Annotated in this window: 52 protein-coding genes and 1 pseudogene (2 of these 53 running past the window's edge); 27 read left to right on the top strand and 26 right to left on the bottom strand. The window is 73.1% G+C overall.

Annotation, left to right across the window (positions count from 1 at the left end):
* Positions 1–253 carry the end of a sulfite oxidase gene (locus ACZ4XJ_RS13640; protein WP_468496266.1) on the top strand. Its footprint begins 869 nt before the window's first position, so 253 of the gene's 1,122 nt are visible here — the last part of the coding sequence; its start codon lies beyond the left edge, outside the window; its stop codon occupies positions 251–253.
* Positions 254–301: 48 nt separating this feature from the next.
* Here the strand turns inward: ACZ4XJ_RS13640 and ACZ4XJ_RS13635 are convergent, their stop codons facing one another.
* Positions 302–1,030, bottom strand: a complete 729-nt coding sequence (locus ACZ4XJ_RS13635; protein ID WP_468496265.1) for an SOS response-associated peptidase — start codon at positions 1,028–1,030, stop codon at positions 302–304.
* A 340-nt stretch (positions 1,031–1,370) separates the two neighbouring features.
* On the opposite strand from ACZ4XJ_RS13635, the gene ACZ4XJ_RS13630 reads away from it, so the two are divergent.
* The 4 genes from ACZ4XJ_RS13630 (at position 1,371) to ACZ4XJ_RS13615 (ending at position 5,291) form a co-directional block, all read left to right on the top strand.
* The gene (locus tag ACZ4XJ_RS13630) at positions 1,371–1,835 is read left to right on the top strand and encodes a DUF2199 domain-containing protein (RefSeq protein ID WP_362877840.1); all 465 of its coding nucleotides are present in this window, start codon (positions 1,371–1,373) and stop codon (positions 1,833–1,835) included.
* 244 nt (positions 1,836–2,079) lie between these two features.
* Positions 2,080–2,337 carry a hypothetical protein gene (locus tag ACZ4XJ_RS13625; protein ID WP_362877748.1) on the top strand — a complete coding sequence of 86 codons (258 nt, stop codon included), beginning with the start codon at positions 2,080–2,082 and terminating at the stop codon, positions 2,335–2,337.
* 208 nt (positions 2,338–2,545) lie between these two features.
* Entirely contained in the window at positions 2,546–3,046 is a 501-nt protein-coding gene (locus tag ACZ4XJ_RS13620; RefSeq protein ID WP_468496264.1) for a hypothetical protein, read from the top strand.
* Between the two features lie 172 nt (positions 3,047–3,218).
* Complete coding sequence (locus ACZ4XJ_RS13615) at positions 3,219–5,291, top strand: SpoIIE family protein phosphatase (RefSeq protein WP_468496263.1); 2,073 nt, start codon at positions 3,219–3,221, stop codon at positions 5,289–5,291.
* Between the two features lie 27 nt (positions 5,292–5,318).
* Here ACZ4XJ_RS13615 and ACZ4XJ_RS13610 read toward each other — a convergent pair whose 3' ends face one another.
* The 12 genes and pseudogenes from ACZ4XJ_RS13610 to ACZ4XJ_RS13555 all read right to left on the bottom strand — a co-directional run bounded on the left by ACZ4XJ_RS13610 (position 5,319) and on the right by ACZ4XJ_RS13555 (position 19,229).
* Entirely contained in the window at positions 5,319–6,536 is a 1,218-nt protein-coding gene (locus ACZ4XJ_RS13610) for a PP2C family protein-serine/threonine phosphatase (protein ID WP_468496262.1), read from the bottom strand.
* Between the two features lie 94 nt (positions 6,537–6,630).
* Positions 6,631–8,667: a prolyl oligopeptidase family serine peptidase gene (locus ACZ4XJ_RS13605; protein WP_468496261.1), complete on the bottom strand. Its 2,037-nt coding sequence runs from the start codon at positions 8,665–8,667 to the stop codon at positions 6,631–6,633.
* Between the two features lie 94 nt (positions 8,668–8,761).
* Positions 8,762–9,031 carry a hypothetical protein gene (locus tag ACZ4XJ_RS13600; RefSeq protein WP_362877753.1) on the bottom strand — a complete coding sequence of 90 codons (270 nt, stop codon included), beginning with the start codon at positions 9,029–9,031 and terminating at the stop codon, positions 8,762–8,764.
* An 88-nt stretch (positions 9,032–9,119) separates the two neighbouring features.
* Positions 9,120–10,031, bottom strand: coding sequence for an aldo/keto reductase (locus ACZ4XJ_RS13595; RefSeq protein WP_362877754.1), 912 nt, complete (start codon positions 10,029–10,031; stop codon positions 9,120–9,122).
* A gap of 102 nt (positions 10,032–10,133) precedes the next feature.
* Positions 10,134–11,051: an ABC transporter permease gene (locus tag ACZ4XJ_RS13590; protein WP_468496260.1), complete on the bottom strand. Its 918-nt coding sequence runs from the start codon at positions 11,049–11,051 to the stop codon at positions 10,134–10,136.
* Entirely contained in the window at positions 11,048–11,935 is an 888-nt protein-coding gene (locus ACZ4XJ_RS13585; RefSeq protein ID WP_468496259.1) for an ABC transporter ATP-binding protein, read from the bottom strand. Before ACZ4XJ_RS13585 ends, ACZ4XJ_RS13590 begins: the two co-directional genes overlap by 4 nt.
* Entirely contained in the window at positions 11,932–12,336 is a 405-nt protein-coding gene (locus ACZ4XJ_RS13580) for a GntR family transcriptional regulator (protein ID WP_362877757.1), read from the bottom strand. The genes ACZ4XJ_RS13585 and ACZ4XJ_RS13580 overlap by 4 nt, the downstream gene beginning before the upstream one ends.
* Before the next feature lie 134 nt (positions 12,337–12,470).
* The gene (locus ACZ4XJ_RS13575; protein ID WP_468496258.1) at positions 12,471–15,731 is read right to left on the bottom strand and encodes a TIM-barrel domain-containing protein; all 3,261 of its coding nucleotides are present in this window, start codon (positions 15,729–15,731) and stop codon (positions 12,471–12,473) included.
* Between the two features lie 197 nt (positions 15,732–15,928).
* Positions 15,929–16,705, bottom strand: a complete 777-nt coding sequence (locus ACZ4XJ_RS13570) for a class I SAM-dependent methyltransferase (protein ID WP_362877759.1) — start codon at positions 16,703–16,705, stop codon at positions 15,929–15,931.
* A 180-nt stretch (positions 16,706–16,885) separates the two neighbouring features.
* Positions 16,886–17,839, bottom strand: coding sequence for a transporter (locus tag ACZ4XJ_RS13565; RefSeq protein WP_468496257.1), 954 nt, complete (start codon positions 17,837–17,839; stop codon positions 16,886–16,888).
* Positions 17,836–18,708 (bottom strand): annotated as a pseudogene (locus tag ACZ4XJ_RS13560) (ABC transporter ATP-binding protein); the annotation flags it as partial. The gene ACZ4XJ_RS13565 and the pseudogene ACZ4XJ_RS13560, both read right to left, overlap by 4 nt.
* A 98-nt stretch (positions 18,709–18,806) precedes the next feature.
* Entirely contained in the window at positions 18,807–19,229 is a 423-nt protein-coding gene (locus ACZ4XJ_RS13555) for a GntR family transcriptional regulator (RefSeq protein ID WP_362877762.1), read from the bottom strand.
* Between the two features lie 246 nt (positions 19,230–19,475).
* Here ACZ4XJ_RS13555 and ACZ4XJ_RS13550 point away from each other — a divergent pair, with 246 nt between their 5' ends.
* Positions 19,476–22,403: a serine hydrolase gene (locus ACZ4XJ_RS13550; protein ID WP_468496256.1), complete on the top strand. Its 2,928-nt coding sequence runs from the start codon at positions 19,476–19,478 to the stop codon at positions 22,401–22,403.
* Between the two features lie 102 nt (positions 22,404–22,505).
* Here the strand turns inward: ACZ4XJ_RS13550 and ACZ4XJ_RS13545 are convergent, their stop codons facing one another.
* A complete protein-coding gene (locus ACZ4XJ_RS13545; protein ID WP_362877764.1) occupies positions 22,506–23,078 on the bottom strand; it encodes a helix-turn-helix domain-containing protein in 573 nt (190 codons plus the stop codon).
* Between the two features lie 125 nt (positions 23,079–23,203).
* On the opposite strand from ACZ4XJ_RS13545, the gene ACZ4XJ_RS13540 reads away from it, so the two are divergent.
* From ACZ4XJ_RS13540 to ACZ4XJ_RS13525, 4 genes are read left to right on the top strand one after another with little or no spacing between them, the layout of a single operon-like run.
* On the top strand, positions 23,204–23,983 hold the full coding sequence (locus tag ACZ4XJ_RS13540) for an ABC transporter permease (RefSeq protein WP_383988091.1): 780 nt from the start codon (positions 23,204–23,206) through the stop codon (positions 23,981–23,983).
* Positions 23,980–24,696: an ABC transporter ATP-binding protein gene (locus tag ACZ4XJ_RS13535; protein ID WP_362877766.1), complete on the top strand. Its 717-nt coding sequence runs from the start codon at positions 23,980–23,982 to the stop codon at positions 24,694–24,696. The genes ACZ4XJ_RS13540 and ACZ4XJ_RS13535 overlap by 4 nt, the downstream gene beginning before the upstream one ends.
* Positions 24,697–24,748: 52 nt before the next feature.
* On the top strand, positions 24,749–25,768 hold the full coding sequence (locus ACZ4XJ_RS13530; RefSeq protein ID WP_468496255.1) for an ABC transporter substrate-binding protein: 1,020 nt from the start codon (positions 24,749–24,751) through the stop codon (positions 25,766–25,768).
* A gap of 60 nt (positions 25,769–25,828) precedes the next feature.
* Positions 25,829–26,938 carry an aryl-sulfate sulfotransferase gene (locus ACZ4XJ_RS13525; RefSeq protein ID WP_362877768.1) on the top strand — a complete coding sequence of 370 codons (1,110 nt, stop codon included), beginning with the start codon at positions 25,829–25,831 and terminating at the stop codon, positions 26,936–26,938.
* Positions 26,939–27,007: 69 nt separating this feature from the next.
* On the opposite strand, the gene ACZ4XJ_RS13520 is transcribed toward ACZ4XJ_RS13525, so the two are convergent.
* Positions 27,008–27,208 (bottom strand): hypothetical protein, encoded by a 201-nt coding sequence (locus ACZ4XJ_RS13520; RefSeq protein WP_362877769.1) that lies wholly within the window; start codon positions 27,206–27,208, stop codon positions 27,008–27,010.
* Between the two features lie 261 nt (positions 27,209–27,469).
* Between ACZ4XJ_RS13520 and ACZ4XJ_RS13515 the strand changes: the two genes are divergently transcribed.
* Positions 27,470–29,065, top strand: coding sequence for a phospholipase D-like domain-containing protein (locus ACZ4XJ_RS13515; RefSeq protein WP_468496254.1), 1,596 nt, complete (start codon positions 27,470–27,472; stop codon positions 29,063–29,065).
* 46 nt (positions 29,066–29,111) lie between these two features.
* On the opposite strand, the gene ACZ4XJ_RS13510 is transcribed toward ACZ4XJ_RS13515, so the two are convergent.
* The 6 genes from ACZ4XJ_RS13510 to ACZ4XJ_RS13485 form a co-directional block, all read right to left on the bottom strand.
* Positions 29,112–29,498, bottom strand: a complete 387-nt coding sequence (locus ACZ4XJ_RS13510) for a hypothetical protein (RefSeq protein WP_362877771.1) — start codon at positions 29,496–29,498, stop codon at positions 29,112–29,114.
* Between the two features lie 304 nt (positions 29,499–29,802).
* Positions 29,803–30,720 carry a MurR/RpiR family transcriptional regulator gene (locus ACZ4XJ_RS13505; protein ID WP_362877772.1) on the bottom strand — a complete coding sequence of 306 codons (918 nt, stop codon included), beginning with the start codon at positions 30,718–30,720 and terminating at the stop codon, positions 29,803–29,805.
* A gap of 111 nt (positions 30,721–30,831) precedes the next feature.
* Positions 30,832–31,644 (bottom strand): hypothetical protein, encoded by an 813-nt coding sequence (locus tag ACZ4XJ_RS13500; protein WP_468496253.1) that lies wholly within the window; start codon positions 31,642–31,644, stop codon positions 30,832–30,834.
* Complete coding sequence (locus ACZ4XJ_RS13495; RefSeq protein WP_468496252.1) at positions 31,644–32,918, bottom strand: VWA domain-containing protein; 1,275 nt, start codon at positions 32,916–32,918, stop codon at positions 31,644–31,646. Before ACZ4XJ_RS13495 ends, ACZ4XJ_RS13500 begins: the two co-directional genes overlap by 1 nt.
* Positions 32,919–33,009: 91 nt before the next feature.
* The gene (locus tag ACZ4XJ_RS13490; RefSeq protein ID WP_468496251.1) at positions 33,010–34,203 is read right to left on the bottom strand and encodes a cytochrome P450 family protein; all 1,194 of its coding nucleotides are present in this window, start codon (positions 34,201–34,203) and stop codon (positions 33,010–33,012) included.
* An 80-nt stretch (positions 34,204–34,283) separates the two neighbouring features.
* Entirely contained in the window at positions 34,284–36,560 is a 2,277-nt protein-coding gene (locus tag ACZ4XJ_RS13485; RefSeq protein WP_468496250.1) for a HelD family protein, read from the bottom strand.
* Between the two features lie 198 nt (positions 36,561–36,758).
* Here ACZ4XJ_RS13485 and ACZ4XJ_RS13480 point away from each other — a divergent pair, with 198 nt between their 5' ends.
* The 3 genes from ACZ4XJ_RS13480 to ACZ4XJ_RS13470 all read left to right on the top strand — a co-directional run bounded on the left by ACZ4XJ_RS13480 (position 36,759) and on the right by ACZ4XJ_RS13470 (position 40,299).
* Positions 36,759–37,877: a M20 family metallopeptidase gene (locus tag ACZ4XJ_RS13480; RefSeq protein ID WP_468496249.1), complete on the top strand. Its 1,119-nt coding sequence runs from the start codon at positions 36,759–36,761 to the stop codon at positions 37,875–37,877.
* Positions 37,878–38,061: 184 nt separating this feature from the next.
* Positions 38,062–39,921, top strand: coding sequence for a galactose oxidase-like domain-containing protein (locus ACZ4XJ_RS13475; protein ID WP_468496248.1), 1,860 nt, complete (start codon positions 38,062–38,064; stop codon positions 39,919–39,921).
* Positions 39,922–40,089: 168 nt separating this feature from the next.
* Positions 40,090–40,299 carry an acyl-CoA carboxylase subunit epsilon gene (locus tag ACZ4XJ_RS13470; protein ID WP_362877842.1) on the top strand — a complete coding sequence of 70 codons (210 nt, stop codon included), beginning with the start codon at positions 40,090–40,092 and terminating at the stop codon, positions 40,297–40,299.
* A 14-nt stretch (positions 40,300–40,313) separates the two neighbouring features.
* Here ACZ4XJ_RS13470 and ACZ4XJ_RS13465 read toward each other — a convergent pair whose 3' ends face one another.
* Positions 40,314–41,945 carry an FAD-dependent oxidoreductase gene (locus ACZ4XJ_RS13465; protein ID WP_362877778.1) on the bottom strand — a complete coding sequence of 544 codons (1,632 nt, stop codon included), beginning with the start codon at positions 41,943–41,945 and terminating at the stop codon, positions 40,314–40,316.
* 275 nt (positions 41,946–42,220) lie between these two features.
* Between ACZ4XJ_RS13465 and ACZ4XJ_RS13460 the strand changes: the two genes are divergently transcribed.
* The 10 genes from ACZ4XJ_RS13460 (at position 42,221) to ACZ4XJ_RS13415 (ending at position 51,544) form a co-directional block, all read left to right on the top strand.
* Positions 42,221–43,321, top strand: coding sequence for a SchA/CurD-like domain-containing protein (locus ACZ4XJ_RS13460; RefSeq protein ID WP_362877779.1), 1,101 nt, complete (start codon positions 42,221–42,223; stop codon positions 43,319–43,321).
* A gap of 99 nt (positions 43,322–43,420) precedes the next feature.
* Positions 43,421–43,867, top strand: coding sequence for a cupin domain-containing protein (locus ACZ4XJ_RS13455; protein ID WP_362877780.1), 447 nt, complete (start codon positions 43,421–43,423; stop codon positions 43,865–43,867).
* The gene (locus ACZ4XJ_RS13450; RefSeq protein ID WP_468496247.1) at positions 43,864–45,135 is read left to right on the top strand and encodes a beta-ketoacyl-[acyl-carrier-protein] synthase family protein; all 1,272 of its coding nucleotides are present in this window, start codon (positions 43,864–43,866) and stop codon (positions 45,133–45,135) included. The genes ACZ4XJ_RS13455 and ACZ4XJ_RS13450 overlap by 4 nt, the downstream gene beginning before the upstream one ends.
* Complete coding sequence (locus tag ACZ4XJ_RS13445) at positions 45,132–46,391, top strand: beta-ketoacyl synthase N-terminal-like domain-containing protein (protein WP_362877782.1); 1,260 nt, start codon at positions 45,132–45,134, stop codon at positions 46,389–46,391. The genes ACZ4XJ_RS13450 and ACZ4XJ_RS13445 overlap by 4 nt, the downstream gene beginning before the upstream one ends.
* A gap of 75 nt (positions 46,392–46,466) precedes the next feature.
* A complete protein-coding gene (locus ACZ4XJ_RS13440; protein ID WP_362877783.1) occupies positions 46,467–46,721 on the top strand; it encodes an acyl carrier protein in 255 nt (84 codons plus the stop codon).
* 1 nt (position 46,722) lies between these two features.
* Positions 46,723–47,205: an SRPBCC family protein gene (locus ACZ4XJ_RS13435; RefSeq protein ID WP_362877784.1), complete on the top strand. Its 483-nt coding sequence runs from the start codon at positions 46,723–46,725 to the stop codon at positions 47,203–47,205.
* A 40-nt stretch (positions 47,206–47,245) separates the two neighbouring features.
* On the top strand, positions 47,246–47,578 hold the full coding sequence (locus ACZ4XJ_RS13430) for a TcmI family type II polyketide cyclase (RefSeq protein ID WP_362877785.1): 333 nt from the start codon (positions 47,246–47,248) through the stop codon (positions 47,576–47,578).
* A gap of 371 nt (positions 47,579–47,949) precedes the next feature.
* A complete protein-coding gene (locus ACZ4XJ_RS13425) occupies positions 47,950–50,064 on the top strand; it encodes an RICIN domain-containing protein (protein WP_468496246.1) in 2,115 nt (704 codons plus the stop codon).
* Between the two features lie 196 nt (positions 50,065–50,260).
* Complete coding sequence (locus ACZ4XJ_RS13420) at positions 50,261–50,932, top strand: LPXTG cell wall anchor domain-containing protein (RefSeq protein ID WP_468496245.1); 672 nt, start codon at positions 50,261–50,263, stop codon at positions 50,930–50,932.
* A 102-nt stretch (positions 50,933–51,034) separates the two neighbouring features.
* A complete protein-coding gene (locus ACZ4XJ_RS13415) occupies positions 51,035–51,544 on the top strand; it encodes a mycothiol transferase (RefSeq protein ID WP_468496244.1) in 510 nt (169 codons plus the stop codon).
* Positions 51,545–52,015: 471 nt separating this feature from the next.
* Here ACZ4XJ_RS13415 and ACZ4XJ_RS13410 read toward each other — a convergent pair whose 3' ends face one another.
* Together ACZ4XJ_RS13410 and ACZ4XJ_RS13405 are read right to left on the bottom strand one after the other, a co-directional pair.
* Positions 52,016–52,459 carry a DUF4097 family beta strand repeat-containing protein gene (locus tag ACZ4XJ_RS13410; protein ID WP_468496243.1) on the bottom strand — a complete coding sequence of 148 codons (444 nt, stop codon included), beginning with the start codon at positions 52,457–52,459 and terminating at the stop codon, positions 52,016–52,018.
* Complete coding sequence (locus ACZ4XJ_RS13405; protein ID WP_468496242.1) at positions 52,456–52,803, bottom strand: hypothetical protein; 348 nt, start codon at positions 52,801–52,803, stop codon at positions 52,456–52,458. Before ACZ4XJ_RS13405 ends, ACZ4XJ_RS13410 begins: the two co-directional genes overlap by 4 nt.
* Before the next feature lie 277 nt (positions 52,804–53,080).
* Between ACZ4XJ_RS13405 and ACZ4XJ_RS13400 the strand changes: the two genes are divergently transcribed.
* Complete coding sequence (locus ACZ4XJ_RS13400; RefSeq protein ID WP_468496241.1) at positions 53,081–53,251, top strand: hypothetical protein; 171 nt, start codon at positions 53,081–53,083, stop codon at positions 53,249–53,251.
* A 33-nt stretch (positions 53,252–53,284) separates the two neighbouring features.
* Here ACZ4XJ_RS13400 and ACZ4XJ_RS13395 read toward each other — a convergent pair whose 3' ends face one another.
* On the bottom strand, positions 53,285–53,695 hold the full coding sequence (locus tag ACZ4XJ_RS13395; protein ID WP_362877792.1) for an organic hydroperoxide resistance protein: 411 nt from the start codon (positions 53,693–53,695) through the stop codon (positions 53,285–53,287).
* Positions 53,696–53,812: 117 nt separating this feature from the next.
* Here ACZ4XJ_RS13395 and ACZ4XJ_RS13390 point away from each other — a divergent pair, with 117 nt between their 5' ends.
* Positions 53,813–54,286 (top strand): MarR family winged helix-turn-helix transcriptional regulator, encoded by a 474-nt coding sequence (locus ACZ4XJ_RS13390; RefSeq protein WP_362877793.1) that lies wholly within the window; start codon positions 53,813–53,815, stop codon positions 54,284–54,286.
* Positions 54,287–54,388: 102 nt separating this feature from the next.
* Here ACZ4XJ_RS13390 and ACZ4XJ_RS13385 read toward each other — a convergent pair whose 3' ends face one another.
* A complete protein-coding gene (locus ACZ4XJ_RS13385) occupies positions 54,389–54,835 on the bottom strand; it encodes a MarR family winged helix-turn-helix transcriptional regulator (protein ID WP_468496240.1) in 447 nt (148 codons plus the stop codon).
* Between the two features lie 131 nt (positions 54,836–54,966).
* On the opposite strand from ACZ4XJ_RS13385, the gene ACZ4XJ_RS13380 reads away from it, so the two are divergent.
* Positions 54,967–55,353: the 5' end (the start) of an MFS transporter gene (locus ACZ4XJ_RS13380; protein WP_468496239.1), read on the top strand. The gene runs 1,116 nt beyond the window's last position; only the first 387 of its 1,503 coding nucleotides appear in the window; it begins with the start codon at positions 54,967–54,969; its stop codon lies off the right edge, out of view.

The following is a 55,353-nucleotide window of genomic DNA, read 5'->3' as shown; positions in this document are numbered from 1 at the left end:
GCCCGTCGTACGGGTCGAGGTGAGTACGGACGGGGGCACGTCCTGGGTACGGGCCCGGCTGGCGGCCCGGGAGCCAGGCGGGTGGGCCTGGCAGGCGTGGCGCTGCGACTGGACGACCACTCCCGGCACCCACACCCTCGCGGCCCGCGCCACCGACGCCGAGGGCCGCGCCCAACCCTTGGAACAGCCCTGGAACCTCGGGGGTTTCGGCAACAACCTGGTCCAGCGGGTACCGGTGCTGTGCTGCCGCTGAGCCGCGACGAGGGCCTCCGGGGCGGGCTTGCGGGCAAGGCGGGCCGCTCTACGCGTCGGCCAGCAGCTCGGGGCCGTTGTTGCGGACGTTGTTCACGGCGGTGGACACGGCACGGACGTCCAGCCGGCCGCCGGAGGGGGCCGCGAGGAGGGCGCGCAGGGCGTGCGGGTCCTGGTGGCCGGGATCGAGCCAGGTGTCGTAGTCGGCCGGCGCGAGGGCGAGCGGCATCCGGGGGTGGACGCGGCCGGCGGCGTCGGTGGCCTCGGTGGTGATGACGGTGCAGGTCGCCCACCAGGCGGCCGGGTCGTCCGCGTCGGCCACGGAGGGATCGCGCCAGAACTCGTACAGGCCTGCCATCGCCATGATCCCGCCGTCCTCGGGACGGATGAAGTACGGCTGCTTGTACGCCTTCGCGTGCTCGGTGGCCGCCACGGGCTGCCATTCGTAGAAGCCGTCGGCGGGCAACAGGCAGCGGCGCTTGGCGAACGCACGCCGGTAGGCGGGCTTCTCCTCGACCGTCTCGACCCTGGCGTTGATCATCTTGGCCCCGCTGTTCGGGGCCTTCGACCAGGACGGCACCAACCCCCACCGCAGCGGGCGCAGCTGCCGCTCCCACACGCCGCTCTCTCGGTCCGCTCGCTCCAGCACCGCCCACACCGGGTCGGTCGGAGCGACGTTCCAGCTGGGCGGAACCTCGGAGTCGCCCTCCCACCGGGTGACCCCGAACAGCCCGCTCAGGTCCTCGGGCCCCCGGGTGGCTACGTATCGACCGCACATCCCCCCACCCTGCCACGCCCTCCACCCCCACGCCCCGACCCCGCCGCCCACCGGCGCAGGTTCTTCGGACCCGGCAGGTGCCTCCCCGGGTGGTGGGGGTGGTCACTGGTGCTGTGACCGGAAAGGTCCACCGGGTCGCGGCGCCCGGCACGGCACCTCGCCGCGTTGTCGGACCACGGAAGTACGTCCAGTACGAACCACGACCCTCCGCCTCGCGATGCACCGCACCGAACACCGCGACCCGGCAAACCCTTCCGGCCACAGCACTAGGCTCGGTGGCATGAGTGATGATCTCGGATTCTCCTGCGTCCGTTGCGGCGCGCACCATGCGGAGGTGCCGATGAACTACACGGCGCAGGCTCCGGCCGGATGGGACGCGGCGTTGGCCGACGCGGAGGGCTGCCTGCTCTCCTCGGAGCAGTGCGTGATCAACGCACAGCACTATTTCGTCAAGGGCATGATCGAGATACCGGTCATCGGCAGCACCGAGGTGTTCTCCTGGGGCGTCTGGGTCTCCCTCAGCCCGGAGAACTTCTCCCGCACGGCGGACCTGTGGAACACGCAGGGCCGGGAGTCCGAGAGTCCGTACTTCGGCTGGCTCACCACCGACCTGCGGCTCTACCCGCGCACCACCCTCAACCTGAAGACCCGTGTCCACACCCGACCGGTCGGCGAACGCCCCTCCGTCGAACTGGAGCTCACCGACCATCCCCTCGCCGTCGAGCAACGGACGGGCATCACGTGGGACCGCGTGCGCGAGATCGCCGCGGCCTTCCTCCACCCGACCGGCGACGGCCCGTGGTGACGTCCCACGGAACGGCGATCGCACGGGCCGGGACCGCCCGAGGTCGCCGGCGGGCGGCCGTCGGCGCGGCGAACCCGGACGCCCTCGCGCTCCTGGACGAGCACGGCCGCACGAAGCGGATCCGCGCCACGGCCCGAGCCGGCCTGGGGCGACCGGACTCCGGCGACGCGGGATCCGCAGGTACCCGCCGGGGGCCGGGGGGTGTCCGGATGCGGGGGTGCGGGTGGGGCGGGAGGGTGGGGGGATGGAGCACGCACCGATCGTCGTACACCGCATCTCGCCGTCCGGGGGTCGGCGGGTGACCCTGCGCACCCCGGGGGGCGAGGCGGCCCTCGGTGTCGCGCACGAGGACCGCGACGTGATCGAGTTCCTGCGCCGCGCGGCGGTGCCCGACCCGGACGACCTCGTGCTGGGCGGGGACTCCACCCTGCTGGAGTGGCAGGGCGACGGGCCGCACGTCTACGAGGCCGAGGCCGATCCGGTCCCGTCCGACCTGCCCTGACCGTCGCCGCGTGGGTCTCCGGAGCGGTACTCCCCCGCCACCCGCGCCGGCGGCCGAATTCCGGCCAATTCATGTTGTGCTCATGACATCTCAAGACCCCTGTGGGAATCTCCCTGGCGCACGCACCGCAGTGCACCGCAGTGCGCGCTCCGCACTCCGCACCGCCCTCGCGCCACACCCCCACAAGGACGTGTCAAGGAGGAGCGACATGAAGCACCTCGTGAAATTCGCCGTGACGATGGTGGCCGTCGCGGCCACGGTCGGCGCCGCCACGACCGCCGCAGCGTCCGGTGGCGCCGCCGACCGCAAGGTCGACGGCGTCATCGTCGTAGCGGGCAACACCTGCACCTGGACCAACGCGAGCACCAGCGCCGAACCGCCCGCCGCCCTGACGGTCGACCGGGCCACCATCAACAAGCCGGGCGGCAACCTCGCCTGCGACGGCGGCATCAAGGCCACCCTCAACAACAACCCGGCGTTCACCTTCGACGACGCGGCCGCCACCGCCCGGGCCGACCTCATCGACATCACCGGGCAGGCGAGCTTCATCACCTGTCGCTACAAGGCGTCGAACATCGTCTGGGACCGCGACGGCGCCACCCGCACGTACGTGAACCAGCCCTTCACCGCCACCAAGGCCTCGGGCAGCTTCCTGTGCCCGGGTTCCGTCGCCACCCCGGCCGGCGGCGCCTCCATGCTGTTCCGCTGACCGCTGAACGGCCGATCGTTCCCGGTTCCGAGCAGGACCGCCCCCGCCCGGAACCGGGCCCGGCGACGGGCCCGTACCGCCCCCCGCGGCCCCCCGCCCGCCACACCGGGCTCGCAGGTCGGCGCACGGGGCCGCAGCATGGAAGCACGCGCCCTGGACGAGGAGGCCGGTCATGGCCGAGGAGGACTCCCCTCAGCATGCCGCCGGTCCCCTGGTGGGGGCGGCGACAGCAGGAGGGTTGCTCGACGTCCTCGGCGTGGCCTCCATCGTCCTGGACGACCGGGGCCGGATCAGGCTGTGGAGCCCGCAGGCCCAGACCCTCTTCGGGTACACCGCCGAGGAGGCCTTGGGCCAGTACGCGGCGCAGCTGCTGGTGGAGGAGGGCCACCGCGACGAAGTGCTCACCCTGTTCGCCCACGTCATGACCGGTGAGGGCGCTTGGGCCGGATCGTTCCCCACCCGGCACCGGGACGGCCGGACCGTCATCGTGGAGTTCCGCAACATGCGGCTGGAGGCCGAGAGCGGTCGGCGGTACGCACTCGGTCTGGCGTCCGAGCAGGCCACCCTGCGGCGCGTCGAGCGGGACCTGGCCCTGTCGCTGCGCCTGGTCGACCAGTCCCCCATCGGCCTGGCCGTCCTCGACACGAACCTGCGGTACGTCCTGATCAACCCCGCCCTGGAGCGGATCAACGGGGTCCCCGCGGACCAGCACCTGGGTCGGCGGATCGGGGAGGTGCTGCCCTTCCTCGGCTCGTCCGCCATCGAGGCGCGGATGCGCCGCGTCATGGAGACCGGCGTACCGATGCTCGACGAGTTCACCACCGGCCGGATCCCGGGCGACAGGGGCGATGAGCACGCCTGGCTGGTGTCGATCTACCGGCTCGACGACCAGGCCTCCCGGACCATCGGGGTCGCCGTGTCCGTCGTGGACGTCACCGAACAGCACCGCACGGCCGTGTCCGCCGCGCACGCCCGGCGCCGGCTGTCCCTGATCGCGGACGCCTCCGTCCGCATCGGCACCACCCTCGACCTCGACATCACCGCCCGGGAACTGGCCGACGTCGTCGTCCCGGAGGTCGCCGACATCGCCGCCGTCGACGTGCTCGACACCATCCTGACCGGTACCCGGCCCGGTGAGGCGTCGCGGGACGGCTCCGTGCGGTTCCGTGCGCTGGCGCTGAAGTCGGGCTACCGCAATGCGGCCGAGGACGCCGCGGACCCCGTCGGGGAGGTGACGCTGTACGGTCCGGGCCGGCTGGTGACGCGCTGCGTCCGTACGGGCCGGCCGGTCCTCGTACCGCGGGTGCTCCCCGCGGACCTGCCGCGCATCGCCCGGAACGAGGAGGCGGCCCGGATGCTGGGCGCGGCCGGGCTGCACTCCTACCTGGCGGTCCCGCTGATCGCCCGCGGGCAGGTCCTCGGCGCCCTCGACCTCAAACGGACCCGCAACTCCGCGCCCTTCGGGCAGGACGACGTCCTGCTCGCCTCCGAGCTGGCCGCGCACGCGGCCGTGTCCATCGACAACGCCCGCTGGTACCAGCGCGAGCGGCACACCGCCCTCGCCCTCCAGCGCCACCTCCTGCCGCAGGACCCCCGCACCGCCCCGGGGTTGGAGATCGCCTACCGCTACCAGCCGGCCGGGGCCGCCGACGAGACCGGCGGCGACTGGTTCGACGTCGTCCCGCTCCCCGGGGACCGGACCGCGCTGGTCGTCGGCGACGTGATGGGCAGCGGCATCAACGCCGCCGCCACCATGGGGCAGCTGCGGGCCACCGCGCGGGCGCTGGCCCGCCTCGGGCTGGAGCCCGCGACGGTCCTCACCCACCTCGACGCGGCGACCGCCGACCTCGGCGAGGCCATGGCCACCTGCGTGTACGGGGTCTACGATCCGCACACCCGGCTGTGCCACATCTCGACGGCCGGGCACCTGCCGCCCGTGCACCTGCGCCCCGGCCGTCATCCGCGGCTGTTGCGGCTGAGGACGGCGGTGCCGCTGGGCGTGGGCGGGGTGCCCTTCCACACCACGAGCGTGACCCTCGGTCCCGGTGACGAGCTGGTCCTCTACACGGACGGCCTGGTCGAGACCCGTGACCAGGACATCGACACCCGGCTGCTCACCCTGACCGACCTGCTGGCGGGACCGCACCGCCCGCTGGAGGACACCTGTGACCTGTTGCTGTCGGCCCTGCGCCGCCCCGACACGCACGACGACGTGGCCCTCCTCATCGCCCGCGCCTTGCCGTAGGCCTGCCCGTGGACCGGTCGGCACCGGTCAGCCGTGCGGGGCGCGGGCCCTGACGCGGGCGGCGAGGACGGCGACGTCGTCCTCCGCGTGCCGTGCGTCCAGGCCGATCACGACGGCGTCGGCGACCTCGGCCACTCCCCCGCCGGCCGGGATCCGCAGGGCCGTGAGGCGGTCCAGGGAGGTGTCGATGTCCTCCCCGCGCCGCTCGACGAGCCCGTCCGTGTACAGCAGCAGGGTGTCGTCCTCGCCGAGCGGATGGGCCACGGACTCGTAGCCCCCGAGGCCGGTGCCCAGTGGCGGTCCCACCGGGACGTCGACCAGCCGGCCGACCCCGTCGGCCCCGAACAGCGCGGGCGGCAGGTGACCGGCACTGGCGTACACGGCAGTGCCGCGCGCCGGGTCGACCCGTACGAGGAGGCAGGTCGCCGGTCGGCGGGCCGCGTCCTCGGCGACGAGGGAGTCGAGCTGGCGCAGCACCCGGTGCGGGGGCAGGTCGGTGGAGGCGACCTCGCGCAGGGTGGAGCGGTAGGCGTTCATGTCCACGGCGGCGTCTAGGCCGTGCCCCATGACGTCGCCGACGACGAGCAGGGTCCGGCCGAAGTGCAGCCGTACGGTCTCGAACCAGTCGCCGCCGACGAGGGCGCTCGTCCCGACGGGCAGGTAGCGGCCCGCGACGAGGAGGTTGGGGTGCGGCCTGCCCGGGTCTGCGACGAGGGCCCGCTGGAGGTTCAGCGCGACGCTCTCGGTGGCGGCGAGCCGCCGGGCGTGGCGTACGTGGACGGCGGCGACCCGGGCGGCGAAGTGCAGGACCGCCGCTTCGGCGTCGGTGAAGCCGGTTCCGGAACGGACGGCCAGCAGGGTCCCGTACGAGGCGCCCTGCCGGGCGAGCGCGACGGACAGGCCGTGCACCGGGGCGCGGCCCGGGCGCTGGGTCCAGCTGCGCATCGGGTGTCCGCCGTCGATGGCCCGGACCGCGGGCCGCACGGCGCGCAGGGGGGCGCGCAGCAGGTGGGCGGCCCCGGCGACGGCGACGCGTTCGGTGACGCCGTCGACGGTCAGGTCGACGGCGGCGGCGTCGCCCAGGGTGCGCAAGACGTACGCGGCCAGTTCGCGGCAGGTGGTGCGTTCGTCGTCGGTCGTGCCGATCGCGTCGAGGGTCTCGGTGACGGTAGGTGGGACGTGCGGCCCGCGGTCGGGGGACGGCCGGGAGTCGGGGTGGGGGTGCGCGCCGTCGTGTTCCGACACAGTGCCTCCGCCCGTGGGGCGGCCCCGTGCGGGCCGCCGACCCGCCCATTCCACCAGCCGCGGCGGCGGACGGGCCGGGCAGCGCGCCGGGGTGTCAGTGCCCGGGGGTGAGCCGCTCCCACAGGAAGGTGTGCACGAGGGCTTCGTTGAAGGCCGTCTGCGCGTGGTCGGTGGCGCCCGCGTGGCCGCCGCCGAGGTGTTCGTGGAAGAGCACGGGGTGGCCGTGTTCCCGCAGTCGGGCGGCCATCTTCCGGGCGTGCCCGGGGTGCACGCGGTCGTCGCGGGTGGAGGTGAGCAGCAGCAGCGGAGGGTACGGGGGGCCCTCGGCGCGGATCCGGTGGTACGGGGAGATCCGCTCCAGGTGGGGCCGGTCGGCGGGGTCGTCGGGGTCCCCGTACTCGGCGACCCAGCTGGCCCCGGCGAGGAGCTTGTGGAAGCGGAGCATGTCCAGGAGCGGTACGTGGGCGACGACGGCGCCGAACAGCTCGGGGTCACGGGTGAGGACGGCGCCCATCAGCAGGCCGCCGTTGCTGCCGCCCTCGATGCCCAGTTGGGCGGGGGTGGTGATGCCGCGGGCGGTGAGGTCGCGGGCGACGGCGGCGAAGTCCTCGAAGGCGCGGACGCGGTGGGCGCCGAGGGCGGCCTGGTGCCAGGCCGGGCCGTACTCGCCGCCGCCGCGGATGCCGGCGACGACGTACGTGCCGCCGCGCGTGAGCCAGGTCCGGCCGGTGACGGCGCTGTAGTGCGGGGCGAGGGAGATCTCGAAGCCGCCGTACCCGTAGAGGAGGGTGGGTCCGGGGCCGGGGCGGTCCTCGGGGCCGATGACGAAGTAGGGGACCCGGGTGCCGTCCGCGGACGTGGCGAAGTACTGGTGGACGGTGAGGCCGGTGGTGTCGAAGAGGGCCGGGCCCCGCTTGACGCTCTCGCCGCCGTCGTCGGCGCCCGCGGTGCCGCGGTGGAGGGTGGAGGGCTGGAGGTGGCCGGAGACGTTCAGGAAGTATTCGTCGCCGACGTCGGGGTCGGTGCACACGACGGACGCCGTGGACAGCGGGGGCACCCCGGCGAGGGGGCGGCGCCGCCAGCCGTCCGGGCCGGGGGTGAGCAGCTCCATGCGGGAGCAGACGTCGGCGCGGATGCTGAGGATGAGGTGGTTGCGGGTCCAGCTGAAGTCGGCGAGGGCGGTGCGTTCGTCGGGGGTGAACAGGACGGCGGGCTCGCGCGCGCCGGCCAGGTAGGCGTCGAAGTCGAACGCCAGGAGGCTGCCGGGTGCGTGGCCGAGCCACGGCGAGCGGGTGGTGACCAGGAGCCACCGGCGGTGGACGGAGGCGTGCGCGTCGTCGGGTACGTCGATCCGCAGCGGTGGGGCGTCGCCGTCCTGCGGCAGGAGGAACAGTTGCTGGTTCCAGAAGTCGATCTGCCGGTGGACGAAGTCCCTTTCGAATCCGGGGGTGTCGTCGTGCCAGCCGCTCGCGGAGAGGTCCGTGGGCTCGCCCGTCCAGACGGTCTCGGCCCGGTCGAGGGGGGTGCCGCGGCGCCAGCGGCGGGCCTGGAGCGGGTAGCCGGACGGGGACATCGAGCCGGGGCCGAAGTCGGTGCCGATCCAGACGTGGTCGTGGTCGATCCAGCCGATGCGGGTCTTGGCCTCCGCGACCTCGAAGCCGCCTTCGACGAACTCCTTCGTCTCCAGGTCGAATTCGCGCACCACACTGGCGTCGGCCCCGTCGCGCGAGAGGAGCAGCAGCGCGTGCCGGTGGTCGGGGGCCAGGACGCGGCTGCCCGCCCAGGACCACTTCTCGCCCTCCGCGTCGGCGAGCGCGTCGAGGTCGAGGACGGTTTCCCAGGCCGGGTGCTCGGTGCGGTACTCCTCCAGGGTGGTGCGCCGCCAGATCCCGCGGACGTGGTCGGCGTCCTGCCAGAAGTTGTAGAGGTGCCGGCCGCGGCGGACCGGGTACGGGATCCGGCCGTCGTCGTCGAGGACCTCGCGCACGTCCTGCTCCAGCGGTTTGAAGCCGGGAGAGGCGGTCAGCGCGGCCACGGTTTCGGCGTTGCGGTCCCGGACCCAGTCGAGGGCCGCTTCGCCGGTCACGTCCTCCAGCCAGAGGTAAGGGTCGTTGGGGGCTTCTTCGCTCATCCGCCGATTGTGCCGCAGGCCCGGCCGGGCGACGTGCGCCTCCCGGGCCGGACCGGCCGGAACCCGGCCCGTGCCGGCCCGTCGGCGTCAGGGGTCAGTCGTCGAGGAGTCCGAAGCCCTCGGGGAACTCCTCCAGGAACTCGCGGCGGTCCGGGTCGACCTCGGCCTCGGCCATCGTCCCCAGCATGTCCGCCAGTTCGCCGCGCTGGTCGGCCGACAGCTCGCCCACGAGGTGGGCGACCCCCTCCAGGACCTTGACGGCGTCGTCCGCGTCCATGGGCTCCTCCTCGCTGTCCTCGACGAAACGGATTACGTCGACCAGGGCCTCGGCCAAGGCGTGGGTCAGCGACGGGTACACGGGCATGAGGGTGATCTCCCAGCAGGTTCACGACAATAGAGCCCGCTCATCCCACCACGGACCACCGACACCCCGCGCCCCGGGGCCGGGTTGATCAGGCCTCGCGCCGGTGGAGGCCTTCCAACAGGGCCAGTTCGGACCCGGTCAGGCGCAGGGCGCCCGCCGCGACGTTGGCGACGAGGTGGTCGGGGTTGCCGGTGCCGGGGATGGCCAGCACGTGCGGGCCGCGGTGCAGGGTCCAGGCCAGGCGGACCTGGGCCGCGCTCGCGCCGTGCGCCCTCGCGACGGTGAGCACCTCCTCGCTCTCGGCGCCGCTCGCGCCGCCCTCGCGTCCGGTGGTGGCGATCGAGTAGAACGGGACGAACGCGATGCCCTGCTCGCCGCAGGAGCGTACGAACTCGTCCTGGTCGGGCCGCATCCCTATGCCGTACGGGTTCTGCACGCAGACCACCGGGGCGATGGCCCGGGCTTCGGCGAGCTGCTCGGGAGTGACGTTGGAGACGCCGAGGTGCCGGATGAGTCCGGCCTGTCGGAGGTCGGCGAGGGCACCGAAGCGTTCGGCGACGGAGTCGGTGCCGAGGATGCGCAGGTTGACCACGTCGAGGTGGTCCCGGCCGAGCTGGCGCAGGTTCTCCTCGACCTGGCCCCGCAGTTGCGCGGGGCCGGCGTGGGCGGTCCACGCGCCGGACTGGTCGCGGCCGGGTCCGACCTTGGTGGCGATGACCAGGTCGTCCGGGTAGGGGCCGCCCAGGGCGCTGTTGATCAGTTCGTTGGCGGAGCGCAGCGGGGAGAAGTAGAACGTGGCGGTGTCGATGTGGTTGACGCCGAGGTCGATCGCCTTGCGCAGGACGCCGATCGCCCGGTCGCGGTCCCCCGATACCGCGTCGGCGCGCAGCGCGGCGCCGTTCTGCGGGAGGCGCATCGCGCCGAAGCCGATGCGGTTGATCTCCAGGTCGCCGAGCTTCCAGGTCCCCGAAGCCGATGCGTGGGTCGATTCTGTGGTCATGGCGTGCATGATCACCCATGCGGCGGGACGGTCGCCAACGGATTGACGGGCCGTACGCGGCCGGCCGCCGCGGCGGCTCGACGCGTACGGCCCGCGCCGGCGTCAGCCCCGACGGGAGCGCAGGATGCGGAAGGCGGCGTGGAGGGCGAGGGCCGTCAGGGCCAGGACGGCGGCGGTTTCGATGAGTTGGGTCTGCCAGTAGTGCGCGTACGGGTGGTAGTCGACGTACCGGCCGGTGACCTGGAGGTCCGCGGCGCAGGACGCGAGGTCGCCGGACGAACTGTGGCAGCCCCAACCGGGCATGCGCTCGCCGGTGGCCTTGAGGAGGCCGGATTCCATCAGGAATGCGGATCGGGGCATTCCCATTTCCGGCCGTTCGGCGAGCGGGGTGGTGATGGTCACCGGGGGGAGGACGGACCAGCGCAGGAACCCGAACACCACGACCACCAGGCCCGTGACGGCGCCGGCGACGAGCAGGGCGGGCAGGGTGCGTCGGATCCACTGCCCGACGACGGCTCCGACGCCCACGCCGAGCAGGCAGTAGGCGACGACGACCGGTCCGGTCGCTTCGTAGGTGCCCCGGTCGGCCCAGGAGAGCTGATAATTGCCGGCCACCGGAGCCCAACCGAAGCGGTACACCCCGATCATGGCGGCCGCACAGGCGGCTGACAGCACCGCGGCGACCACGACCTTGGAGGCGAGCCAGGCCTTCGGCGTCGTCGACTGGGTCAGGGCGAGCCGGTACGTTCCGCTCTCCATCTCCCGGGCCAGCATCGGGCCGGCCACGAACGCGGCGATCAGCACCGGCAGGAGCAGCATGCCGCGCCCGGCGCCTTCCAAGGCGCTGGGCCGCAGGTCGTACCAGATGTTCGGATCCAGGGTGCCCCGCGGCGAGGACAGCACGCGCAGGGCGACGGCGACGACGAGGCTCGCGGCGACGGCGGCCGGCAGGGCCCACAGGGCGCGCCGGTGTTGGCGGACCGTGACCCAGTGGGGGCCCTTCAGGGTCAGCGCGCTCATCCCCGCACCGCCTCGGCGCCGGAGGGCTGGAGCACCAGGGGCGGGGCGTCGGGGGCGCGGAGATGCGCGAGCAGGAGTTCCTCCAGGGTCGGGTGCGCCGCGTGCCAGGTGCCGGTGTCGACCGGGCCGACCGGCCGTACGAGGCTGATCAGCTGTCGGCCGGTGGTGCGGGATTCGACGACGGTGTGCGCGGCGAGTTCGCCGGCGGCCGCGGCGGGGCCGGTGAGCAGGCTGTGGGCCGTGATGACGTCCTCGATGGGACCGGAGAGGCGGATCCGGCCGCCGTCGACGAGGAGCAGCTGGTCACAGGCCCCTTCGAGCTCGGTGAGGATGTGCGAGGACATCACCACGGAGGTGCCGTTCTCGGCGGCGTCGCCCATGAGCAGGCCCATGAGTTGCTGCCGGGCGAGGGGATCGAGGTCGGCCATCGGTTCGTCCAGCAGGAGCAGCGCGGGCCGCTTGGCCAGGGCGAGCGCGAGGGCGACGCGGGTGCGCTGACCTCCGGAGAGCGTTCGTATGCGGGCGTCCTCGCGGAGTCCGCCCGCTTCGACGATGCGTGCCGCCTTCGCGGCGTCCCAGCGGTCGGGGTTGAGTTCGTGGCCCATGCGCAGGGTCTCGCCGATGGTGAGCTGCGGGTACAGGGGCTTGTCCTGGGCCACGTACGCCAGCGTCTCGCGGGAGGCGGCGACGGTGAGGGAGCCCTCGGTCGGGCGTTCCAGGCCCGCCGCGAGCGTGAGGAGGGAGGACTTGCCCGCGCCGTTGGGGCCCACGAGCGCGCAGACCCGGCCCGCGGGGAGCCGGAAGGAGCAGTCGCGCAGGGCCCAGGCCCCCTTCCGTCCGTAGCGCAGACCGAGGCCTTCCGCCTCGATCGCCATGTCGTTCACGCGTCGTCCCCCTTGAAGTGTTCGTCGAGCTCGAAGTGTTCGTCGAGTGCCGCGGTGAAGAGGGCGGCCACGTCGTCCCGCGCGAGGCCGGCCTCGCCGGCGCGTCGCGCCCAGTCGGCCAGTTCCTCCCACAGGGGCGAACCGGCGGGCGCGGCGCCCAGGGTCCGGCGGACGAAGGTGCCCATGCCGCGTCGCGCTTCGACGAGGCCTTCGCGCTCCAACTCCCGGTAGGCCTTGAGGACCGTGTTCGGGTTGATGGCGGTCGCCTCCACGACCTCGCGCGCGGTGGGCAGTTGATCGCCGGGTTCCAACAGGCCGAGCCGCAGGGCCTGTTTGGTCTGCTGGACGATCTGGAGGTAGGTGGCCATGCCGCTGCGCCGGTCGATGCGGTACTCCAGCACGCCCTCGCACCACCCTTTCACTAATGAAGTAGTGAAAGGGTGGTACAGGGCAGGGGTGAATGTCAACCTCGCTTTTCAGTGCGGTGAGTTGGTGACCCGATGGAGCGCCGGGTCGCCCCCGGCCGGGTGACGGTTCAGGGGGTGAGCGTCCAGCGCTGGGAGGGGGTGCCGGTGCAGGTGGTGCGGGTGAGCCGGGTGCCGTTGGCGGTGCCGGACCCGGCCGGGGTGAGGCACTGGTCGGCGGTGCGCAGACTGCCGTCCGGGGCGGTCCGCCAGTGCTGGCCGGGACTGCCGTCGCAGCCCCGTACGGTGACCTTCGCCGGGTCGGCGCCATCGAGGCAGACCCCGGCGAGGCCGGTGAGGCGGCCGTCGGGATGTGACGTCCAGCGCTGGTTCGGGCCGCCGTGGCAGGAGTACAGGGTGGGCTCGGTGCCGGGGGTGGTGGCGCTGTGCGGGAGGTCCGCGCAGCGCGACGAGGCGGCGTTGACGAGGGTGACGTCGGCCGGGAGCGGTGCCGGCCGACCGGTCAGGGTGAGTTCGGCCAGGCTGATCCAGGGTCCGCGGCCGCCGGCTTCGGTGAGGGCCCGGAGCCTGACGTAGCGGCCGGTCCGGGGGGCGAGGGAGACGCTCTGCGGGCCCGCGACGTCGGCGAGGGCCCCGGTGGCCGCCGGGATGCCCCAGTCGGCGGTGGAGTCCGATACGTACACCTCGTAACCGCCGATCCGGCCGTTGACGCCGCCGTCCTGGCGGGGCAGCACGCCGAGCCCGTCGACGGTGTGGCGGGCTCCGAGGTCGAGGACGATCTCGTGCGGCAGCGCGGCCGGCGCGCCGGTGGACCACGCCGTGTGCCAATGGGTGGCGGGGTTGCCGTCGAAGGCGTTGCGCGCGGCCCCGTTCTCCGCGGCGGCCTCCTGGCTGTCGGCGGAGACCAGGCTCCACCGCGACGGGTCCAGGGGCGGCGAGCCGGCCGGCACCGGATCGGCCGCCGGGACGGCCACCCCGGCGGCGGTGACGGTGAACGCCCCCGACCTCACACCGGACTTGACCCACAGGATGCCGGCGCGGTCGGCCGGGTCGAAGTACCAGCCCGTCGTGGCCGCGTCGTAGGCGCTCCGGTCGGCGAGGCGGGCAAGGGGGGCGCCGTCCAGGGTGAGGGCGGTGGGTGCGGAGGCCACGTGCAGGCTGAACTCGTAGCCGCGCGAGGCGGGTTTGCCGGTGTAGTGGCCGGTGGGGGCGCCGACGGCGACGGTGACCGAGCCGGTTCCGGTCGTGGGGGCGGTGACGTCCACGCGCTGGCGGGCGAAGGCGCCCGACTCGTGGGCCCGGGTCAGGCCGTCGTCCTCGTAGAGGGTGAAGGTGGAGGCCCCGCGCGGGTGGATGTCGTAGGTGAGGGTGGAGACGGGCTTCTCGCCGGTGTGGTTCATCTGCGGCCACATCGGGACGATCGCGCCGCCCTTCACGAACAGCGGGAGGGTGTCGAGGGGCGCCCGGTAGCCGTTCGACCAGCCCGGTCCGGCGTACGTCCGCCCGCTCCAGTAGTCCGTCCAGGTCCCCGCGGGCAGGTAGATGCCGTCGCGCACCGAGGTGTCGGAGACGACGGGCGCGACGAGGAAGGAGTCGCCCGCCATGAACTGGCCGCTGGTGGCGTTGCCGCGGGCCACCGGGTCGTCGGGGTGCTCCAGCACGAGGGCGCGGGTGCTGGGCACGCCGCTCTCGTGGGCGACGCGGCTCATCGTGTACAGGTAGGGCATCAGCCGCATCTTCAGCTGGAGGTATGTGCGGTTGATGGACAGGTACGGTTCGGCGAACCGCCAGGGCTGCTTGTCCTGGTAGCCGGCCGACGGGCCGGTGGCGCCCCAACCGGACATGGTCATGAAGGCCGGGGTGAAGGCCTTCCACTGGAGGTCGCGGACGTACGTCTTCGGGCTGCCGCCGAAGATGCCGTCGACGTCGCCGGCGGCGTGGTTGAGGGCGGAGAGGCCGGCTCCGGCGAGGGCGGGGACGTGCCAGCGCATGTCGTCCCAGGTGCCGTGGGTGTCGCCGGTCCACACGACGGCGTTGCGCTGGGTGCCCGCCCAGCCGTCGACGGTCCAGACGTAGCGGCGGGCGTCGGAGTTCTTCTCGATGCCCTCGACGGCCTGCCGGACCCCGTCGAAGGCGTACTTGTAGCCGCCGCCGATCCACGCGACGTCCGTCTTGACGCCGCGGCTGCCGGCCTTGCCGACCTCTTCGGCGATGGACCCCAGGCCCGTGGACGTCCACAGGCCCGTCCGGAATCCCTTGGCCGCGAGGGCGTCGACGGTGGACTTCAGGGGTGCGGTGTAGCCGCACCCGTAGCCGTCGTTGGGCAGGAACCAACCCGAGGGCATGTCGGCGGCGCGGGCGTCGGTGGCGTAGCCGACGACATCGGGGGTGCTCTGGTGCCGAAGGCGGTCGTGGCGGCCCTGGTAGTCGGGGTTGGAGGCGTTGAAGCAGTCCGCGTTGCCGAGTTCGAAGCCCCACAGGGGCGCCATGAAGGGTTTGCCGCTGACGTCGGTGTACGCGTCGAGGACGGATTTCAGGGAGTCCCCGGTGAAGTACCAGGCGTCGAACCGGTCCTCGTCATGGGTGAGGGCGGTGGGCGCGTCGAAGGCGTACGAGCCCGGGGCCCAGGTGTTGCGCATGACGCCGTAGCCGTTGGTCGACATGTAGAAGGGGGCCGGGCTGGCGTTGTCGTTCTCGCGCCACTTGTTGTCCACGGCGACGGGCACGGTCTTGCCGCGCAGCGCCCATTCGCCGAGCCGTAAGCCGGTGCCGTAGAACTGTTCGTCGGCTCCCCGGGCCAGGTACTGGGTGGTCTTTCCGCCGCCCCAGCTGGTGGGCCGGGTCTCCTGCCAGATGAGGGTGGAGTCGTCGGCGCGGTGGACCGAGAACCGCAGGGGTGACTTCTCGACGCGGATGGAAACGGCCGCGGTGGTGATCCGGTGGTGGGCGCCGGCGTCGGTCCAGTCGGCGTTCACCGGGCCGAAGTCGGTGGTGGGCGCGAGGTCGGAGCCGGCCGGGTCGTCGGTGAAGGAGCCGTCGGGCGAGATCCGGATCCGGAAGACGTCGGCGCGGGCGATCGTCACCCGGGCCTTGGCCCCGCTGGACGTGCTGATGGTGAAGGCGTTGCCGGCCCGGGTGATCCCGGTGACGTCGCCCGCCGTCACCGTCGGGGCACTCGCGGCCCGGGCCGGTACGGGTCCCGCCGCGCGGGCGGTCGCCGGGCCGACGGCGGCGAGTCCCGCGACGGTAAGGGCGGCGGCCAGCAGGGCCTTGAGCGGGGCCCGACGGCGGGGGCGTGCGCTCCGGCGCGGGGGCCGGGGTGGGGGCGAGGGTGGGGGGACGTGCCGGTCGCGCCTGGTGCTCGGTGTCATCGGGCAGCTCCTCGTGCGGTCCGGATCGCGGACACACCGCTTTGGCATGCTCCCGGCAACATAGCGGTCCCGAGGGTCCGTTTGAAGGAAGTTGCTCGAAGTCGTCTCGTACCACGCACTTTTGAGCACTTCACGCAGACGTGCTCGCCCCCGTCCGCCCCGGGGAGCCGTTGCGACGGCTCCCCGGGGCGGATCGCTCAGGCGGCGGTGACGCGGATCTTGGACTGGCCGTGACCGAGGTGCTCCCAGTCCTCCATGAAGCGGGCCCGCAGACCGTGCTTGGCCGCGAGGTCCACGAGGGTCTGCGTGCGGTAGTAGAAGTCCTCGCGCAGGACCTGGTGTTCGACGCCCTCCGTCCGGTCGAAGGTGAAGTCGAACCGGCCGCCGGGCGCCAGCACGCGCCCCACATGGGCGAGGCATTCGTCGATGATGTGCAGCGGCGAGTGCGAGAAGACGCTGTGGGCGTGCACCACGTCGAAGTGGTGGTCGGGAAGGAAGTCCAGGGTCAGGTCCTGGGTGATCGTCAGGTGCGGCAGTTTGGCCTGGAGTCCGCGGCCCGTCAGGGTCTGCTTGGCGGCGATGAGGATGTCGGGCGATATGTCGATGCCGTAGTAGTGGCCCGCGTCCAGGTGCTCGATGAAGCGCCAACCGGCCCGCAGGTTGCCGCAGCCGATGTCGAGCATCCGGTGCCGGGGCGTCAGGCCGTGCTGCACCAGGTAGTCGAACTGCATCTTGCCGAGCGCCAGCCACCGGTCGTGGCTCTGGCTGCCGACGGCCGCCTCCGGGTTGCGGCCGGTGTCGGAGGCCATGACGGCGCGGTAGTACCCCACGTGGTCGGGGTGCTTGAAGCGCAGCCAGCCGTCCCGGGCGGCCCGCCGGACGTACGGGGCGATGCGGGTCGGGTTGCCCAGCGCGTAGCGGACCTTGTGCCCGACGCCGGCGCGGTTGGCGGTGAGGTTCTTCTTGGTGGCCATGAGGGGTCCCCCCTGGGGTACGGAGAAGAGGTGCGGGGTGGTGCGGCGCACGCCGTGCGGCGGGTCGGGCCGTACGGCGGACAGGTGATGGGGCGGTTCGGGCCGGGCGGTCGGCGACGCGGTCAGGGGGTCGGCCGGTACGAGGGCCCAGCCCCTACCGCGCCTCGGCGCGGGCGGCCGTCAGGCGGTGCGGCGGCGCAGGACGGCCAGCGTGACGGCGATCAGGACGGCCGCAAGGCCCAGGTAGAGCGCGGTGTCGATCCACTGGAAGGTCCAGAAGTCGCTGCTGGGATAGACCTTGTGGTAGCGGCTGGTGAAGCCGTTCTCGTCCATGCACTGCTGGGCGTCCCACCCGGACGTCTGGCACCATTCGCCGATGGAGAACTCCCGGCCGTCCGGCGTGCGGTAGCCGAACTCGCCCGTGGACCAGGCGCTGCCGACGAGCCGCTTGGGCGTCATGCCCGGCGTGATCCGGACCTCCGGGTCGATCCAGGAGGTACGGAAGTAGGTGACGGCGAGCATGGTCGTGCCGATCACGCCGAAGGTCGCTCCCATGGCCGGTAGCACCTTGCCCACGAGCAGCCCCGCGAGGGTGCCGACGGCGAGGGCGAACAGGGCGGTGGCGAGCGGGGCCGGTCCGGTCGCGTTGTAGACGACGGCGTCGTGCCAGTAGGGGCCTTCGAGGGTGTTGGCGATCGGCAGCCACCACCAGGCGACGAGGGCCGCGACGACCGCCGAGGCCAGCAGGGCGAACAGCGCCGCGAGGCCGAAGCGGGCGGCGAACCAACCACGCGGGCCGACGCCCTGGGTCAGGGCCACCTTGAACGTGCCGCTCTCCAACTCCCGGCCGATGAGCGGGGCGCCCCAGAACACGCCGATGAGGGCGGGGATCGTGAACCCCAAGGTGCCGAGCATCCGGATGCCGTCGACGTTGCCGTTCATGATCTCGTAGGTGGCGACGCCCTCGCAGCCGCCGTTCCACCCCGGGCAGGGCACCCACCCGTACTCCTCGATCAGTTGCATCATCCCGGAGCGCTGGTACGCGACCCAGACCGCGCAGCCGAGGAGCAGGGCCGTGGCGGCCAGGATCAACAGCCGCTGCTGGCGCCAGGCCAGCCAGAGGGCGCCCTTCATGCGGCGACCTCCGTCGTCGTGGCGTCGGTGTCGGTGTCGGCGTCGGCGTCGGCGTCGGCGTCGGCGTCGCCGACGGTGGGTCGCGGTGAGCGCAGGTGAGCGAGCAACAGGGTTTCCAGGGAGGGGGTTTCGGCGATCCACCGGTCGCCCGGTGTGAAGGGGGCGCCGGGGGACGTACGGACGAGGGCGGTGACCTGACGGCCACTGGCGGCGGCGTGCACGACGGCGTCGCGGTCGAACGCGCGCGGCAAGCCGTCCGGCTCCATCGGGTCGGCCCGGCCGGTGAGCCAGGTGTGCGCGTCGCAGAGTTCCATCACGTCCCCGGCGAGCCGGACGGCGCCGTCCTGGAGGAGGACCACGTGGTCGCAGACGTCCTCCATCTCGGCCAGGACGTGCGAGGACATCAGGATGCCGGTGCCGCGTTCGGCGGCCTCCGTCATCAGCAGGGACATGACCTCGTGCCGGGCGAGCGGGTCGAGGTCGGCGAGCGGTTCGTCCAGCAGGAGCAGGTCGGCCCGCTTGCCGAGCACCAGCGCCAGGGCGACCCGGGTCCGGTTGCCACCGGAGAGGGAACCGATCCGGGCGCCGAAGGATACGTTCCCCTGGCGTACGAGCCGTTCCGCGGCGGTCTGGTCCCACTGGCCGGGGTTGAGCCTGCGGCCCAGTCCGAGGGTTTCCTCGACGGTGAACCCGCTGTGGAGCGGTTTCTCCTGCGCGAGGTAGGCCGTGCGCCGGCGCGCCTCGCGGGTGCCGGGGGCGGCGTCGAAGACACGTATGCGCCCGCCGGTCGGGCGCATCAGCCCGACGGCGAGTTGGAGCAGCGTGCTCTTGCCCGCGCCGTTGGGGCCGACGAGCGCGGTGATGCGCCCGGGGGGCAGTTCCAGGTCGCACCCGCGTAGGGCCGGCCTGCCGCGGAACTCCCTGCGGAGGTTCGTCGCCCGTAGTGCCGGCGCGTGGGTCGGATCGCTCACGCCGTTTCCTCTCTCGACGTACCGGACCCGTCGGGCCCGGAGGTGCTGAAGCTGTCGTCCACGGCCGCCGCCACGAGCGCCGTGATGTCCTCCCGACCCAGACCCGCCTCGCGCGCCCGGAGCATCCAGGCGGCCAGGGCCAGGCGCAGCGGCGAATCGGCCGCCGCGCCGGGGTGGGACAGGGACCGGCGTACGAAGGTTCCGGCGCCGGGGCGCGGCTCCACGAGCCCCTCGCGCTCCAGCTCCCGGTAGGCCTTGAGGACGGTGTTCGGGTTGATGGCGGTCGCCGCGACCACTTCGCGGGCCGTCGGCAGCCGGTCACCCGGTTCGAGCACACCCAGGCGGAGCGCCTGCTTGACCTGGGTGACGAGCTGCAGATAGGTGGCGACGCCGCTACGACGGTCGACTCGGAATTCCATCAGCTCCACCTCATTCCACTAACACGTTAGTGGAATAGTGCAGGGTGGAACGGTGATCGTCAAACCCCGGCGGCGGAGTATGACCGAACGGTCACAGCTTCCGGCGCGGGGAACGCGGGGGCGGGAACGCACATCTAGGGATGCGGCGGGCTCCGGAGGAGCGCGCCGACGTGTCGGCAAGAACCGGCCGGTTCGGCGCCGCGGGAGCGGCCCGACCGGTCGTGAGCAGCAAGGTGGGCGCTGGAGATGAAGGCGGAATCGGTGGCGGGCGAGGCGACGGCGGCCGGCGGCGACGGAGCGGCGGGTTCGGGGTCGGGGTCGGGGAACGGAACGGCCGCTCCGGCCCCGGACCGCACCCCGCGGGACACCCCGGCGCGGGAGCACGCCGGGGAACGGACCCCGACCCCGGGCCAAGCGGAGAACACCGACGACGGGGCGAACACTTCGCAGGAGCGGGCGGGTTCTCCACGCCGGGAGGACAACGCCGGGGACCCGTCACGGACCCCGACCACGACCCCGACCTCGACCCCGACCGAGGCATCGGCGCGACCGGCTCGGAGTTCGAGCCCGGCCGACGCTTCCGGGCAACCGACCGACGCCGACGACGCGCAGGACACGACCCCGGGCCCCGGTGACGAGGCCGCGCCGGCAAGCACCCTGGAGGCCGACGCCGAGGCGGACACGCCCACCGACTCCTCCACCGCCGGCTCTCACGCGGATGCGGACACAGGAGCCGACCCGGACGCGGGTGCGGACCCGCACCCGAGCGTCGAGCCCGACCCGGGTGCCGACACGGACGCGCGCGGCGACGCGGGCACCGACAAGGCCGCCGACGCCGACGCGAGCGACGACGCGAGCAACCACACAGGCACCGGCACGCCCCCGGATACCGCCACCGACGCGGGCGGCCCTGCGGACGACCGCGCGGGTGGCGACGCGGACACAGAGGCAGAGGCCGACGTCGATGCGAGCGGCGACGCGGGCGCACGCGGTGCGGCCGCAGAGGCAGAGGCCGACGCGATCGCCAAGGCCGACGCCGACGCGAGCGATAACGCGGACGCGGACGTCGACGCAGAGGCCGACGCCGACGCGAGCGACACGCCTGCCGGCGTCAACGCCGACCGGGACGCGGGTGCGCACCCGGACAGCGCCGAGCCGCGCGCGGGCACGCCGGCCGACGCCGACCCGAGCACCATCGCCGCTGCCGAACCGGACCCGAGCGCGAGCGCGGAACCGGGCCCGAGCGCGAGCGCGGACCCGGATCCGGACGCCGCCGCACCGGCGGACGCGGACTCCCCGGAGCAGGCGTCCGGCGGCTCGGCGGACACCTCCCGGGACGGAGCCGGCGAGGCGCGGCCCCCGGTTGAACTGCCGCAGAAGCAAAGGGCGCCGGCGGCCGACTCCGCCACCGCAGCCGGCGCCCGCACCGAGCCCGACGCCGCCGAGCGGTATGCCGACCACGCCGACGCCGCAGGATCGCGCACCCCGGCCGACACCGACGCCCCCACCGACCCCCGCACGGCCCTCCGCAGCCAGAACGACGCCCCCGACTCGACCCCCGCAGTCGATGCCCGGGCCGACGGGACCGACTCCGGCACCCCGAAACCCGAGCCGGAACCCGACCCCAAGGGCACGGACCCCGCCTCCGCGGACGCCGATGCCACCGACCCCGAAGCCGTCGCGGCCGACGCGGCCACCGCCGACCCCGCGCCCGCCCCCGCGCACGAGGCCCCCGAACCCGCCGACGACCCCGAGCGCACCAGCACGTTCCTCGCGCTCAAGGACCACCGCTCGGGCCGCGCACCGGCGGCCCCCGCGCCCGCGCGGCCCGCTGTCGCATCCCCGGCGCACCAAGCGCCCCCCGCGCCGATGCCCCCGCTCGACCTGCTGGCCGAGCTGACCAACACCGCTCCCCCGCCGGAGACCCCGCGTCGCACGATCACGCGCCGCGTCAAGGTGTGGACGCCGATCGTGCTGCTGCTCGGCGCCGCCGCCGTCGGGGGGCAGTTGCTGCGTCCCCTGCCGGCGCCGCAGCTCGTCGCGAACTCGACCACGTACGCCCTGGAGGGCAGCACGCAGATCCCCTGGCCCGCCAAGGGCCAGGCTGCGGTGCGGGTCCCGGGCGCCGGCGACGTCGGCTCGTTCGGCGAGCAGAAGCCCGTGCCGACCGCCAGCGTCGCGAAGGTGATGACCGCCTACGTCATCCTCAAGGGGCATCCGCTGCGCAAGAACGAACCCGGTCCGCGCATCGAGGTCGACGCGGCGGCGGTGGCGGACGGTACCGCCGAGGACGAGTCGCGCATCGAGGGGTTGAAGGCCGGGACGACCTTCAGCCAGCAGGACATGCTGAAGATGCTGATGATCCCCTCGGGCAACAACATCGCCCGTCTGCTGGCCCGTTGGGACACCGGGACCGACTCCACGGACGCGTTCGTCGCGAAGATGAACGCGGCCGCCAAGGAACTCGGGATGAACGACACCACGTACACCGATCCGAGCGGGCTGGACGCCGGTACCGTCAGCACGGCCGCCGACCAGATCAAGCTGGGCGAGGCGGTGATGAAGGAGGAGGCGTTCCGCGCGGTCGTGGCGATGCCCAACGCGACCATCGAGGGCCTGCCGAAGCCGATCAACAACAACAACGACAACCTGCTGCTGGCCAACGGCCTGAGCATCAAGGGCATCAAGACCGGGTCGAGCACGCCCGCCGGCGGCACCCTGCTCTGGGCGGCGTACAAGACGGTCGGCAGCGAGACGCAGCTGATACTCGGCGCGATGATGGAGCAGCGGGTGGACGGCCCGGACCCGAACGCCACGAAGGCGCTGGGGCTTGTGAAGGAGAACAGCCGGAAGGTCATCGAGGCGGTCCGCAGCGCGCTGAACTCCACGACGGTCATCCGCAAGGGCGAGCTCGTCGGGCACCTGTCGGACGGCCTCGGCGGTTCGACGCCGTTGGTGGCCACGAAGGACGTCAACGTCATCGGTGTACCGGGGCAGGAGCTGCGGCTGTCGCTCGCCCCGGGCTCCAAGGCCGTTCCGCACGAGGCGAAGGCCGGTACCGAGGTCGGCGTGCTCACCGTGGGCGAGGGCGATGGGGCGAAGTCCGTGCCGGTCGCGGTCGGGAGCACGCTGGACGGGCCGTCGTTCGGCGCCCGGGTGACGCGCCTGTCCTGATCACCGGGGCACAGGCACTCTCCCTGGCCCCGCCCCCACCCACGGCCGTTCGGACGGCGCGCGCCACGCGCCCGTCCGGACGGCCGAACGCGCCCGCCCCGCCTATCCGTTCGCGATGACGAGCAGGGTACGGGCCGGCGCCGTGCGCCCGCCGAGTCCGCAGCGGTGCGGGATCTCGCCCCGGTGGTGGGCGCTCTGGCCGGCGCGCAGGACGAGCGGTTCCTCGCCCTCGACCTCCAGGACGATCTCCCCCTCCAGGACGTAGAGGAAGTCCTCGCCGGGGTGCTCGAACCAGCCGCGTTCGCCCCGGCCGGCTTCGAAGTGGTGTTCGTAGGCCTCCATCAGCCCGCTGCTCCCACCGGGGATGAGCACCCGGGCGATCTGCCCGGCGGCCTCGCTCACGCGGATGACCTGCGGATCGCTCTCGTGGCTGACGACGCCGGGCCGGTCGGGGCGGCGCAGGAAGGTTCCCGGCGCCACGTCGAGGGCCTCGGCGATACGGTAGATCGAGCTGAGGCTGGGCGTGGCGAGTCCGCGTTCCAGTTGGCTGAGGAAGGGTTGCGAGAGGCCCGAGCGGGTGGCCAGTACGGCCATGGAGACGCGGCGGGCGGTGCGGCAGCCGCGGATCGCCCGCCCGACCTCGATCGCTTCGGGCGTGGGTTCGGGTCGAGACACGCTGGTGAACGTACCCCATCGCCGATCTTCGCCCGGGAGGCCCCGGGAGGTTTCGCACCGCTGCAACACCCCGTTCATAAGCGTGGTCAATTATTGACCTCACTTATCAACGAAGGAGTCCTCGCGTGCAAGCCACCCCCTCACCCGTGGGCCGGGCCCTCGGCCGGCTCGGGCCCGCCCTGGGCGCGGCCGGCGCGGTGCTCGCCCTCTGGTCACTGGCCGCCTGGTCCGGCGCGGTGGCACCGGGGCTGCTGCCCACCCCCGTCGAGACCGTCGCGGCGCTCGTCGACAGCGCCCGCAGCGGGGTGCTGGCCACCGACCTGAGCGCCAGTCTGGCCCGGGCCGGTCAGGGCTTCGCCCTCGGCGCGGTGATCGGGGGCGCGCTGGGCTTCGCGACGGGCTACCTGCCCCGGCTGTCGGCGGCCGTGACCCCGGTGGTCTCCTTCCTCCGGCCGATCCCGGCGATCGCGCTCGTCCCGTTGGCTACGGCCTGGTTCGGGATCGGCGAGAGCGCGAAGAGGCTGCTGATCGCCTACGCCGTCCTGCTCGCCGTCTGGCTGTACGTCCACGACGGGGTGTCCCGCGTCCCGGTATCCCACCTGCGGGCGGCCCGCTCGTTGGGGGCGCCACTGCACCGGCGCTTCACCGAGGTGCTGTTGCCGGCGGCCGCCCCCGCCCTGCTCGCCGCGCTGCGCTACGGCGCGTCCGTGGCGCTGCTGGCGCTGGTCGCCGCCGAACTGGGCGGCGCGGACGCGGGGTTGGCGTACCGACTCCAGGTGGACGGACAGTTCCTGCGGGTGGACAGGATGTTCGCGGGGCTGCTCGTCCTCGGGTTGCTCGGGGTGGCCGCGGACCTCGTGCTCGCCGCCGTGGGTCGCCGCTTCGTGCACTGGAGCGCGTCATGAGCCTGACGGTGCGACTGGAGGGACTGTCGGTCGGCTACGGCGACACCCCGGTGTTGGAACCCACGGACCTGGAGTTCCCCGCCGGTTCGTTCACCGCGCTGCTGGGGCCGAGCGGTTGCGGCAAGTCCACGGTGCTGAACACGGTGGCCGGCTTCGTCCGCCCGGCCGCGGGGCGGGTGACGGCCGGACCGGACACCGTACGGGGTCCGGGTCCGGACCGGGGCGTGGTCTTCCAGCACTACGCGCTGTTCCCGTGGCGCACGGCCCGCGGCAACGTCGAATTCGCTCTCAAGCGGCTCGGGTTGAGCCGGGCCGAGCGTCGCGAGCGGGCCCTGGCAGCGCTGGAGGAGGTGGGGCTGGCCGACGGCGCGCAGAAGTACCCGGCGCAACTGTCGGGAGGCATGCAACAGCGCGTGGCACTGGCCCGCGCCCTCGCCGCGCGTCCCGAAGTCCTACTGATGGACGAGCCGTTCGGCGCACTGGACGCGCTGACCCGGGCCCGGATGCAGGGCCTGCTGCGGGAGCTGTGGCGACGCAGCGGCACCACCGTCCTCTTCGTGACGCACGACATCGACGAGGCGCTCGCCCTCGCCGAGCGGGTCGTCGTCCTCGGCGGCTCCCCCGGCCGGGTCCTGGCCGACCACGCGGTGACGCCCGGTCCGCCCGACCCCGACCTGCGCGCGCTGATCGCCCGGCGACTCGGCGCCGGCTGAGCGCCGCGACGATCCACGCCGCTCCACACTCCCCCTCGGAAGGACCCGAACCATGCCCGCAGCCCGATCCGTTCCCGGAACCCGCGCGGTGGCCGCCGTATTCCTGGCCTCCCTGCTGTGCGCGCTCGCCACCGCCTGCGCCGGCGGGGCCGGCGCCCCCTCGACCTCCGGCGGGCGCCTCGCGGTCACCGTGGCCGGCAGCGACCACCTGGGCGGCGCCCCCGTCCACATCGCCGAGGAGCGCGCCCTGTGGGCCGCCGAGGGAGTCGACGCCACCGTCACCACCCTGTTCACCGGCCGCGACGCGCTGAACGCCGTGCTCGGCGGCCAGGCGCAGCTCGGGATCGTGGGCGACCTGCCCGCCGTGACGGCCGCGTTGAGCGGGCGCGACGTACGGATCGTCGCCGACCTGTCGCGGTTCTCCGACTGGCGGCTGCTGTCCGCGACCGACCGCGGGATCAGCGGTTTCGCCTCGCTGAAGGGCCGCAAGGTGGGGGTCCCCCGCGGCACGAACGTCGAGTACGCCCTGAGCCGGATGCTCGTCTCGGCGCAGCTGACCGCGGCCGATGTGACCGTCGTCAACCTGGCCCCCAACCAGGTCGCGGCGGCGCTGGCGCGCGGGGACGTCGACGCCGGAGTCACCTTCCCCAGCTTCTACGGAGCGGCCCGCACCGCGCTCGGCGGCCGCTACGCCGAACTCCCCTTCACCGGATACACCGCGCGGACCCTGCTCGTCGCGGGCCCCGCCGCGAGCGACGAGGCCGTGACGGCGGTCCTGCGTACGGTGCTGCGCGCCCAGCAGGCATCGACCGCCGACCCGGCGGCCGCCCGGGCGGCCCTGGTGGCCCAGTCGAAGGGCGCCCTCCAGGCCGCGTACGTCGACGCCTTCCAGCCCCGCTACACCTACGGCGCGAGCCTGTCCGCCGAGTTGCTGACGCAGCTGACGCACGAGGCCGCCTGGGCCAAGGCCACCCAGTCCCTGCCCGGCGACGCCGACCGGAACGCTCTACTGGGCCGGTTGCGTCCGGGCCCGCTCAAGACCGTCGACCCGACGGCCGTCACCGTCGGCTGACGGTGACACCGCCCCTCACACCGCCCCACGACTGATGAACACCCACCTCAGGAGCTCCCCATGACCGTCGACCAGAACACGCTGCGCCGCCGCGGGACCGGCCTGCGCGCCCACGATCCCGAGCGCAGCCACGGCGGCTACACCCTCTACACCCCGATCACCGGGAACGGCGAGATCCACCTCGTCGACATCGAGGGCCGCCCGGCGCACACCTGGAAGTCCCCCCACCCGCCGGGCCGCCAGGCCCAGTTGCTGCCGAACGGCAACCTCTTCTACGCGGCCAAGGACACCTCGGGGCCGACCCTCTTCCCGATCTGGGACGTCTACCACGGCGGCATCTTCCAGGAGCTCGCACCCGACTCCACCGTGCTGCGCGAGGTCCGGCACCCCTTCCACCACCACGACGCCTCCGTGCTGCGCAACGGCAACCTGCTCATCACCGTGGTGGAGCCGCTGTCACCGGCCGACGCCGCCCGCGTCCGCGGCGGCGTCCCCGGCTCGGAGGCCGCCGGCGGGGTGATCTACGGGGACGTGGTGTACGAACTCACCTGGGACGGGGAGACGGTGTGGCGCTGGGCCGCCATCGAGCACCTCGACCCCGAGGAGGTTGCGCTCAACCCGCACTTCGCGCGTGAGCACTGGCCGATGGCCAACACCGTCAACGAACTCGCGGACGGCGGCGTCGTGATCGGGTTCCGCAGCGCGTCCACGACGGTGGCCGTCGACCGGGCGGACGGCTCCGTGCGCTGGCGGATCGGCCCCGACGTGCTGGCGCAGCAACACCATCCGCACGAGCTGCCGGGCGGCACCGTCCTGGTCTTCGACAACGGGACGTACCGCGACACCACCTCCGTGCCGTACTCGCGGGTGCTGGAGCTGGATCCGATCACGGGCGAGGAGGTGTGGGCGTACGAGGACAACCCGCCGCAGAACTTCTACAGCCCGTACATGTCCAGTGCGCAGCGGCTGGCGAACGGCAACACGTTCATCGCCGAGGGTTCCTTCGGGCGGCTCTTCGAGGTGACGCCGGAAGGGGACGTGGTGTGGGAGTTCGTCGTCCCGGAGTTCGGCGCGTTCAGCGACGGTACCGGTTTGGAGTCCTCGCGCGGCGCCCAGAACTCGGTGTTCCGCGCCTACCGGTACGGGGCCGAGCAGATCCCCTGGCTGTGAACGGCGCACGGCCGGTCCCGCACCCCGGTCACCCGGGGTGCGGGACCGGCCGGAGCCGGTGCGGCCTCGTCAGTTGTTCGAGCCCACGGTGTTGTCGTGACCGGCGTTGAAGACGTCGTCCGCGGCGAACTGGAGCCAGTCACCGAAGACGAGGTTGTAGCTGGGGCCTTCCGGAACGGTCACGGTCACGTCGGCGCTCGCGGCGGACGCGCCGGCGAAGAGGAGGGCGCCGGTGGCAAGGACCGTGAGGACGGAACGGACAGATCGCATGGATCCACCTTTCGAAAGGGAGGGAACAAGGAGAGAAGGTAGGCAACCGACGCCCGGCTGTCCCGGCGCCCGACCGCGCGGCAGCGAGTCCCATCCGAATGGACCAGCCGTGCGGAAGCCGCTCGGGGGGGGTGGCCGGAAGCAGACCCACCGGGGTGAACACAGGGCTACGGGCTGGTAACTTGCGCGAGTTGATCAAGGCCGGGGGGTCCGGTTGCACCCTGCCGCCCGGCAGAGCCACCCCCCGAGCAAGGAACCACATTGGCCCGCACCGTCCGCACGACGGCCCTCGCCCTCACCCTCTCCGCCGCCCTCCTCCCCGCCGCTCCGGCCTTCGCCTCCGACGCGCCCACGCCCCACCTGGACTCCATCGAGCAGACCCTGCGCCAGGTCTCCCCCGGCCTGGAGGGATCCGTGTGGGAGCGCACCGCCGGCAACCGGCTGGGCTCCTCCGCGCCCGGTGGCGCCGACTGGCTGCTCCAGACGCCCGGCTGCTGGGGCGACCCGTCCTGCGCGGATCGCCCCGGCACCCGCAGGTTGCTCGACAAGACGCGGGAGGACATCTCCCAGGCTCGGGAGAGTGTCGACATATCCACTCTGGCACCCTTCCCGGACGGCGGTTTCCAGGACGCGATCGTGGCCGGGCTGAAGGAGGCCTCGCGCAACGGCAACCGGCTACAGGTCCGCGTCATGGTCGGCGCCGCGCCGATCTACCACGCCACGGTGCTGCCGTCCGCGTACCGCGACGAGCTGGTCGGCCGGCTCGGTCCGGACGCCGCGAACATCACCCTGAACGTGGCGTCGATGACGACCTCGAAGACGGCGTTCTCCTGGAACCACTCGAAGCTGGTCGTGGTGGACGGCGGGTCGGTCATCACCGGCGGCATCAACAGCTGGAAGGACGCCTACCTGGACACCGCCCACCCGGTGAGCGACGTCGACCTCGCCCTGTCGGGTCCCGCCGCGGGCTCGGCCGGCCGATACCTGGACACCCTGTGGGACTGGACCTGTCGCAACAAGGGCAACTGGGGCTGGAGCGCCGCCTGGTTCGCCTCGTCGAACGACGCTGGCTGCCTCGCCACGCTGCCGCGGCCCGCCGCGCCGGCCACGGGGGGCGACGTACCCGTCCTCGCCGTCGGCGGTCTGGGCGTGGGCATCCGACAGAACGACCCGTCCTCGACGTTCCGCCCCGTCCTGCCGACCGCCCCCGACACCAGGTGCGGCATCGGTCTGCCCGACCGGACCAACGCCGACCGGGACTACGACACGGTCAACCCGGAGGAGAGCGCCCTGCGCGCGCTGGTGGCGAGCGCCACCGAGCACATCGAGATCTCCCAGCAGGACGTCCACGCGACCTGCCCGCCGCTGCCCCGCTACGACGTCCGGCTCTACGACGCGCTCGCGCGGAAGCTCACCTCGGGGGTCAAGGTCCGCATCGTCGTCAGCGACCCCGCGAACCGGGGGCCGGTCGGCAGCAACGGCTACTCGCAGATCAAGTCCCTGAACGAGGTGAGCGACGCCCTGCGCGGCCGACTGACGGCGCTGACCGGCGACGAGGGCCGGTCGAAGGCCGCGATGTGCCAGAACCTCCAGCTCGCGACGTTCCGCTCCTCGGACAGCGCGACCTGGGCGGACGGCAAGCCGTACGCCCAGCACCACAAGCTGGTCTCGGTGGACGACTCGGCCTTCTACATCGGCTCGAAGAACCTCTACCCGTCCTGGCTCCAGGACTTCGGCTACGTCGTGGAGAGCCCGGCGGCGGCGCGTCAGCTGGCGAGCGGCCTGCTGGCACCCCAGTGGCGCTACTCGCAGGCCACCGCCACGTACGACTGGACGCGCGGCCTCTGCCAGGACTGACCGGCGACGGCCCGGGGCGGTGGGGCCGTGGGGCCGTCCCGTCCGCTTAGCGCTTGCGCTGCGCGGGGGTGTTGACGAGGAGTGCCTCGGAGACCAGGCGCACGCCCCGTGCCAGTCGGCCGAGCTGTTCGAGTTCGATCGCGTACATCCGGATCGTGTTCTCGATGACCGTCTCGGCCATGCCCATCATGGGCAGCTCCGCCCGACTGGTGTGGAGGGCGACGCGCACGGCCCGCATCTCGTGCTGGAGCTGGAGCTGCACGTGGCGGGCGAGGAGGGCGTGGTGACGGGTCAGGGTCAGATAGCCGCCGTAGCGGGCCGGGAGGAGGTCGCGCAGCCATCGGGTGGCGGTGCGTTCCCAGTCGTGCGTACCGGGGCTCTTGACCTGCAGGGGCCAGTCCGGGCTGCGCGTGAGGGTGGCCGTCTGGGGCATTCTCGTCACTTCCGAGGGGTGTCGAACTCTGATCGAGACAGTGCTGGGGGCGGCCTCGGCCCAGGGGTTGACCGAGGCCGCCGGGGCGCCTTGCGGGATCCGAAAGCCTGACTCGACACCCGGTCGCACCGTGAGGAGGAGCGGTGTACAGGGTGTCCGTTCGAGGGGGACGTGGGGACGTCACCCTTGGCATCTGATGGATCCGGAGCGCCGCCGTCAGTAAACATATATACCGTCGAGTAAGCAAGGGTATGAAAAATTTCATGCACCTGCCGGCACTGAATATTTTTGGTCCGACCGGACCCTAGAGGAAGAAACCGTGCTGGTCGGCGACCTGCTCGTACTGTTCGAGCCGGGCCTGGGTCCGCTCCGGATCGGCGTCGGCCATCGCCTGGAGCAGGGCGGCCGAAAGCATGCCGGGGGCGGCGTACGAGTCGAAGACCAGCCGCGAGCCCGTACCGGCCGTCAGGACCACCTCGGCCTCGTCGACCAGGGGGCCCAGGGTCGGGTCCGTGATCAGGACCACGCGCAGGCCCGTGCTGCGGGCCGCCCGCAGGGCCGCGAGGGTCTCGTTCGCGTGCCGGGGCATCGCGAAGGCCAGCACCCAGCTGCCGCCCGCGGCCCGGGACTGCAGCAGGGCGTCGTAGGCGACGCTGCCGCCCCGGGTGACCAGGCGGACGTCGGGGTGGATGCGGCGGGCCGCGTACGCGAAGTACTCGGCGAGGGAGACGGAGATCCGCAGGCCGAGCACGGTCAGCGGGACGGAGCGGGCCAGCTCGCGACCGATGTCGAGCATCTGGTTGGTGTCGGCGAGCAGCCGGCGCACGTTCTCCAGGTTCTCGATCTCCGCGTCCACGGCCGCCTGGAGCTCGTTCTGGCGGATCTGCTCCCGGCTGTCCGGGGTGCCCGCGACGGCGCTGAGCGCGATCGGTTGCAGGACGTCGCGCAGGGCCGGGTAGCCGCTGAATCCGAGGGAGGCGGCGAAGCGGGTCACGGAGGGTTGGCTCACCCCGACCCGCTCGGCGAGCTCGGTGATCGACAGGAACGCCGCCTCGGTGAGGTGGTCGATCAGGTACTGCGCGATCCGTCGCTGGCCCGGGGAGAGCCGGTGCCCGTCGAAGAGCGCGAGGAGACGGTCGGCCGGCGGCCTGACCTGCTCCGGCGCCCGTCCGCCCGGCGTGATCGCAGCCGCCTGGGCGCGTGCCTGCTGCCCCGATGACACCGGCGGGCCTCCTTCTCACGTCACTCGTGTTCCAACATAGCCCACGCTCCGTGTCCGGTGATCAACTCCCTGGTCGGGTACCGCCGCGCCCGGGGGCGCGGCGGCGTCCGCTCAGGCGGCGGGACGGGAGCCCCCGGGGCGGCCCGAGCCCCGGGTGAGGGTGTGTCCGAAGACGCCCGCGAGGGCGGCGAGCACCCCGCCGGCGGCCGTCCAGATCCAGCGGTCGGACCACCGGCCGCCGGCCCAGCCGTCCTCGGGCGCGCGCGCCGCGCGCTGCTCCTGCGAGGCGCCGGCGATGCCCGGGACCAGCGGTTCGGCGAGGGTCGCGTCCACGGCCACGGCCCCGCCGACGTCCTTGACGTCGGCCTCCACCTGGGCGCGGACCGGCAGGCCCAGGTCGTCCTGGGGCAGGCCGACGACCGTCAGGCGTACGTAGTAACTGCCCGGGAGGGGGTCGTTGGCCCAGGGTTCCGCGCCGGCGCGGACGGTGCGCAGGGTGCAGGAGAGTTCGGCGGCCCCGGCCTCCTTGGCCACCGCCCGGGTCTGCGTCCCGTAGGCGCAGGCCTGGCGGCGGCGCAACCCGTCGTACACGTCCAGCTGCCAGGTGGCCGTGCCGTGCCGCAGCGCGGGCTCGGGCAGGGTCACCGACGCGCGTACGGTGACCTGTTGCCCGGCGTCGGCCGGGAGCACCCAGTAGAGGTAGTCGCCGGTGGAGGCGGCCGCGGTGGCCTTTTGGCCGGGCCGGAAGGCGGTCGCGGTCCGGAAGCCGGTACCGGCCTCGGTCGGGCCGGCGGTGTCGCCGCTCCCGCTCGGGGCGGGGCTGGGCGTCGCGGTCGCCGGTGCCTTCGCCGTGGCCGGGGCGGCGGCACCGACCAGGGCCGGGCCGGCCAGCAGGGCTGTGGTCAAGATACCTGCGGTACGCATCAGTTGGTCCTCCGGACGGATATGCGCCAGCGCGAGATCCAGCCCCGAACGAGGCCCGCGAGCAGGCCGGTGAGGGCGAGCACGGCCAGCGGCCACCAGCCGCGGCCGAGGCCGAAGGCGGCGACGTCGGACGCCTCGTCGGGGCCGTCGACCACGTCGATGGTCAGCTCGACGGGCATGCCCTGTGCGGTCTTGACGGCGGGTCCGGCGGAGAAGGAGTTGCTGACCTGGAGGCAGACGGTTTCGGGCGCGTCGGCGGCGTCGCCGTCGGCGTCGTCCAGGGTGGCCTTGGGGTGGCGCAGGCCCGTGGAGATGACGTCGGTGCGGCCGTCACCGGACTCGGACCCCCGGACGATCTCCCGTCCGTGGACGGTCGTCGCGCGCAGCAGGATCCCGTAGTCGCGGTTGACGGCGCGGTCGGCGCCGATGCTCACGGAGGCGCGCAGTTCCTGTCCGGGGCGGACGTCGACCCGGTACCAGCGGTGCTCGCCGAAGGTCTCCCGGTCGGAGTAGAGGCCGGCCCCGAGCTTCGGGGCGTTCTCGCACCGCTGAGCGCCCTCGGTCGCCACCGGGGTGACGACGGGGTCGGCGGCGCGGTCGACGAGTTGTCTGACCCTGCCGGACAGTTCGGCGGTGTGCTGCACCGAGGTGTAGGTGCCGCCGGTGGCTTCCGCGATGCAGGTCAGCTGGGCGCGGGTCTTGGCGTCCGGGACGAGGCCGAGGGTGTCCACGACGAGGTGGATGCCCTTCGCGGCGATCTCCCGGGCCACTTCGCAGGGGTCGAGCGGGGCGCAGGTGTCCTCGCCGTCGGTGATGAGGACGATCCGGCGGGTGGCGTCGCCGCCCTCCAGGTCCTGGGCCGCGCCGAGCAGGGCGGGGCCGATGGGGGTCCAGCCGGTGGGGGCGAGGGTGGCGACGGCGGTCTTGGCCTCGGTGCGGTTCAGCGGTCCGACGGGGTACAGCTGCGCGGTGTCCTTGCAGCCGAGCGCCTTGTCCTCGCCCGCGTAGCCGGCGCCCAGGGTCCGTATGCCGAGCCGCACGTCCTCGGGGACCGCGTCGAGGACCTCGTTGAAGGCCTGTTTCGCGGCGGCCATCCGGGACTGTCCGTCGATGTCGGTGGCCCGCATCGAACCGCTGACGTCGAGGACGAGTTCGACCTTGGGCGGTTCCTTCCGAGGTCCGTCGGCCGCGGCCGCGGTCGTCGGGAGGAGCCCCGCGCTGAGGGCGACGAGCAGGCCGCAGGCCGCGGCCGCCAGCCGTTTGGTTGTGATCATCGCCGGATCGTAGTGAGGATCCCGCACCGATCCAAAACGGTCCGCGGCGGCCGCCGTTCACCCTGCGCAGGGGGTGGTGGTCGGGACCGGACTACCAGCGCACGGGGAGGTGGGTCGTCCCGTGCATCAGGATGCCGGGGAGCCATTCGAGGGGGGCGGCGGAGGTGTCACGGGCCAGGTCCGGAAAGCGTTCCAGCAGGCCGCGCAGGGCGATGCGGCCCTCCAGGCGGGCCAGTGGGGCGCCGATGCAGAAGTGCAGGCCGTGGCCGAACGCCAAGTGGCCCTGCGGGGCGCGGTGGATGTCGAAGTCGTCGGGCTCCGGGTAGCGGGCGGGGTCGCGGTCGGCTCCGGCCAGGGAGACGAAGACCACGGCGCCCGCGGGGATGACGCTTCCGCCGAGCTCCACGTCCCGGGCGGCGTGCCGGTAGGTGGCGTTCTGCACCGGGCCGTCGTAGCGGAGCGTCTCCTCGATGGCGCCGCCCAGCAGGCCGTCGTAGTCGGCGCGGAGGGCGGCCAGTTGGGCCGGGTGGTCGAGCAGGGCCCGCAGGCCGTTGGCGATCAGGTTGACGGTGGTCTCGTGGCCCGCGATGAGCAACAGGAAGGCCATGCCGATCAGTTCGTCGGGGGAGAGCGCGTCGCCGTCCTCGTCGCGGGTGCGGATCAGGGCGCTGAGGAGGTCGTCCCCCGGAGCCTTGGACTTGGCCTCGACGAGCTCCGCGAGGTAGGCGCCCAGTTCCTGTTGGACGGTCGAGTGCGGGTCGGGGGCGACGGGCGCCACGACGGCGTTGGACCACTGGCGGAAGCGCTCGCGGTCCAGGTCGGGTACGCCGAGCAGTTCGCAGATCACGGTCATCGGCAGCGGGAAGGCGAGCGCCTCGATGAGGTCGGCGGACCGTTCGGGGCGGGCGGCCATCGCGTCCAGCAGTTCGTCGGTGATCTGCTGGACGCGCGGGCGCATCGCCTCCACCCGCCGGGCGGTGAACTCCCGTGCCACCAGGCGGCGCAGGCGGGTGTGGTGGGGCGGGTCGGACTCCAACATGTTGGTGCCCGCCGACGTGGCCACGAGCTCCGGGTACCTCCCGGAGGTCCGCCAGTCCTTGAGGAGGTCGGGGTGGTTCAGCGCCCGGCGGGCCTCTTCGTGGCCGACGACCAGCCAGTTCGTCTCCGCCACCATGGCCATGCCGCTGACCTCGTGCACGGGCCCGGCGGCGCGCAGCTCGGCGTAGAAGGAGTGGGGGTCGGCGTCGAAGTCCCGCGCGGCGGTCCTGATGTCTACTACAACCATCACGCCACACTACGAGAGCCCCGGCCGCCGAAGGCGCGGCAAACCGGCCACTCCCCCGCATGGCGGTGGCCGGTCGGCGCCTACACCGTCGGTTCCGGGTCGGCCAGGCCCTGCGGGAGCCGGCCGGTGTGGACCACGTCGAGGTGCTGGGTGGCCCGGGTGAGGGCGACGTACAGGTCGCTCGGCTGGAAGTCGGCGGGCTCGACCACGATCACGGTGTCGAACTCCAACCCCTTGGCCTGGCGCGGGTCGAGCAGGACCACCGGCCGGGTCAGGTCCGGCTCCTCCCCCACCCGTACGCCGGGCAGCGCCGCGGCCAGCGCGGCGTGCAGCGGGCGCGGCGCGATCACCGCGAGGCGCCCTTCGGCGGGCCGGGCCGCGCGCAGGGCCTCGGTCACGCCGGCGGTGAGGTCGTCCGTCGCGCGGATCCGGGGCGGTGTTCCCGTGGACCGCACCGAGCGCGGCGGCTCGAAGTCGGGGCGGTGGGCGCGGAGCACGGCGGCGGCGACCTCCATGATCTCGGCGGGCGTACGGTAGTTGACCCCCAGGCGCACCCGCTCCCAGCGGTCGCCGACGTACGGCTCCAGGATTCGCCGCCAGGAGCCGCAGCCCGCTTCGTCACCGGTCTGGGCCGGGTCGCCGACGAGGGTCATGGACCGGGTGGGGCACCGGCGCAGGAGCAGGCGCCACGCCATCTCGGACAGTTCCTGCGCCTCGTCGACGATGACGTGGCCGAAGGCCCACGTCCGGTCGGTGGCGGCGCGTTCGGCCGTGGTGCGGTGGTCTGCCTCCTCCTGTCGTTCCGCCATGCGCTGGGCGTCGATGATGTCGTGGGCGGCGAGGTACTCGTTCTCCGCGTCCTCGAACTCGTAGGAGTCCGAGCCCTGGGAGAGGTCGAGGACGCCCTGGGCGTAGGCGATGCGCTCCAGCCGGTCGCGTTCCTCGGCGGCCCGCCGGGCGGTGTCGTCGAATCCGAGGAGTTCGGCGGCCTCGTCCAGGAGCGGGACGTCGGCGGGGGTCCAGTCGCCCCCGGTGCGTCGGATCAGTTCGGCCTCGTCCGTCGGCAGGTGGGTCGGTTCGGCGAGGAAGTCGGCGATCAGGCCGAGGGGGGTGAGCGGCGGCCAGAGGCTGTCGATGGCCGCGTGGACCTCGGTACTGGTGGCGATCTCCTTGCCGAGCTGCGCGACGTCGTCCGGGCCGAGGAGGTTGGGGCCGCCGTAGGGGTCGGCGCCGAGCCGGTCGGTGAGCTGCGCGGTGAGGGCGTCGATGACGGAGAAGGCGAAGTAGGGGCGGGCGAGGTTGTGCGGCAGGCCGGTGCCGCGGGCCCGGTCGCGGGCTTCGTGGGCGATGGCGCGGTCCAACAGGAGGGTGCCGTAGTCGTCGTGGTCGATCTCCAGGGCGGGCTCGGGGACCACGTCGTTGTCCTCGCCGCTGCCCGCCGGGATCCTCTCGGGCAGGGTCTGGTGGTCCGCGACGACCCGGGCCAGGACCTCCGCCATGGCCGCGCGGCCCTTGACGGCCGCGGCGCCGGGGCGGTCGGTTCCGGTGGCGTGGATCCCGGGGAAGAGGTCGCCGGGAGAGGCGAGGAGCACGCCCGTCTCGCCGAGGGAGGGCAGCACCTCCCCGATGTAGCCGAGGAAGGCGGGGTTCGGCCCGACGATCAGTACGCCGCGCTTGGCGAGGAGTTCCCGGTAGGCGTAGAGGAGGTAGGCGGCGCGGTGCAGGGCGACGGCCGTCTTGCCGGTGCCGGGGCCGCCTTCGACCACCAGGACCCCTTGGTGGGGCGAGCGGATGACGCGGTCCTGCTCGGCCTGGATGGTCCGCACGATGTCGTGCATGCGGCCGGTCCGGGCGGCGTCGAGAGCCGCCAGCAGGACGGCGTCGGCGTCGGCGCCCTCGTGGCCGGTGCGCTCGGTGTCGGAGAGGTCGAGGATCTCGTCGTGCAGGGCGGTGACCGTGCGCCCCCGGGTGGTGATGTGCCGGCGGCGGCGCAGCCCCATGGGGACGTGTCCGGTCGCCAGGTAGAACGGGCGTGCTCTTTCGGCCCGCCAGTCGATGACCAGGGGGGTGCGTTCGGAGTCGTCCTGCCTGATTCCAATGCGGCCGATGTGGTGGTCGCGGCCGTCGGTGAACTCCAGTCGACCGAAACAGAGACCGTGTTCGGCCGAGTTCAGTACGGAAAGCAGCTCGGATTGTTCGGCGACGATGACATCGCGTTCCATACGGGCCTGGAACCCGTTTCCGCCCTCCTTCAGGGCCGCGCGCAGCGTGCGTTCGGCCTGGTCCCGTCGGTCTTCGAGGAGCGCGTACAGCCGGGTGATGAATTGCTGCTCATTTTCATGTTCCACGTTTGACAATTCCACTCCCGACGCGATACGATGCCACTGCAAAACTCCCTCACGCCTTCGTCGCACATGATGGTGCACCTATTCGCGAAGATGACGTGAAACAATGAATATACGCAGGCACGCACCCCGGACGTCAATTCGTCCGGGGTAATTTTTTTGCGCCGCGGGCCCACCGGGCCCCGCGCGGGCCGGCAGTACTCTTGCGGGATGACGACGCAGAACCCGGCCGACGTGAACGTTGACGCGATGATCGAGGACCTCAGGACACTCGTCGAGATCGAGTCCCCCTCCCGCGACACCGACGCGCTGGCGGCGTCGGCCAAAGCGGTCGCCGACCTCCTCGACCGCCGACTCGGCGGCCAGGCCGTCCTCGTCGAGAGCGAAGCCGGACCCCACGTCCACTGGTCGGGCGGCGGTGCGCCCCGCGTCCTGGTCCTCGGCCACCACGACACCGTGTTCCCCCACGGCACCCTCGCGCGCCGCCCGTTCACCGTCACGGACGGACACGCCACCGGCCCCGGCGTCTTCGACATGCTGGGCGGCCTCGTCCAGGCCGTGCACGGACTGGCCGCGCTGGACGACCTCTCGGGCGTCGAGGTCCTGGTGACCGCCGACGAGGAGGTCGGCTCCCACTCCTCCCGCGCGCTCATCGAGGAACGGGCCCTGGCCTGCGGAGCCGTGCTCGTCTTCGAGGGCGCCGCCGACGGCGGGGGCCTCAAGACCGGACGCAAGGGCTGCGGCACCTTCCGGGTCTCCATCACGGGCCGCGCCTCGCACGCCGGCCTGGAACCCGCCGCCGGGATCAACGCCCTCGTCGAAGCGGCCCACCAGGTACTGGAGATCGCGGCGCTCGGCCGACCCGAGGTCGGTACGACCGTCACCCCGACCGTCGCCGCCGCCGGGACCCTGGACAACGTCGTACCCGCAGGAGCGACCGTCGTCGTCGACGTACGGGTCGAGTCGCAGGGCGAGAAGGAGCGGATCGAATCCGCCTTCGCCGCGCTGGCGCCCCACCTCGACGGGGCACTGATCGCCGTCGAGGGCGGTATCGGCCGCCCCCCGATGCCAGAGTCCGCCTCGGCCGAACTCTTCGCGGTGGCGCGGGAGTTGCTGCCGGGCATCGAGGGCATGTCCGTCGGCGGCGGCAGCGACGGCAACTTCACGGCGGCGCTCGGAGTGCCGACGCTCGACGGTCTCGGCGCGGTCGGGGGCGGCGCGCACGCCGACCACGAGTACCTCGTCGTCGACGCCATGCCCGAACGGGCCCGGCTCGTCACCGGACTGGTGAACGCGATCCGGGACGCGCGGGCGGGGCGGCAGGCTTGACGGGCGGCGCACGGGTCCCGGCAGGAGCGGACACCCGAAGCCCCGGGTGAGGGACCCCGCGAAGTGACCTCGCGTCGGACGGGGTGGTTTGTCCCGGTTCTTCTAGCATGGGCGTCCCGTCCCGGCTGTCGCACCGAGGAGAGGCGTGTCCCGAGCACACCGGTCCGCCGCACGATCCGCAGGCGTGTTCCTCTCGGCCCTGGCCGTAGCGGCCACGCTGGCCGTCCCGGCCTCGGCCGACCCCGGCGACCACCGGCTCCCGACGACCCACGACCGCTCCCATGGCCCCGCGGCGGCCTCGGCGGCTTCGGCGGCTTCGGCAGCCGAACCCGCGGCCGATGAGGTGGCGCTGCTCGGCGAGGAGCACGCCCGCGCCCACGCCGGCCGGCGCGCGGCCGTCCGGGGCGCCGTCGGGTATCCACAGGCCACCCGCACCGCGAGCCTGGAGTCCCTGCGGGAATCGCAGGCGCGGACCAACGCCGGGTTCGAGCCCTCGGCGTCGGGCCGGTTCACGGACTTCTTCCCCTCCCCCGACTTCGGCGTCCACCTCGCCCAGTTGCCGACCGGCAAGGTGCTGCTGTTCTCCTTCGAACGCGTCGAGACCGACCCCACCAAGGAGACCGGCCCCACCGACCGGATCGGCCCGACGAACGCGGGCCGCGCGTTCCTGTGGGACCCGGCCCGGGGAACGGGAGCCCGCGCCTTCAAGGAGGTCCGGCCGCCGACCGTCCTGATGCCCGACGGCACGCACGTCCCGCGCCCCGCGCCGTTCTTCTGCGCCGGGCACGCCTTCCTGCCGAACGGCATGCTCGCGGTGTTCGGCGGCAACACGGGCGGCAAGGGGGGCAGCGGCGCGAAGCTGTCCTTCGTCTTCGACCCCTGGACGGAGACCTGGTACCGCAACCGCGACATGGCCGCGGGCCGCTGGTACCCCTCGGTGGTCACCGGGGCGGACGGCCGCCAGCTCATCATGTCGGGCCAGTCCGAGCGCGGTACGGGCACCCCCACGCCCGTCGTGGAGCGTTTCCCGGCCAAGCGCCTGCCGGTGCCCTGGCGGCCGTACGACATCCCGCTGGACGTCGCCGCCGAGCGGTTCGGCGTCGACGCGCCCTTCCGCAACGACTACCCGCACCTGTTCTCGCTGCGCAACGGCATGGTCTACGGGCTGGGCCGGGACGCCGACCAACAGTGGTTGTTCGACCCCGTCGCGGAGACCCGCCGCGACCTGCCGCGGCGGCCGGCGGACTTCCGCGGCTACGGCTCCGCGGTACCGCTCCCGGCCGGGTTCCGCGGTCCGGACTCGGTGCTCGTCCTCGGCGGCGACCCGCACGACCCCCACACCTACCGGCTCGCGGGAGGCCGGTGGAACACCGAGGAGCCGAGGGCGTTCGGCCGTACCCAGGACGACACGCTGATCCTCCCGGACGCCACGCTGCTCACGGTCAACGGCGCCCTGAGCACGCGGGACTACGGCAACGGGCCGTTCAACCCGAAGGCCGACCTCAAGTACCGGCAGACGGAACTGCGCGACGCGCGGGGCCACTGGCGGCTCGGACCGGCGCAGCGGCTGCCGCGCGGCTACCACTCGAACGCCCTGGTGATGCCCGACGGCCGGGTCATGGTGACCGGGGACGAGCTCCAGCAGATCGCCAACGACCCCGACATCGGGGACGCGATGGACGGCAGCGTCGAACTCTACGAACCCGCCTACCTGCACCGGGGCCACCGGCCCGCGCTCGACAGGGTGCCCGGCGGCGAGCTGGCCCACGACACGGCGTTCGAGGTGCGCAGCGCGGACGCCGCCTCGGTCCGGCGGGCCGTGCTGTTGGCTCCGACGACGGTGACCCATGCGGTGAACACCAGTCAGCGCCACTTGGAACTGCGTCTCACCGGGGTGCGGGGCGAGGTCGTCGGGCTGCGGACCCCGCCGTCGGCGGCGGACGCGCCGCCCGGCTACTACATGCTGTTCCTGCTCGACGGGCGGGGCGTTCCCAGCGCCGCCAAGTGGGTGAAACTCGGCGTGCGCCAGGACGCCCGGCGCTGACCCCCGTGGCGGTGGCCCGCCACGGCCCCGGCGGCCCGGGCGTGTCGCACGGATGGGTGTGGACGGAGTCCCCCGGCACGACAGGCCGTCGGGGGGCTCGTAGCGTCGTGAGCGTCGGGGCCCCGAGGGCCCGGCCCAGGTGAACTCTCCTGCTGAGAGGCCGTGTCGATGCGAAACGACGCCCCCATATCCAGCCTGCTCCGGGTCCACCGGGGAACCGCCGAACCCGAGGAACTGGCCGCGATCGCGGTCGTGTTCGCCTGTCTCGCGGGGCGGGTCGCCGCACCGCCCGCCGACACCGGGAAGGCCCGGCACCGCCGCCCGCCGCCGCGGCCCACGGGCCACGGATGCTGGTCGGGGTGCTGGGCCTGCGCCTGACTCCTCGCCGTCGGTCAGGACCGCGCGAGCAGGTGCGTCATCGCCTCCAGCAGCGCCGCCCGCGGGTCCGCCGCGGCGCCCTCGGCGCGCCAGGCCACGAACCCGTCCGGGCGTACGAGGACGGCGCCGTCGACCGGCAGCTCGTGCAGCGCGGCCCAGTCGGCCTCGGGTGCCTGGACCAGGTCGGCGTCGGGCGCCGAGCCGATCGTCCAGGCGTCCAGCCGGGCGGACAGCTCGCGCGCCACCTTTGCGGCCGCCTCCTGCCAGGGCGTGCCCGGGGAGCTGAGCAGCACGAACGAGGTCTCGTACAGGTCGAGCGTGGAGATCCGCTCCCCCGCCCGGGTCAGCCACAGGTGCGGGGCGCGGGTGCCGACGTCGCCGGCGAGGCGCATCTTCTCCGGGATGATCGGCCGTGCCCGGTCGCCGCCGATGACGGCGCCCTTCGGGTAGGCGTAGCCCATGGCGGTGGTCAGGACGCCGCTGCCGGGGCCGCCGCCCATGGTGGGGGGCGGTACGTAGCCGGGGTGGCTGTGCTCGGCCGACCGGGCGGAGGCCCGCTCGCTGGTGGCCTTGGCGACCGGCAGGCGCTCGGCCTCGTACGTGTCGAGCAGGTCGGGGCCGGCGGAGCCGTTCAGCACCGCCGCGACCTTCCAGGCGAGGTTGTGCGCGTCCTGGATGCCCGTGTTGGAGCCGAAGGCGCCGGTCGGGGACATCTCGTGCGCGGCGTCGCCGACGACGAAGACGCGGCCGACGCGGTACTGCTCGGCGACCCGTTCGGCGGCGTGCCAGGGGGCCTTTCCGCCGATCTCGACGTCCAGGTCGGGCACGCCGATGGCCTCGCGGATCTGCGCCACGCAGCGCTCCTCCGTGAAGTCCTCCAGGGTTTCGCCGGTCTCCGGGTGCCAGGGGGCGTGGAAGACCCACTGGGTCTCGTTGTCGACCGGCAGCAGGGCGCCGTCCGCGCCGGGGCGCATCAGGTAGCAGACGATGAAGCGCAGGTCACCGAGGAGACCGGCGAGGTTCTCGGACCGGAAGACGATGCTGACGTTGTGGAACAGCTCGCCGTTGCCGCTCTGGCGGATGCCGAGGGCCTCGCGGACGGGGCTGCGCGGGCCGTCCGCGGCGATCAGGTAGTCCGCTCGGACGGTGAGGTGCTCACCGGTGTCGCGGTTCTTGACCAGGGCGGTCACTCCGGTGGCGTCCTGGTCGAAGTTCATCAGTTCGGTGGAGAAGCGCACGTCGGCGCCCTGGGCGCGGCTCTGGGCGGCGAGGACCGGCTCGATGTTGTTCTGGCTGCACAGGCACCAGCCGGTCGGGCTGAAGCGGGCGAGGGCCCCGGAGGGGTCGACCGCCTTGATCAGCCACTTGTGCTCTCCGCCGATCAGCGCGTGGGTCTGCAGGATTCCCTGGTTGGCCTCCAGCGCGGAGGCCTCCTTACGGATGGCGGGCTCGGCTCCCGCCGTCCGGAACAGTTCCATCGTGCGTGCGTTGATCCCTCGTCCGCGGGGGTGGACGGAGGTACCGGAATGCTTTTCGACCAGCAGGTGCCTGATGCCGTGACGGCTCAGGAAAAGCGAGGTGGACAGGCCCACGAGGGAGCCGCCCACGACCAGGACCGGTACGCGAACATCGGCATGCTCTTCCATCAGCTGCGGGCTCCTGTTTCGTCTTGGGGGCAGTGGTCGTTTTATGCCCCCGATGAGTCCCGATGCCGTGGTGATTCGCCGGTTGTCACCCACTTGATCCGGAGATGTAGCGATCCGTACCCGGCCGGATGACGATGAGCGACAGCGGTGGCTCCCCGGCCCCGCCGTCCCCGATCGCGCGGGGCGCCGGCCCCAAACGACCCGGGCAGTTGCCGCCGATGACGCACGTGAGCGCGTTCGCGCCGGACTCCGGGCCCTCACGAAGGAGTGAGCAGATGACAACCACACTGTCCGAACGGGTGTCGCAGTCGGCCTTCGACGGCTCCATGCTCCGCGTCGTCCTGCTGATGGACCTGCACGAGGGGGTCCAGCAGCAGTTCTTCGAGGCCTACGAGCAACTGCGGCACGACATCGCCTCCGTCCCCGGCCATCTCGGCGACCAGCTCTGCCAGTCGTTCGAGAACCCCGAGCAGTGGCTGATCACCAGCGAGTGGGAGAGCGCCCCGCAGTACCTCGCCTGGGTGAACAGCGAGGAGCACACCGAGCAGGTGCGCCCGCTGGGCGCCTGCGTACGGACGATGCGGCCGATGCAGTTCACCGTCCTGAAGGAGACCGGCCGGCGCTACGACGCCCCCGCCAAGGGCTTCGGCGGCCGGCTCCAGACCACGCCCCGGCTGGGCACGGGCGTCGTGCGCCACGCGCTGACCTTCACGGTGAAGCCGGGCACCGAGGCGAAGGTCGCCGAGATCCTGTCCTCCTACTCCTCGCCGGCCGCGCAGGTCGACGAGCACACCCGGCTGCTGCGCACGTCCCTGTTCATGTACGGCAACCGCGTCGTCCGCGCCGTGGAGGTGCAGGGCGACCTGACGGCGGCGCTGCGCCACGTGGCGAAGCAGCCCGAGATCCGGGCCGTCGAGCAGCAGATGGACCCGTACCTGGAACAGGAGCGGGACCTGACCGACCCGGAGTCGGCCCGGATGTTCTTCATGCGGGCGGCGCTGCCGGCGGTCCACCACGTGGCCGCTTCCCGCCGGGAGCCGCAGGAGGTGCGCCGGCACGCGCTGTTCTACCCGGCCAAGGCCGGCTGCGGCCCGCTGCTGGCCCGCTTCCTGGCCCGGCAGGACGAGGCGGCCGCGCAGCGCCCCACCAACCCGGTGGTGAGCAGCAGCGTCTTCCAGCGCGACGACGTCGTGGTCCGGCTCCTGGACGTCACCGGCCCTTCGGACGGTCGGTTCGCGGCCGGGTTCGGCATCGACGGGCCCCGCAAGGCCGCGGTGCTCCGCCGGCTGCTGGCCGGTGAACCCGGCGCCGTGCCGGACGGCGCTCCTCACCCCATGGACCTGATCACCGACCGTCGGGCTCCGGCGCCGTCCTGATCCGGACGGGTCGCGGCATCCGCCGCGCGGCCCCGAGCAGCACGCCCCCACCATCGGCAGCCCACGTTCAGGCTCCGCACCGCCAGGAGGAAGTCAGTCATGACGCAACATCACCCGCGCATCGTCGATCTCAGCGAGACGCAGCCCAACACCAGGCGCGGAGGCGACCTGCGCGCCGTGCTCACGCCGACCTCGGTGGGTTCGACGAGCGGGTTCATGGGGCTGGCCCTGATCGCCCCCGGGGAGTCGATCGCCGAGCACTACCACCCGTACTCCGAGGAGTTCGTGTACGTGGTCAGCGGCTCGCTGGAGGTCGACCTCGACGGGGAGCCGCACCCGCTGCGCGCCGACCAGGGGCTCCTGGTCCCGCTGAACGTGCGGCACCGTTTCCGCAACGTCGGCAGCACCGAGGCCCGGATGGTGTTCCACCTCGGCCCGCTCGCGCCGCGCCCGGAACTGGGGCACGTGGACACCGAGGAGGCTCCGAACCCGGGGGCCACCGCGTGGGCCGAGCGCCCGCCCGAGCGTACGGGTGTGGTCTCTTGACCCGCCGACGGGTGGCCGTCACGGGCGTCGGTGTCGTGGCGCCCGGCGGGATCGGCACCGCCGCCTTCTGGGACCTGCTGTCCAACGGTCGTACGGCGACGCGGGGCATCACCCTCTTCGACCCGGCCGGGTTCCGCTCCCGGATAGCCGCCGAGGTCGACTTCGAGCCGACCGCACACGGCCTGGGCCCCGATGACGCGGCCCGGGCGGACCGGTACATCCAGTTCGCACTGGTCGCCGCCCGCGAGGCGATGGCCGACGCCGGACTGACCCTCGACGGCGAGGGCTCGTGGCGCACCGGGGTCTCCCTGGGCACCGCCGTGGGCGGGACCACCCGTCTGGAGCACGACTACGTCGCCGTCAGCCAGAAGGGCGACTGGTGGGACGTGGACCACCGGCTCGCCTCGCCGTTCCTGCACCGCGCGTTCACTCCCGCCACGCTCGCTTCGGCGGTGGCGGAACAGACCGGGGCGCGCGGACCGGTGCAGACCGTCTCCACGGGGTGCACGTCCGGTCTCGACGCCATCGGGTACGCCGTGCACGCCATCCAGGAGGGCCGGATGGACGTGTGCGTCGCCGGCGCCTCCGACTCCCCCGTCTCGCCGATCACCGTGGCCTGCTTCGACGCGATCAAGGCGACGTCGGCGAACAACGACGACCCGGCACACGCGTCGCGGCCGTTCGACGCGGACCGGGACGGTTTCGTGCTCGGTGAGGGCGGCGCGATATTGGTGCTGGAGGAGCTGGAGCACGCCCGGGCCCGCGGTGCGACGGTGTACTGCGAGGTCGGCGGTTACGCCACCTTCGGCAACGCCCACCACATGACGGGGCTGACCCCGGAGGGCCTGGAGATGGCCCGGGCGATCCGGACGGCCCTGGACCAGGCCGAGGTCGACTCCGCGGAGATCGACTACGTCAACGCGCACGGTTCCGGCACCAAGCAGAACGACCGGCACGAGACCGCGGCCGTCAAGCGGGTCCTGGGCGCGCACGCCTACGAGACGCCGATGAGCTCCATCAAGTCGATGGTGGGGCACTCCCTCGGCGCGATCGGAGCGATCGAACTGGCCGCCTGTGTGCTGGCGATGACCCATCACGTGGTGCCGCCGACGGCGAACTACGAGACCCCGGATCCGGAGTGCGATCTGGACTACGTGCCGCGCACGGCCCGCGACCACACCCTGCGCAACGTGCTGTCGGTCGGCAGCGGCTTCGGCGGCTTCCAGTCCGCCGTGGTCCTGACCCAGGCCAAGGAGGTGCGCGCGTGAACAGCCGTACTGCGGAAGCCGACACGTCGGTGGTCGTCACGGGCATCGGAGTCGTCGCGCCCAACGGGATCGGCGCCGATGCCTTCTGGAAGGCCACGCAGTCGGGCGTCAGCGTCCTCGACCGGGTGACCCGCAAGGGGTGCGAGCACCTGCCGCTGCGGGTCGCCGGCGAGGTCCGGGGCTTCGAGCCCGGGTCCCTCGTCGAGGACCGGTTCCTGGTACAGACCGACCGCTTCAGTCACTACGCCCTGGCCGCGGCCGACCTCGCCCTGGAGCACGCCCGGCTCGGCCGGGGCGACTACGAGGACGATCCGTACGCGGTGGGCGTCGTCACCGCCGCGGGTTCGGGCGGCGGCGAGTTCGGGCAGCGCGAGCTGCAACGGCTGTGGGGGCAGGGCCCCCGCTACGTCGGCCCGTACCAGTCCATCGCCTGGTTCTACGCGGCCAGCACCGGCCAGGTCTCCATCCGGCGCGGGTTCAAGGGCCCGTGCGGGGTCGTCGCCTCCGACGAGGCGGGCGGGCTCGACGCCTTCGCCCACGCGGCCCGGCAGATCCGCCGGGGCAGCCGGGCGATGCTGGTCGGCGCGACGGAGGCACCGCTCGCCCCGTACTCGATGGTCTGCCAGCTCGGGTACCCGGGGCTCAGCACCCGGGAGGACCCGGAGCGCGCCTACCGCCCCTTCACCTCGAAGGCGTGCGGGTTCGCCCCGGCGGAGGGCGGCGCGATGTTCGTCGTCGAGGCGGCGGCCGCGGCCGCCGCCCGGGGCGCGACGGTGCGGGCCGTGCTGGCCGGCCACGCCGCGACGTTCACCGGGCCGGGCCGCTGGGAGGAGTCCGCCGAGGGCCTCGCCCACGCGATCCGCGGCGCGCTGGCGGAGGCCGGCGTGGCTCCCGAGGAGGTGGACGTCGTCTTCGCGGACGCCCTGGGCACGCCGGAGGCGGACGCCGCCGAGGTCCGGGCGATCCACGACGCGCTCGGCTCCCACGGGGCCCGCGTGGCCGTGACCGCCCCCAAGACCGGTACCGGACGGGCGTACTGCGCGGCCGGCACCCTCGACGTCGCCGCGGCCGTGATGGCCCTGGAGCACGGCGTCGTACCCCCCACGCCGAACGTCTTCGAGGTCTGCCACGACCTCGACGTCGTGACCGGCGACGCCCGGGTCGCGCCCGTGCGGACCGCGCTCGTACTGAGCCGGGGCCTCATGGGTTCGAACGCGGCGGTCGTCCTCCGAAAAGGGCCCGAATCGCCCGCCTAGGGATCGGGACCCGCCCGTCAGGGCCGCGGCGTCCTCGGCGCGGCACCCCGGAAGCAGGAAAGAGAGAAGGCAGCCATGTCCGACCGACTGACCCTGGAAGAGCTCGCGGCCCTGATGAAGACCGCGGGGATCACCGTCGACCCCTCCGAGATGGCCAGCCGTCCGGAGTCGCGGTTCGACGACTACGGACTCGACTCGCTGGGCCTGCTCGGCATCGTCGGCGAGCTGGAGAACCGGCGCGGGTGGGCCCTGCCCACCGACGCCGACCGCTGCAAGAGCCCCCACGAGTTCCTCGACCTCGTCAACAACAGCCTCATGACCGGAGCCTGACATGCCTGGACACACCGACAACGAGATCCACGTCAACGCGCCCGTCGACGTCGTGTGGGACGTGACGAACGACCTGCCGAACTGGCCGGAGCTGTTCAGCGAGTACGCGTCGATCGAGATCCTGGAGAACGCGGGCGACACCACGCGGTTCCGCCTCGCGATGCACCCGGACGAGAACGGCGTGGTGTGGAGCTGGGTCTCCGAGCGCACCGTCGACCGCGCGGGCCTGACCGTGAAGGCCCGCCGGGTGGAGACCGGACCGTTCGCCCACATGAACATCCACTGGGAGTACGGCGAGGTGCCCGGCGGCGGCACCCGGATGCGCTGGGTGCAGGACTTCGCGATGAAGCCGGACGCGCCCATCGACGACGATGGCATGACCCGGCGGATCAACCACAACTCCCGGATCCAGATGGAACTGATCCGGGACAAGATCGAGCAGGGCCGGCGCGCGGTGCGCACCCCGGCCGCCGACCGGCGCTGAACCGGCGCCCGCAGCCCACCCAGTGGAAGGCAGTCTCCCGATGCACCAAGCCCTCATCGTGGCCCGCATGGCGCCGGGTTCGGCGCCCGACATCGCCGGCCTGTTCGCCGAGTCGGACGCGGGCGAGCTCCCCCACCTGGTGGGGGTCAACCGTCGCAGCCTGTTCCAGTTCGGGGACGTGTACCTGCACCTGATCGAGTCCGACCAGGACCCGGCGCCGGCCATCGCGCGGGTCATGAAGCACCCCGAGTTCGTCGGCCTCAGCGACCGGCTCGCCACGTTCGTCAGTCCGCACGACCCGCAGACCTGGCGCGGCCCCAAGGACGCGATGGCGCACCGGTTCTACCGCTGGGAGCGGGACGCGAGCAGGTAGTCCGTACGGGTGCCCTTGCCGCCGGCGGAACGACCGGGCGGCCTGGGCACCCAGGACGGTGGCCGTGCTTCACCGCTCGTGACCGGGGAGATTCGGCAGGTAGTTTTTACATGAATACCTGACTGAATTCCCGTCAACAAGATTCCGCCTCATATCTCGATTTGATAACGAGATCCCTTTATTGGCCTGGACCATCTGGGCTCAACGCGCGTAACTCCTTTGATTTACAAGCACGTTGACAGTTCATCAGATTCGATGACCAGGTAACGGATAGATTTCTCGGCCCCCATTCCCGTTTGTCCGAATTCTTCTCGGCGTCCTTCTGGCAAGCTTCCGCGCACCCACCCCCCTCACATCGATTTGAGGTGCGCATGACAGCCAAACGCGCGGGCGGCCGACGCCGCAGACCCCGAGAGGACCGGCCCAAACCCCGCCGACTCATACTCGTCACCGCCGCCGTCGCCGCGGCGGCGGTGATCGCGGGAGGCCTGGCCTGGTCCGGGTTCGGCGACCGGGCCGAGGCGCTCCCGCCCACGGCGGCCGCGGGACCCGCCGCGGACTCCCCCGAGCCGGCCTCCGCACCCGCCCGGGACGCGGAACCCGCCCCCATCGCGGCGAAGCCCGCGAACGAGGGCACTCGCGGAATGGTCTACGACGGCCTGGAGGCGGCGCCCAAGGGCGACACCTGCGCCGGTGTCTACCGCACGGACGCCGGCCTGTGCACCCACGGCCCCGACGCCCCTCCCGGCGGCGTCGACATCAAGAAGGACATCCCGCCGGCCGTCAAGGCGAAGGCCCCGGCCGCCGACCCCGCCGCCCCGGCGGCGGGCGACCCGGCGGCGACGGAAGGCGGCGGGCGTCCTCAGGACGCGCCCGCGGCCGCCGACGCCGGCAGCGCCCAGGCGGCCGCCGCTCCCGCGCCGCCGGCCGCCGGCAGCCAGGCGGTCGCCGCCGGCCCGGCGGGACAGACCGTCCAGTGCGACGGGGACGGCACCACCGGCAACCGCGTGCAGGTCGTGTACGTGCACGCCCCGGGCCAGGACCGCTACGCCGAATACCTCGCCTCGTTCCGCAAGTGGGCCGCCGACGCCGACGTCATCTACTCGGCGAGCGCCAAGGAGACGGGCGGTGTCCGTCACATCCGCTACGTGACGGCCGCCGACTGCACGCCCTCGGTGCTCAGCATCGAACTGCCGCAGTCCGCGCTCTCGGAGTTCAGCGCCACCAACAAGGCGCTCGCCGGCAAGGGACTGGACCGCCGCGACCGCAAGTACATGATCTTCGCGGACGCCAAGGTCTACTGCGGCATCGGCACCTTCAACGGTGACGAGCGGCCCGGCCAGAACAACCTGAGCAACTTCGGCCCCTCCTACGGGCGCACCGACTCGGGCTGTTGGGGCGGCCACACCGCCGCCCACGAACTGGGCCACAACCTGGGCGCGGTCAACAACAGCGCCCCGAACACCAGCCGCGGCGCGCACTGCACCGACGAGTGGGACGTCATGTGCTACTCGGACACGCCGTACTACCCGAAGATGCGCACCGTCTGCGCCAACCAGGCTGCCGAGAACATCCTGGACTGCAACCACGACGACTACTTCCACACCAGTCCGAAGGCGGGCAGTTACCTCGCCAGCCACTGGAACATCGCCGACAACCAGTTCCTGATGCGCGCGGCCGGCGGAGGAGGAGGCGGCACGGACCCCGGTCCGAAGCCGACGCCGACGCCGACCGGCAAGCCCACGCCGACGCAGAAGCCGTCGCCGAGCCCGACGCCGACCGGGAAGCCCACGGGCGGACCGACCGTGACGGCCGGCCAGATCCAGGCCGATTCGGTGGTGCTGAGCTGGCCGAAGACCGAGGGTGCGGCCTGGTACCAGGTCATGCTGAACGGCAAGCACCTCACCTGGGTGCAGTCGACGTCGCTGCGCGTCTACAACCTCCGGCCGGGAACGGCGTACACGGCGGCCGTGTCCGTCCGTGACACGGCCGGGCGGGACAGCGGGGCCGGCAAGGCCGCCTCGTTCCGTACGGCGGACAAGAACGGTGGGGCCATCACCACGCCGGGCGCCCGCTACGTGCTCGGCAACGGCAGCACCGGCATGGCCGCCGAACTGTGGGGCGGCCGGACCGCCGACGGCACCGTCCTCGTCGCCGGGCGCAGCAACGGCTACGCGCAGCAGCAGTGGTACTTCGACGACGCCGGTGACGGGCTGGTCCGCATCCGGTCCGCCGTCTCGGGCAAGTGCCTCCAGCCGGGCGGCGCGCCGGCCGCCGGGATGTGGGTCGCGCAGCAGCCCTGCGGGAGCGCGGGCGCGCAGCGCTGGAAGGTGTCCGCCCGCGACGGCGCGGTGACGGTCTCCGACCCGAGCGGCGGCTTCGCGCTGGCCGTGAGCAACCGGCCCTACTACGGGGACTGGTTGCTCGAACTCCAGCGCGCGGACGGTCGTCCGGCGCAGGTCTGGACGGCCCGCAAGGCGGGCTGAGCACCCTCCGGAACGGGCGGGCGGCCGTACTCCCCTGCGGCCGCCCGCCACCCCGTCCCCCTCTTCGTCCCGCCTCCCCGCCTCCTCCCCCACGTCCCCCTGACGTTCCTCCCCGCCTCCTCCCCCACGTCGCCCTGACGTTCCTCCCCCCCACACGTTCCGCTCCCCTCCCGCTCTCCTCATCCCCTGGAGCACCGTGCCGATGCGACTGCGCGCCGCCGTTTCCCCGACCCTGGCCGGATTCGGCCTCGCCCTGTTGGCCCTAGTCCAGGGCGTGGCCCTCGCCGGGCCCGCCCACGCCCACGGCGACACCCTGAAGGTGGTGGTCACGGGTCAACGCGACGGCCACGTCACCGCCGACGTCACCTGGGAGAACGACGGGGACCCGGTCGACGAGCAGGTCGCCGCCACCGTGAACTCGGTCAGCGCCGACGGCACCCGCACCGAGGGGCCCTGGCGACTGGTCCGCGATCCCGCCAGGCCGGCCGGCTGGACGACCGCCGAATCGCTCCCGCCCGGCACCTGGACCGTGAGCGTCGACACGGGCTTCCCCGCGCTCGGACACGGCCAGGCGGAGGTCGGCGTGCCGGTGGTGGACCCGGCGCCCACGACGGCGGCGTCCGCGCCGGCGCCCGCCCCGGCCTCCGTGCCGGCTCCGACGGTCGCCGGTTCCGCTGGGCCGGCTGGACCCGCCACGCCCGGGTCGCCCGCGTCGACCGGGCCGTCCGCGCCCGCTCCTTCGGCGGCGCGGTCCGGCTCCGCCGCCGACAACACCGGCTGGTGGACCACGGCCGGTGTCGCGGGCATCGCGCTGGCCGGCGCCGCGGCCGGTGTCCTGCTGCGCCGCCGACGTCGCTCGCTGCGCTGACGGAGTGTCTGCGACGCCGCCGCACAAGGGCCTTGCATGGTGGTCGCGGCGGCGGCCGCCGGCCCGGCGGTCGCCTGGACGCGACACGGCTGAGGACGGCGTATGAAAGCAACTGAGGTACTCGCGGACGGCTTCGGGCGGGTCCGTGAAGTGGTGCACGAGGTGGTCGAGGGGCTGTCCGCCGAGGAACTCAACGCCCGGCTCGACCCGGAGGCGAACTCGATCACCTGGCTGGTCTGGCACCTGACCCGGGTCCAGGACGACCACCTGGCCGACGCCGCGGGCACCGAGCAGGTGTGGTCGAGCGGGGGCTGGGCCGACCGGTTCGCGCTCGACCTGCCCGCCGACGCGACCGGCTACGGGCACGGCCCGCAGGAGGTGTCGGCGGTCCGGGTGGACTCCGGTGAGCTGCTGCTCGGCTACCACGACGCCGTCCACGAACGGACCCTGAGCCACCTGCGCGGCTTGGCCGCCGCCGATCTGGACGGGGTGGTCGACGACCGCTGGGACCCGCCGGTCACCCTGGCGGTCCGGCTGGTCAGCGTCCTGTCCGACGACCTCCAGCACGCGGGTCAGGCCGCCTTCGTCCGCGGAGCCGTCCAACGCCGCTGACGCCTGCGGAGCGCGGCACCCCGGTGAGCGACCCCCCGAAGTCCCGGCCCGTCACGCCCATGCGCCCACCCGGCTCACCGCTCCGCGACGCGGTCCGCCCCTTCCGGCCTCCGTCGTCCGCCGGGCCGTCCACGGCCGGCCGGCGGCGGCAGCCGCGCGGCGGGTGCCATCGAGGGGGCGCGGTCGGTAGTCCGGCCGAGGTGTTGACCCGGGCAGCAGGTCGGCGTCGGTCACGTCCCGACGGATCCGCCCGGGCTGCCGGGCGGCGCCCGGCAGCCCGCCCCCGGCCTCGCGCATCACCGCGCACGAGGCGTCCGGTACCGAATCCGGATCGCCGAGCGTGGCCATCGGCGGGGCGGCAAGCCCACGGGCCGGGCCTGGTCAACGGTTTCCCGCACGACGGGCGAGGTTCTCATGGCGCAGGCCACGTCGCCCGGCGGCGCCGGCTGGTCCGAGGACTCCCCGCTCCGGTCAGGGAGCGGACGGGTCGGCGTGGACGCGGCCGGAGCCGGCGGTGAGGTCCAGGGAGTGCGGGGACGCCGGATCGGCGAGGGCGGCGTCGGTCTCGCACCGTCCGGCGTTGCTGCGGCACTCGATGCGGAACCGGGAGGCCGCCGGGACGGTGATGTCCAGGCGCCCGGAGCCCGCGCACCCGGTGACCCGCTCCGGCGGGACCGGGAACTCGACCTCCGCGCGCCCGGAACCCGTACGGATCTCCGCCCGCGCGGACCCCAGCGCGGTGGCGCGCAGCATGCCCGAACCGACGGCGGCGCGCAGGGGGCCGCGCAGCCCGGCCAGGGTGAGGGCGCCGGAGGTGACGTCGGCGTCCACGGCGCCGTCCAGGCCGCTGAGGGAGACCCGGCCGGACCCGGCCGACACCTTCACGGGTGCGTCCCGGGGGACGGTGACGCTCACTTCCACCGAGCAGCGGGAGCCGTCCCCCGCGTCCTGCCGGCCCCCGGGCAGCGCGGGGTCAGCCGCAAGGTGCCGCCGAGCAGGCTCTCCTCGACGGTCGGTGCCGTCCACGCGTCGGTGAACCGGGCCCGGTAGGCCACGTCACGGTCCGCGGCGGGGGTCACCGTGACGACCGCGCCGCCACCGAGGATCTCCACCGCCGTCACCGGCCGGCCCTCACCACCGCCGTACAGGGTGGCCGAGCGCCGCGACGGAGAAGGCGTGTTGCGCCGGGCCCACGCCGACCAGGGGCTGTGCGCCGCGATCCAGGTGTACGTGCGTCGCGGCGCGCCGCGAAGTGCCATGGTCCGTACCGCAATCGGACACGTGGGGGGTGTTTCCACCGCCCTGGCACCCGGTCGGGGGTGTACCTGGCATCACCCCCGGATCGGGCCCGGGTGCCAGTGATCCTCGCCGCGCGCGCCACCAGAGTGGTGGTGTGCCCGGGGGACGGTCCACCGAACAGGAAGGAGTCCGCAGCCATGGCCCTCGTCACCCCGCAGTTCCCGGCCCGCCCGCAGGGCGGGACCACCGCCCGACGGACGGCGGCGAAGCCGCTCGGGTCGCAAGGGGGACCCGCGGGTGTCGCCGGTGGCGGCGGCGATGGCCGCGCCGCGCACGATGGACGCCTGGTTCGACGTCACGACCTCGGCCGGTACGAGCGGCCAGGGCGCGGCGCCGGCCCTCGCGGTCCGGGCGGAACTGCCGCTGGCGGTGGCCTGCGCGGCGGTGGCCGCGCGGCGCACCGCCTGACGGACTGCCGAGGGGCCGGGGCCCGGGTGGTGACTACTCGATGACGAGCTCGACGGGGATGTTGCCCCGGGTGGCCTTGGAGTAGGGGCAGACCTCGTGCGCCTGCTTGACCAGCAGGGCGCCGGTCTCGCCCGCGAGGGCTTCGGGGAGCTCGATGCGCAGGGTGACGGCCAGCGCGAAGCCGCTGTCGTCCTGGCCGATGGAGGTCTCCGCCGTGACGGACACGTCGCTCGTGTCGACCTTCGCCTGGCGGCCGACCAGGCCGAGGGCGCTGGCGAAGCACGCGGCGTACCCGGCGGCGAACAACTGCTCGGGGTTGGTGCCCTGCCCGTTGCCACCGAGCGCCGGCGGCATGGCGAGCGCGAGGTCGATCTGGCCGTCGGAGCTGACGGCGCGGCCCTCACGACCGTTGGCGGTGGCGACGGCGGTGTACAGCGCGTTCATCGGGAGGTCCTTTCACAGGGGCGGGGTCGGCGGCCGACCCTCGACCACCACTAGAGCACACAATTAGATTGTGCACAACTCAATAGCCCGCAAGAAGCCTCCGGTACACTGGCTCCCATGACCGAGCAGCCGACCGATCGCCTCCCCGACCAGGACTTCCTCCGACTGGACGGGCAGATCTGCTTCGCGCTCAACGCCGCGAGCCGCGCCTTCGGCGGGCTCTACCGGGTGGTCCTGAAGGACCTGGGGCTGACCTACCCGCAATACCTGGTGATGCTGGTGCTCTGGGAGCACGGCACGATGCCGGTCAAGCAGCTCGGACAGCACCTGCGCCTCGATTCGGGCACGCTGTCACCCCTGCTCAAGCGCCTGGAGGCGGCCGGCTTGATCCGGCGCGAGCGCAGCACCGAGGACGAGCGGTCCGTACACGCGGTCCTCACGGACGAGGGCGCCGCACTGCGGGCCCGCGCCGTGGAGGTGCCGCGCCGGATCGCGGCGGCCACGGGGTTCGACCTGGCCGAGATCCGCGACCTCCAAACGCGCCTGGGCCGCTTGACGGCCGCACTCGACGCCGCCGCGCCGCAGGACTGAGGGCGGAGACTGAGGGCTGAGGGCGACCGAACCACCACAGAACGGCGGCCCGACACCCCTGAGCAGAACCGCTCGGGCACCGGGCCGCACGTACGTCCCCCCTCAGGCTCCGGAATCACGTTCCAGGGTCGGGCGCAGCCGCTCCAGCAGGGCGTAGAGCGTCGCGCTCTCCTCGGCGTCCAGTTCGTCGAGCGCGCCGTGCGTGGCCTGCATCTCCTCGCGGACCCGACGGATGACCTCGCGGCCGGCGTCGGTCGCGGCGACGTTCTTCACGCGCCGGTCGGCCGGGGACGGCTCGCGCCGTACCAGGTCGCGGGCCTCCAGCCGGTCGACGATCCCGGTGACGTTCGAGGCGTCGCACACCAGCAGGGCGGCGAGCCCGCGCATCGGTACGGGGCCCTCCAGCTGCGCCAGCACCTTGGCCTGGGTGGAGGTCAGTCCGTGACGCGCGGCCGCCGCCGCGAAGTCACGCCACTGGGCGGTGCCGATCGCGGCGAGCAGCTCCAGCAACTGGAGCTTGCTGGGGCGGGGCGTGGTGGGAGCGCTCATACCCCCGAAGCCTACTCAGTTTCGTTGACATTATCAATTGCTTACTTGACCTCCTTAACTATCCACGTCTACCGTCGACGAAGTACTTGATGACATCAAACATCTTCGTCCTGAAGTAGGTCCTCCCCCTCATGAGCTCCGCCGCATCCGCCCCCGCCGACGCCGGGAAGAGGAACGAGACGGTCATCGTCTTCGCCCTGAGCCTGGCCGCCATGGTCGTGTCGATGATGCAGACCCTGCCCGTCCCGATCCTGGGCCTGATCCGCACCGACCTCGGCACCTCGACCGCCAACGTCAGCTGGGTCACCACCGCCACCCTGCTCTCCGCCGCCGTCTTCACCCCGCTGCTCGGCCGCTTCGGCGACCAGCACGGCAAGAAGCCCACCCTGGTGGCCGTCCTCGGCGTCATGGTCGCCGGATCCGTCGTGGCCGCCCTCGCGACCTCGCTGCCCCTCCTGATCCTGGGACGCGTCCTCCAGGGCGCCGCCACCGCGATCTTCCCGCTGGCCCTGTCGGTG

It is taken from the genome of Streptomyces sp. NPDC029836 (genome assembly GCF_055574495.1).
The sequence above is the reverse complement of the archived record's forward strand: the minus strand, read 5'-3'. Positions and strand labels throughout refer to the sequence as shown.

Excerpts from the sequence above, each read along its gene's own strand:
- ACZ4XJ_RS13390 (WP_362877793.1), top strand. The coding sequence starts at position 53,813 with ATGACCGAGCAGCCGACCGATCGCCTCCCCGACCAGGACTTCCTCCGA.
- ACZ4XJ_RS13550 (WP_468496256.1), top strand. The coding sequence starts at position 19,476 with ATGAAGGCGGAATCGGTGGCGGGCGAGGCGACGGCGGCCGGCGGCGAC.
- ACZ4XJ_RS13520 (WP_362877769.1), bottom strand. The coding sequence starts at position 27,208 with ATGCGATCTGTCCGTTCCGTCCTCACGGTCCTTGCCACCGGCGCCCTC.
- ACZ4XJ_RS13575 (WP_468496258.1), bottom strand. The coding sequence starts at position 15,731 with ATGACACCGAGCACCAGGCGCGACCGGCACGTCCCCCCACCCTCGCCC.
- ACZ4XJ_RS13490 (WP_468496251.1), bottom strand. The coding sequence starts at position 34,203 with ATGGTTGTAGTAGACATCAGGACCGCCGCGCGGGACTTCGACGCCGAC.
- ACZ4XJ_RS13595 (WP_362877754.1), bottom strand. The coding sequence starts at position 10,031 with ATGACCACAGAATCGACCCACGCATCGGCTTCGGGGACCTGGAAGCTC.
- ACZ4XJ_RS13630 (WP_362877840.1), top strand. The coding sequence starts at position 1,371 with ATGAACTACACGGCGCAGGCTCCGGCCGGATGGGACGCGGCGTTGGCC.
- ACZ4XJ_RS13510 (WP_362877771.1), bottom strand. The coding sequence starts at position 29,498 with ATGCCCCAGACGGCCACCCTCACGCGCAGCCCGGACTGGCCCCTGCAG.
- ACZ4XJ_RS13625 (WP_362877748.1), top strand. The coding sequence starts at position 2,080 with ATGGAGCACGCACCGATCGTCGTACACCGCATCTCGCCGTCCGGGGGT.
- ACZ4XJ_RS13525 (WP_362877768.1), top strand. The coding sequence starts at position 25,829 with ATGACCGTCGACCAGAACACGCTGCGCCGCCGCGGGACCGGCCTGCGC.
- ACZ4XJ_RS13555 (WP_362877762.1), bottom strand. The coding sequence starts at position 19,229 with ATGGAATTCCGAGTCGACCGTCGTAGCGGCGTCGCCACCTATCTGCAG.
- ACZ4XJ_RS13600 (WP_362877753.1), bottom strand. The coding sequence starts at position 9,031 with ATGCCCGTGTACCCGTCGCTGACCCACGCCTTGGCCGAGGCCCTGGTC.
- ACZ4XJ_RS13605 (WP_468496261.1), bottom strand. The coding sequence starts at position 8,667 with ATGAGCGAAGAAGCCCCCAACGACCCTTACCTCTGGCTGGAGGACGTG.
- ACZ4XJ_RS13590 (WP_468496260.1), bottom strand. The coding sequence starts at position 11,051 with ATGAGCGCGCTGACCCTGAAGGGCCCCCACTGGGTCACGGTCCGCCAA.
- ACZ4XJ_RS13425 (WP_468496246.1), top strand. The coding sequence starts at position 47,950 with ATGACAGCCAAACGCGCGGGCGGCCGACGCCGCAGACCCCGAGAGGAC.
- ACZ4XJ_RS13620 (WP_468496264.1), top strand. The coding sequence starts at position 2,546 with ATGAAGCACCTCGTGAAATTCGCCGTGACGATGGTGGCCGTCGCGGCC.
- ACZ4XJ_RS13460 (WP_362877779.1), top strand. The coding sequence starts at position 42,221 with ATGACAACCACACTGTCCGAACGGGTGTCGCAGTCGGCCTTCGACGGC.
- ACZ4XJ_RS13615 (WP_468496263.1), top strand. The coding sequence starts at position 3,219 with ATGGCCGAGGAGGACTCCCCTCAGCATGCCGCCGGTCCCCTGGTGGGG.
- ACZ4XJ_RS13405 (WP_468496242.1), bottom strand. The coding sequence starts at position 52,803 with ATGGCACTTCGCGGCGCGCCGCGACGCACGTACACCTGGATCGCGGCG.
- ACZ4XJ_RS13470 (WP_362877842.1), top strand. The coding sequence starts at position 40,090 with ATGCGAAACGACGCCCCCATATCCAGCCTGCTCCGGGTCCACCGGGGA.
- ACZ4XJ_RS13455 (WP_362877780.1), top strand. The coding sequence starts at position 43,421 with ATGACGCAACATCACCCGCGCATCGTCGATCTCAGCGAGACGCAGCCC.
- ACZ4XJ_RS13465 (WP_362877778.1), bottom strand. The coding sequence starts at position 41,945 with ATGGAAGAGCATGCCGATGTTCGCGTACCGGTCCTGGTCGTGGGCGGC.
- ACZ4XJ_RS13435 (WP_362877784.1), top strand. The coding sequence starts at position 46,723 with ATGCCTGGACACACCGACAACGAGATCCACGTCAACGCGCCCGTCGAC.
- ACZ4XJ_RS13415 (WP_468496244.1), top strand. The coding sequence starts at position 51,035 with ATGAAAGCAACTGAGGTACTCGCGGACGGCTTCGGGCGGGTCCGTGAA.
- ACZ4XJ_RS13430 (WP_362877785.1), top strand. The coding sequence starts at position 47,246 with ATGCACCAAGCCCTCATCGTGGCCCGCATGGCGCCGGGTTCGGCGCCC.
- ACZ4XJ_RS13385 (WP_468496240.1), bottom strand. The coding sequence starts at position 54,835 with ATGAGCGCTCCCACCACGCCCCGCCCCAGCAAGCTCCAGTTGCTGGAG.
- ACZ4XJ_RS13535 (WP_362877766.1), top strand. The coding sequence starts at position 23,980 with ATGAGCCTGACGGTGCGACTGGAGGGACTGTCGGTCGGCTACGGCGAC.
- ACZ4XJ_RS13500 (WP_468496253.1), bottom strand. The coding sequence starts at position 31,644 with ATGCGTACCGCAGGTATCTTGACCACAGCCCTGCTGGCCGGCCCGGCC.
- ACZ4XJ_RS13480 (WP_468496249.1), top strand. The coding sequence starts at position 36,759 with ATGACGACGCAGAACCCGGCCGACGTGAACGTTGACGCGATGATCGAG.
- ACZ4XJ_RS13495 (WP_468496252.1), bottom strand. The coding sequence starts at position 32,918 with ATGATCACAACCAAACGGCTGGCGGCCGCGGCCTGCGGCCTGCTCGTC.
- ACZ4XJ_RS13440 (WP_362877783.1), top strand. The coding sequence starts at position 46,467 with ATGTCCGACCGACTGACCCTGGAAGAGCTCGCGGCCCTGATGAAGACC.
- ACZ4XJ_RS13395 (WP_362877792.1), bottom strand. The coding sequence starts at position 53,695 with ATGAACGCGCTGTACACCGCCGTCGCCACCGCCAACGGTCGTGAGGGC.
- ACZ4XJ_RS13530 (WP_468496255.1), top strand. The coding sequence starts at position 24,749 with ATGCCCGCAGCCCGATCCGTTCCCGGAACCCGCGCGGTGGCCGCCGTA.
- ACZ4XJ_RS13565 (WP_468496257.1), bottom strand. The coding sequence starts at position 17,839 with ATGAAGGGCGCCCTCTGGCTGGCCTGGCGCCAGCAGCGGCTGTTGATC.
- ACZ4XJ_RS13570 (WP_362877759.1), bottom strand. The coding sequence starts at position 16,705 with ATGGCCACCAAGAAGAACCTCACCGCCAACCGCGCCGGCGTCGGGCAC.
- ACZ4XJ_RS13635 (WP_468496265.1), bottom strand. The coding sequence starts at position 1,030 with ATGTGCGGTCGATACGTAGCCACCCGGGGGCCCGAGGACCTGAGCGGG.